Origin of the sequence: Rathayibacter festucae DSM 15932 (assembly GCF_004011135.1) — a bacterium.
Classification (GTDB): Bacteria; Actinomycetota; Actinomycetes; order Actinomycetales; family Microbacteriaceae; genus Rathayibacter; species Rathayibacter festucae.
Genome location: NZ_CP028137.1, coordinates 3,113,683 through 3,171,353, shown reverse-complemented (window position 1 = coordinate 3,171,353; position 57,671 = coordinate 3,113,683). Strand labels below are relative to the sequence as shown.

Sequence of the window (57,671 nt, the reverse complement as noted above, 5' to 3'; positions counted from 1 at the left end):
CCCTCACTCCCGGCGGCACCGGCGCGACCGGCGCCGAGACCGCCATCGCGAGCGGCTCCGCCTTCGCCGGCGTCTCCTCTCCGCTGATCACCGGCCCCGCGATCTCGGAGGGCGCCGAGATGAAGATCGTCGGCGCGACCTACCAGAAGAACCCCTTCGCGATCGTCTCGCTGACCGACGCCCCGATCGAGACCCCCGAGGACATGGTCGGCAAGACCATCGGCGTCAGCGACAGCAACGACCTCGTCTGGCGCGCCTTCCTCGCCGCGAACGAGATCGACGAGGACGACGTCACCCGCGTGCCGCTCACCGACTCCACGCTGCTCACCACCGGTCAGGTCGACGGCTACATCGGCTACGCGACCGCCGGTGCGAACACGCTCAACCAGCGCGGCTTCTCGGCGCAGCAGTTCCTGCTCGCGGACACCGGCCTGCCGATGGTCGGCGAGACCATCGTCGTGGCGCAGGAGAGCATCGACGACGACCGCGAAAAGGTCAAGGCGCTGCTCTACGCGGTCGCCCGCGGCTGGCAGGACGCCGTCGCCGACCCGGACGCGACCGCCGCGACCGTCGTCGCCGACTACGCCGCCGACCAGAACTACAAGGTCGAGGAGCAGGCGCAGGTCATGGTCACCCAGACCGAGCTGATCAGCACCCCGGACACCGACGCGAACGGCCTGCTCACCATCACGCCGCAGCTGCAGGAGGAGTCGGTCGCCTCGCTCGCCCTCACCGGCATCGAGCTCGACGCCGACGAGCTCTTCGACACCACGCTGATCGACGAGGTCTACGAGGAGCACCCGGAGCTGCTCGAGGGCTGACCCTCGACCCGGCAGGGCCCTGCGGAGGACCCGGCCACGACCACCACGGACCGCGCGGAGAGGACGAGCAGTTGACCGAGCAAGCGACGACCATCCAGGACGAGGGCATCCGCCTGTCGGGCCTGAGCAAGCGCTTCGACCTGGGCAGCCGCTCGGTGCAGGCCCTCGCCGAGGTCGACCTCGTCACTCCGCGCGGCTCCTTCCTCTCGCTGCTCGGCCCCTCCGGCTGCGGCAAGTCGACGATCCTGCGGATGCTGGCCGGGCTGGAGAAGCCGACCACCGGCTCCGTCTCGATCCACGGCACGCCCGTGCTCGGCACGAAGCGCTCGGCCGAGCTCGGCATCGCCTTCCAGGACTCGGCCCTGCTGCCCTGGCGCTCGGTGCGCTCGAACGTCCGGCTGCCGCTGGAGCTGACCCGGCAGGCGGCGAAGCGCGACAGCATCCCGGACCTGCTCGACCTCGTCGGGCTGACCGGGTTCGAGGACGCCTACCCCTCGCAGCTCTCCGGCGGCATGCGGCAGCGCGCCTCGATCGCCCGCGCGCTGGTCGTCCAGCCCGATCTGCTGCTGCTCGACGAGCCGTTCGGCGCCCTGGACGACATGACCCGGCAGCGGCTCAACCTGGAGCTGCAGCGGATCTGGACCGCGCGCCCCGCGACCACGCTGATGGTCACCCACGGCATCGCCGAGGCGATCCTGCTCTCGGACACCGTCGCGGTGATGTCGCCGCGGCCCGGCCGGATCGTCGAGGTGATCGACATCGACCTGCCGCGCCCGCGCACGGTCGAGATGCTGCGCAGCCCCGAGTTCCACGCGATCGAGGACCGCATCACCGACATCCTGTTCTCGCAGCACGGCGTCGCGATGGAGGATGAGGCGTGACGCCCTGGATCCGCACCAACTGGCGCGTGTTCGCCGGGCTCGCCGTCTTCGTGGCGGTGTGGTGGATCCTCGCCGACACCGTCTACCGCGAGAGCCGCGCCGTGCCGAGCCCCGGCGCGATCATCGCCGCGTTCGTCCGCGACGGGCCGCTCTTCTACCTCCGCAACGTCGGCGACACCGTGCTCGCCGCCGGCCAGGGCTACCTCTGGGGCAACCTCGCGGCGCTGGCCCTCGCCGCCGTCGCGCTGCTGCTGCCGTGGACCCACCGCGTGATCGAGCAGATCGGCGTGATCAGCCACTGCCTGCCGCTGACCGCGGTCGGCCCGGTCATCCTGGTGATCTTCGGCGGCCGCACCACCTCGATCTTCCTCGCGGCTCTGCTCGTCTTCTTCACCACGCTGATCGGCGCGCTGCTCGGCGTCCGCTCGGCCCCGCGCACCGCGCTCGACCTCGTCTCGGCCTACCGCGGCGGACGCTGGGCGAAGATCGTGAAGGTGCAGGCCATCGCGGCCGTGCCCGCGACGATCACCGCGCTGCAGGTCGGCGTGCCGGCGGCCATCCTCGGCGCCGTGCTCGGCGAGTACCTCGGCGGAGTGACCACCGGCCTCGGCGTCGCCCTCGCGGTCGCGCAGCGGCAGATGGACGTCGAGCGGGCCTGGGCCTTCGCCGTCACCAGCGGGCTGGTCACGATCATCGGCTACGCGCTGATCGCCGCGCTCGGCCGCTGGCTGATGCCGCTGGTCGTCGGCCGCCCGCGCGCCGCCCGCCGTCGCGCCCGCGTCGAGGTCGCCCGCAGCACGGGAGGTGTCGTATGAGCACCGCGACCCGCACCCCCTCCTCCTCGTCGCGCGCCGCCCGCCGGCCGAGCGACCTCACCGGCCGGATGGTGCTCCGCATCGTCCGCGGCGAGCTCGTGCCGCTGGCCGTCGCCGCGGTCCTCGCCCTCGCGTTCTGGTACGCCTTCCTCGCGATCACCGACATCTCGCCGCTGCTGGGCAAGACGCCGACCGACGTCGCCGAGTACCTCTTCGTCGAGGCCGACGCCGCGGAGAACCGCGCGATCGTCTTCGGCAACCTCGGCGTGACGGCCGTCGACGCGCTCGTCGGCTACGTCGCGGGCCTGCTGGTCGCCCTGGCGATCGCGGTGCTGTTCGTGCTGATCCGCTCGCTCGAGGCGACGGTGATGCCGATCGCGATGCTGCTGAAGTCGATGCCGCTGATCGTGGTGACGCCGCTGGTGACCCTGGCGATCGGCAACGGGATCGGCGCCGTCGCCACCGTCGGCGCGATCGCGGTGTTCTTCCCCGCGCTGGTCACGGTCGGCTTCGGCCTCCGCTCGCTCTCGCGCGAGTCCTTCGAGCTGGTCTCGGTCTACGGCGGCTCGCCGCTGGACGTGCTGCTCAAGGTGGCGCTGCCGACCGCGGTGCCGGCGATCTTCGCGGCCGCCAAGGTCGCGGTGCCCTCCGCGCTGAGCGGCGCGATGCTGGCCGAGTGGCTGGCGACGGGGCAGGGGCTCGGCGGTGCGGTGCAGCGCGCCTCCGCCGGGTTCCGCTACGACGAGCTGTGGGCGTCGCTCGCGGTGATCACGGCGCTGGGAGTCGTCGCCTACGCGGTCGTCGCGATCGGCGAGAGACTGGCAGCCGTCCGCTTCGGCGGACAGAACTGAGGACGGACATGAGCACCACCACGAGCATCACCGGCGCCGTCTGGGACGGCACCCGCGCCCTCGGCACGGCGACCCTGGCCTGGAGCGGCGATTCGATCGCCTCCGTCGAGACGGCCGACGGCCCGAGCGGCAGGCAGCGGTCGGGGGAGTTCTCGATCATCCCCGGCCTCGTCGACACCCACGTGCACCTCGGCGCCTACTCCGGCGCGGGCACGGCCGACTTCGCCTCCTGGCCGCTGGTCACCCCGCGCGAGGAGCGCGTCTTCCACATCGCGAACAACGCGCGGAAGGCCGCGCGGGCGGGCGTGACCACCCTGCGCGACCTCGGCGCGGACGAGCTGCAGATGACCGTGGCGCGGATGTTCGAGCAGGGCATCGCGGAGGGCCCGCGGATCGTCACGCACGGCGCGGTCGGCATGACCGCCGGCCACGGCGACCTCTTCGTGCCGCCGCACTACCCGCACCGCGACCGCGTCGCCGACAGCCCCGACGAGTGCCGCCGCCTGGTGCGCACCTGGGCGCGGGCCGGCGCGGACGGCATCAAGATCTACACCAGCGGCGGCGTGCTCTCGATGGGCGACAAGGTCGGCTGGCGGAACCAGACCGACGAGGAGATCGCCGCGACCATCGACGAGGCGCACGCGCTCGGGATGCCCGTCGCGGCGCACACCCACTCGGAGGTCGGCCTCGACCGGGCCCTCGCGCTCGGCGTCGACTCGATCGAGCACGGCACCGCGATCGGGCCGCAGCACTGGGCCACGCTCGTCGAGCGGAACCTGCCCGTCGCGCCGACCCTCTTCATCAACGACGTGATCGCGGCCGGCCGAGCGCCGTCGTCGCCGGAGGCGTCGCTCAAGGCGCAGGACGTGGTCGCCGTGCGCGACGCGGGCTTCCTCGCCGCGGGCCAGGCGGGCGTGCGCTTCGTGCTCGGCACCGACGCGAACGGCGTCTACGTGGACTGGGGTGAGCAGCTCGACGAGGTGCGGCGGATGCGCGAGTCGTTCGGCTGGAGCTCCGAGCGGGCCCTCGTCGCGGCGACCTCGGACGCCGCGGCCGTCGTCGGCCTCGGCGCGAAGGTGGGCCGCCTGGCCCCCGGCTTCGGCGCGGACTTCGTCGTGCTGCGCGGCCGCCCGTGGGAGAGCATCGACGACCTGCGCGCCGAGAGCATCGTCGCCGTCGTCTCGCGCGGCCGCGTCGTCTCGGGGGAGCTGCCGCGATGACCGCCACCGCGACCCGCCGCTTCGTGACCGCGGAGGCGCTCGGCGCTCCCCGCGGCGCGTACAGCCACGCCGTCGAGGCGCACGGCGTCGTCTACGGCTCGGCGATCGGGCCGTTCGCGCCCGGCGACGGCTCGGTGCCGGAGGGCACGGTCCCGGAGGGGATCACCGCGCAGACCGGCGCCGCGCTCGACAACATCGAGCGGCTGCTCGCCACGGAGTTCGGCCTCGGGCTCGGCGACGTGGTGCGCGTCACGATGATCCTCAGCGACTTCGAGCGCGACTTCGCGGCTGCCTCCGAGGTCTACGGGGCGCGGTTCGCCGTCGATCCGCCGGCCCGCACCGTGATCGGCGCGGTGCTGCCGGGACCGCTCGTGGCGCTGGACTTCATCGCCGCGCGTCCCTGAACCTGCTCTCCGCTCCCCACCGCACGCACCACCGCACGCACTACCGCCGGCACCGACGAAAGGCTCCCGTGACCTCCGACTCCTTCCTCCTCGGTCTGCCCAAGGTCGAGCTGCACGTGCACCTGGAGGGGACGCTCGAGCCCGAGCTGCGCGCGCAGCTGGCCGAGCGCAACGGCCTTCCCGTACCCGAGGCGCTCGCCTACGACTTCGACTCGCTCGCCTCGTTCCTCGCCGTCTACTACCCGGCGATGGACGTGCTGCGCGAGGAGCAGGACTTCTACGACCTCGCGACGGCGTACTTCCGCCGGGCCGCGGCGGACGGGGTGGTCCGGGTGGAGGCGTTCTTCGATCCGCAGGCGCACACCTCGCGCGGGGTGCCGTTCGAGGCGGTGATCGGCGGGTACCACCGCGCCGCGCAGGACGCCGCGCAGCTGGGCGTCGACGCCGCGCTGATCCTCTGCTTCCTCCGCGACCTGTCGGCCGAGAGCGCGGCGGAGACGCTCGAGCGCGCGCTGCCGTTCGCCGACCGGCTGATCGGCGTGGGCCTGGACTCGGACGAGCGCGGCAACCCGCCGGCGAAGTTCCGCGAGGTGTTCGCGCGGGCCCGCGAGGCCGGGCTGAAGCTGACGATGCACTGCGACGTCGACCAGCCCAACGGCGTCGAGCACCTGCGCCAGGTGCTCGAGGAGATCGGCGTCGACCGGATCGATCACGGCACGAACATCGTCGAGGCGCCCGAGCTGATCGACGTCCTGGTGGACCGCGGTCTCGCGCTGACCTGCTGCCCGCTCTCCAACTCCTTCGTCTCGAGCGACTCGAAGGCGCCCGAGATGCGCGCGCTGCTCGAGCGAGGCGTGCGGGTGACGGTCAACTCCGACGACCCGGCCTACTTCGGCGGCTACATCGCGGACAACTACGCGGCGCTCGCCGACGCGGGCTTCACCCGCGACGAGCTGGTGCAGCTGGCGCGCAACTCGGTGCTGGGGTCCTGGGCGTCCGAGACGTCGAAGGCGGAGCTGCTCGCGCGGATCGACGCGTACGCGGGCTGACCTCCGGGCGGAGCCGCTCGAGTGGACGCGGTCCGGAGCCTGACCCGGTCGCAGCGCCCGGTTCGGGTCCGGTCGCACGCTCGCAGCCCTTCGAGTGGACGCGGACCGGGGTCTGCTGCGGTAGCGGAGGCCGTTCCGCGTCCAGTCACGCTGGCGCGCGCCGTCCGCTCAGTGCTGGTGCTCGTCCTCCCAGCGGGGGAACGGGTCGGCGAGGGTGCGCCAGAGGTCCGGGCCGGCGAGGAGCTCGCGCGGCGTGAGCAGGCAGCCGTGGAGGACGCGGGTGAGCTCGTCGACGTCGAGGTCGCGACCGAGGAAGACGATCTCCTGGCCGACGGGCGCGTCGGTGCTCCAGCTGCGGATCGCCGTGGGGTCGAGGCTCAGGACGTCGCCCGCGATGGACCAGCTCGCGACCCGATCCGCCCGGCTGGCGAGCCGGACGAGACCGCGCGAGCGGAGGATCCGGCCGACGCGGTGCGCGACGAAGTCGTCGGCGACGGCCGTGTTCAGGCGGCCGGGGTGGAACGGCAGCGGATCGCGGAAGACGAACGTGGTCACCGATCCCGCGTCGCCCGGGACGCCGCGGAGGGCCCGCTGCCAGCCGAGGTCCGAGGCGAGGCGGTGCGCGCGCTGCGGGGCGAGGACGGCGCGACGCTGCCGGTAGCGGTCGAGGTCGCGCTCGGTGAGGATCTCCGCCCCGGGCGAGAGCGCCCGCAGCACGTCGACGGCGGGCGAGGCTCCCGCGCCGTCGCCGTCGGTCAGGACGATCAGGCCGGCGAACTCGAGGCGCGTCGCGAGCCGCTCGGCGCGGTCCCACTGCGGGGGCTCCTGCTCCGACCCCTGCTCCGCGCCCTCGCCGAGCAGCACCCGGGTCACCTCGTCGACCGAGGTGACGGCGACGACGTCGAGGACGCCGATCCGGGTGTCGCCGGGGTGCCGCCGGACGCAGAGGTGCTCGAGGACGAGGGCGACCTCCATCGGGTCGGCGACCGGGTCGAGCGAGATCACGGTGATGCCGTTCTCGCCGTCGTCCGCCTGGCGGGCCAGCTCGTCGGCCAGCTCCGCCGCGAACTCCGCGCTGTCCGAGTCCGGGAGGTCGACGGCGAAGCTCTCGACGGACGTGACCCCGCCGGACAGCTGCCGCGCGATCCGGGCGCTGTGGGCGGCGTCGGTCGCGCTCACCAGCGTGACGGCGAGGACGGGTGGTCGGGGGAGTGGGCTCGGAGTCTCCATGGCGAGCTACTCTAAACGATAATCGTTATCAACTAGAAGGAGCACTCGTGAAGGTCCGCAACTCGCTGAAGTCCATGAAGTCGATGCCGGGGTCGCAGGTGGTGCGCCGCCGAGGCCGCGTCTTCGTCATCAACAAGCTCAACCCGCGGTTCAAGGCGCGCCAGGGCTGAGGCACGGGCCGCCCTCGGGTGTGCCGACCGCGGTCAACCCTCGAGGGCGTGCCGGACCGCGTCGTCGACGATGTGGCTGACGTGGGTGTCGGCGACGGAGTAGTGCGCCTCGCGCCCGATCCGCTCGACGGCGACCAGGCCGGCCGCGCGGAGGGTGCGCAGGTGCTGCGAGACCAGGGGCTGCGAGAGCCCGGTGGTCTCGGCGAGGTGCCCGACGGTCGACCGCTCGCTCGCCAGCGCCCGCAGCAGGCGCAGCCGCGAGGAGGAGGAGAGCACCTTGAAGAGCTCGGCCGCGGGTTCGAGATCCTCGGTCATCGGCGCCTCCAGGTCATCTGCTCATCCAAGCAGACGTGCATGCATCGCGCGGCCTGCCGGTCGAGTAGCCCCTTCCTTGCTGGTCGAGCAGCCCCGCAGGGGCGTATCGATGCCCGCCGTGACCGATAGGGCGGTCTGCAGACTCGTCCTCCTGACGCTGGTGGATCTCGATACGCCCGCTGAGCGGGCTACTCGATCAGCATGAAGAGCATGCTGGTCGAGTAGCCCCGCAGGGGCGTCCTCCATGCTGGTCGAGTAGCCCCGGAGGGGCGTATCGAGACCCACCGTCCCCAAGAGGGTGGTCTGCAGGCTCGTCCTTCTGGCGCTGGTGGATCTCGATACGCCCGCTGCGCGGGCTACTCGATCAGCATGGAGAGCTTGCTGGTCGAGCAGCCCCGAAGGGGCGTCCTCCATGCTGGTCGAGTAGCCCCGCAGGGGCGTATCGAGACCCACCGTCGCCAGCAGGGTGGTCTGCAGACTCGACTTCTGATGCTGGCGTATCGAGACCCGCCGTGAGCCTCAGCGGGCGAGGGCGCCCTCGCCCCGCAGGCGGCCGTCGGCCAGCTGCACGACGCGGTCGGCGAGCGCGATCACGGCTGGGTCGTGCGAGACGCAGACGACGGCGACGCCGCGCTCCGCCTCGGCGCGCAGGATCTCCCGGATGCGCTCGGCGCTCGCCGCATCGAGTCCGGTCGTGGGTTCGTCCAGGAGGAGCAGATCGGCGCCGCGCGCCAGCCCCTGCGCGAGCAGCGTCCGCTGCCGCTGCCCGCCGGACAGCACGGCGAACGGCTCAGCAGCGAGTCCGGAGATCTCGAGCCGCTCCATCGCCGCGGCGACCACCGCGCGCAGGTCCGGGCCGACCCGGCGCCAGCGGCCGGTGCGCCCCCAGACGCCGACCGTCACGACGTCGCGGACGGTGACGGGGAGGCGGTCCGAGACGGCGGTGCGCTGCGGGACGAAGGCGATCGCGGACGAGACCGAGCGCACTCCCCGGGACGGCTGCCGGGTGCCGGCGATCACCTCGAGCAGCGTCGACTTGCCCGCGCCGTTCGGCCCCGCGACGACGGTCAGCGTGCTCGGCAGGATCTCGAGATCGACCTCGCTGAGTGCGACCCGCTCGCCGAAGTCGACGCCGACCCCGTGGAGGCCGACGCGGGCGGAGGACTGCTGACTGCTGGACACGACCCAGAGCGTACCAGTTTGATAATCGTTCTCATTATCCGTTACGGTCGGGCACCATGCCTGCCCTCCTCTCCGGGATCCTCGAGCCGTTCGCGCTCGACTTCCTCCAGCGCGCCCTCCTCGGCGGCGCCCTCGTCGCCGTCCTGTGCGGCGTCGTCGGGACCTGGGTCGTGAGCCGCGGCATGGCGTTCCTCGGCGAGGCGCTCGCCCACGGGATGCTCCCCGGCGTCGCGCTGGCGACCGTGCTCGGCGCGCCCGTGCTGGTCGGCGGGGCGGCGAGCGCCGTCGCGATGAGCCTCGGCATCGCCGCACTGCAGCGTCGGGGCCGCCTGTCCTACGACACGAGCATCGGCATGCTCTTCGTCTCGATGCTCGCGCTCGGCGTGATCATCATCAGCCACTCCGGCAGCTTCGCGACCGACGCGACCTCGATCCTGTTCGGCGACATCCTCGCCATCGCACCGGTCGATCTCGTGCTGCTGGCCGTCGCTGCCGGAGTCGGGCTCGCGGTGGCGGTGGTGTTCCACCGCTCGCTGGTGGCGCTCGCGCTCGACCACCGGATCGCTTCCGTCCTCGGGCTCGGCCCGCGCTCGGCGCAGGCCGCGCTGGTCGGGCTGGTGACCCTCGCGGTCGTCGCCTCGTACCAGGCCGTCGGCTCGCTCCTGGTCGTCGGGCTGCTCCTCGCGCCGGCCGTCGCCGCGGGCCACTGGACGACGCGGATCCCGACCCGGATGGCGCTCGCCGCCGTGCTCGGCGTGCTCTCCGTCCTCGTCGGGCTGCTCGTCTCCTGGTACGCGGCGACCGCCGCGGGTGCCTCCGTCGCCGCCACCGCCCTCGCCGTCTCGGGACTGTCCTGGGCGCTGCGGGCGGCGACCGCCTCGCGTCGTCCGCGCCGGGCCTCCGCCGCCGTCCCCGCCTGACCCTCGTCCCCCTCCGAAAGGACCCCGTGCTCTCGCGCTCCACCCGCTCCCTCCGCACCGCTCCGGCGCTCCTCCTGGGTGCCCTCGCCCTCGCGGCCTGCTCCGCCGATCCCGCCGCCCCGCCCGTGGACGTCGCGCCCGGCGAGGGCCACGGCGCGATCTCGGGAGCCGCGGAGCTCGCCGAGCCCGCCCTCGGCCTCACCTGGATCGATCCGGCCGGCGCCGTCTCGCACCTCGACCTCCTCGACGAGAGCGTCGCCGATCTCGGCACGGTCGGGGCGCCGTCCGCGCTGACGACCGACGGCCGCTACCTCTTCGCGCAGACCCCCGCCGGTGTCGAGATCGTCGACAGCGGCGTCTGGACCTGGGACCACGTCGACCACTTCCACTACTACCGTGCTGACCCGGCGCTGCTCGGCACCGTCGCGGGCGAGGGGGAGGCGGTCGTCGCCACGACGAACCTCTCCACCTCCGGCGGCACCGGGCTGTACTTCCCGGAGTCGGGCGAGGCCGTGCTCCTCGACACCGAGGCGCTGTCGAAGGGCGAGATCCGCGAGTCGTTCCGCCTCGACGGCGAGCCGGGGCCCGGGATGGTCGTCCCGGTCGGCTCGTTCGCGCTCGTCACCGAGGGCGCGGGGGAGTCGGCCTCGGTCGCCGGCTACACGGCCGACGGCGAGCGAACGGGCCTGGTCGAGGAGTGCCCGCAGCCGGCGGGGACGATCACCACCCGCGTCGGCGCGGTGATCGGCTGCGCGGACGGCGCGCTGCTCGCCACCGTCGACGGCGAGGAGCTCGTCGTCGAGCGGATCCCCTACCCCGGGGGCACGACCGCGCCCGCCGCGACCGGCTTCGCGAACCGCGAGGGCCGGCCGACCGTCGCCGGGCTCGCCGGCGACGAGGGGATCTGGCTGCTCGACACCCGCGCCCGCTCCTGGTCGCTGCTCCCCACTCCCGCGCCGCTGGCGCAGGTGACCGCCGTCGACGACGAGGACGACCACGTGCTGGCGCTGGGGCAGGACGGCCGGGTGCTCGTGCTCGACGGCGCGGACGGCGCGGTGCTCGCCCAGACGGAGTCGCTCGCGGCCGAGTCGCTCGCCGCCGGCCTCGCCCCGGCCCTCGTCGCCGACCAGCAGCGCGCCTACCTCAGCGCGCCCGCCGAGCGGCGGCTGCACGAGATCGACTACGCCGACGACGCCCGCCTCGCGCGCAGCTTCGACACGGCGACCGAGCCGGCGTTCACCGCCGAGACGGGACGCTGACCATGGGACGCACCCGACGCCGCGCACCCCTCGCCGCGGCCGTCGTCGCGCTGCTCGCCCTCACCGGCTGCTCGGCCGGCGCCGACGACCGCCCGCTGGTCATCGTCTCGACCAACATCCTCGGCGACGTCGTCGAGCGCCTCGTCGGCGAGGAGGCCGAGGTCGTGACGCTGATGAAGCCGAACGCCGATCCGCACTCCTTCGAGATCTCCGCGCAGGAGGCCGCGCGGCTGCGCTCGGCCGACCTCGTCGTCTCCAACGGCCTGGGCCTGGAGGAGGGGCTCCAGCAGCACCTCGACGCCGCGGCCGCCGAGGACGTGCCGGCCTTCGTCGCCGGCGACGCGATCGACGTGCTCGACTACTCCGACGGCGACGCCGAGGGCGGCCCCGACTCGCACTTCTGGACCGACCCGGCCCGGATGATCGCCGTCGTCGACGCCCTCGCGCCGGTGCTCGCGGAGCTCGACGGCGCGGACCCCGCGGCCCTGGAGCGGAGCGCCGCCGAGTACCGCGCCGAGCTCGAGGCGCTCGACGCCGAGATGACGGCCGCCTTCGCCGCGATCCCGGAGGAGCGCCGCGCCCTCGTCACCAACCACCACGTCTTCGGCTACCTCGCCGACCGCTTCGACTTCGCCGTCGTCGGCGCGGTGATCCCCGGCGGCACCACCCTCGCGGCGCCGTCCGCCTCCGACCTCGCCGACCTCGTCGAGGCGGTCGAGGAGACCGGTGTCCCCACGATCTTCGCGGAGTCCTCGTCTCCCGACCGCCTGGTCCAGGCGCTCGCGAGCGAGGCCGACATCCGCGTCGAGGTGGTCGAGCTGTTCACGGAGTCCCTCACGGGACCCGAGGGCGGCGCCCCCGACTACCTCAGCATGATGCGCGTGAACACGCAGCGCATCGCCACCGGGCTCTCACCGTGAGCGCCCACGACCAGCACCAGGAGAACCACATCCCCATGCGAACCAGCCCCTTCCGCCGAGCGCCGCTCCGGCGAGCACCCCTCCGCCGAGCCGGCCTCGGCCTCCTCGCCCTCGGCACGATCGCGACCCTCGCGGCCTGCTCCTCGAGCAGCGCCCCCGCGGCCGATCCGACCGCCGCCGCCAGCCCGGCCGCCGCCGGCACCCGGCTCGCCGTCGCCTACGAGGGCGGCATCCTCGTCCTCGACGGCGAGACCCTCGAGACCGTGGCCGACCTGGACTCCGAGGAGTTCACCCGCCTGAACCCGGCGGGCGACGGCCGGCACGTGATGGTCACGATGAGCGAGGGCTTCCAGCTCCTCGACACCGCCGCCGGCACGACCGGCGATCCCGAGCTCACCGACGTCGTCTTCGCCGCGGACACCCCTGGGCACGTCGTCCGCCACGGCGGGAAGACGATCCTCTACGCCGACGGCACCAGCGACACGACGGTCATCGAGACCGCGGACCTGGCCGACGCCGAGGGCGTGCCCGAGGTCCAGACCATCCCGGGCGTCCAGGCGCACCACGGGGTGTCGATCGTCCTCGAGGACGACACCTTCCTCACCACGGTCGGCACCGCCGACGGCCGCACCGGCATCGAGGTGCGCGACGCCTCCGGCGCCGTGGTCGCCACGAACGACCAGTGCCCGGGTGTGCACGGCGAGGGCACGGCCGAGAACGAGGTCGTGGTCTTCGGCTGCGAGAACGGCGCCCTCGTCTACGACGGCGGCGAGATCACCAAGCTCGAGGCGCCCGACCAGCCGTACGGCCGGATGGGCAACGCCTGGGTCAGCGAGACCAGCCCGATCGTCGTCGGCGACTACAAGGACGATCAGGATGCGGAGGGCTACCTCCTGCACCGCCTCGCGCTGATCGACACCGAGGCGAAGACCCTCGACGTCGTCGACCTGCCCGAGGGTGTCGAGTACACCTTCCGCGGCGTCGCGCGCGGCCCGGGCGACCTCGCCTACCTGATCGGCTCCGACGGAGCGGTCCACGTGATCGAGCCGGAGACCGGGGAGATCACCGACTCGTACCCCGTCGTCGACGCCTGGGAGAGCCCCGTCGAGTGGCAGGACCCGCACCCCGCCATCACGGTCGCCGGTGACATCGCCTACGTCACCGACCCGGCCGCGAAGAGCGTCCACGCGCTCGATCTGACCACCGGGAAGGTGCTGTCCAGCGCCGAGCTGGAGGTCACGCCGAACGAGATCGCGGTCGCCGCGAGCTGACGCACGGGACGACGGAAGGGCGCGGGGCTGCGGGCTCCGCGCCCTTCCTTCGTGTCCGGTGCGGCTTCCGGGGTGACCGGTGCGGTCAGCCGGCGGCGCGGTTCCCTCGGCGGCGGCGGCCGAGGAGCAGGCCGAGCGCACCGAGCAGACCGAGGACTCCGGCGGCGGGCAGCGCGGACGCCGCGTCGACGCCGGTCTCGGCGAGGCGGGCGCCGGACACGTCCTTCGTCGGCCTCGTGCCGGTGACGCCGGAGTGGGGCGAGCCGGAGCCGGTGCCGGGGCCGGACGGGGTGGTGCCGGTGATGCCGGTGCCCGACGTGGTGGTGCCAGTGCCCGACGCGGTGGCGCCGGTGCCCGACGCGGTAGTGCCAGTGCCCGACGCGGTGGCGCCGGACGCCGTGGTGCGGGCGTCCGACGTCCCGGCGCTCGCCGCAGCGGCGCCGACCGAGGAGGCGGTCCCCGAGGCGATGGTGCCGGTCGTCGTGCCGGCTCCCGGTCCGCTGGCATCCGGCGTGCCGGTGCCGGTGGTGCCGGTACCGGTCGTGCCGGTGACGGTCGGGCGAGTGCCGGTGGTGCCGGTGTCCGTGGTGCGCGGGCCGGCGGTGCTCGGGCGAGTGCCGGTGGTGCCGGCGTCGGTGGTGCGCGGGCCGGCGGTGCTCGGGCGAGTGCCGGTGGTGCCGGCGTCGGTGGTGCCCGTGCTCGGTGTGCCGGTGCCTGCAGTTCCGGGTGTTCCGGTCGCTGTGGTGCCCGTCCCTGTGGTTCCGGTGTCGGTCGTGCCCGTCCCTGTGGTCCCGGTGCCGGTGGTGCCCGTCCCGGTCGTTCCTGTGCCGGTGGTGCCCGTGTTCGGCGTGCCGGTGGGCGCGGAAGTGGACGTCGTGCCGGTGGGTGCGGGGGTGGACGGCGTGCCGGTGGGTGCGGGAGTGGCCGGGGTCCCTGTGGTCGCGGGAGTGGGCACGGTCCCGGTGGGTGCGGGAGTGACCGGGGTTCCGGTGGGTGCGGGAGCCGGCGCGGTCCCGGTGGGTGCGGGGGTCGACGGTGCTCCGGTGGGTGCGGGAGCGGGCGCGGTCCCGGTGGACGCGGGAGTGACCGGCGTTCCGGTGGGCGCGGGAGCGGGCACGGTCCCGGTGGTTGCGGGAATACCCGGTGCTCCAGTGGGTGCGGGTGCGGGCACGGTCCCGGTGGTTGCGGGAGTGGCCGGCGTGCTGGTGGGCGCGGGAGTGGCCGGTGCGCCGGTGGGTGCGGGAGTGGCCGGCGCGCCGGTGGGTGCGGGAGTGGCAGGCGTGCTGGTCGGCACCGTGCCTCCTGCGGAGCCCGGAGTCGTGCCGGTGGGGGCCGGCTTCGGGATCGCGAGAACGATGGTGGCGGGGGTGGAGCGGTGCTCGGCTCCCTGAGGTGTCCGAGCGGTGGCGTAGCCGCCCACGCGGCGGTACTCGCCCGCGTTCAGGTCCGACAGCGTGATCGTGTCCGAGAGGCGCTGGACGCTGACCTGGCCCGGCGCGAGGCTGAACGGCGGGAGTCCGGCGAGACGGATGTCGTTCAGTGCCACGTCGCCGCGGTTGGTCAGCGTGACGGTCGCGTCGACCACGGTGCCGAGGGCGACCGGTGCGCCGGGTGCGAGCCGGAACGACGGGGCGTAGGTCACCTCCAGGGCGGGGTGCTCGACGGGCGCCGACGGACCCCCGGGCAGGGCGAGCTCGCCGACCACGGGGAGCGCGACCCGGCCCTGCGTCGAGCTGAGGTCCCAGGTGAGCGCGTACGACACCTTGCCGGCTTCGAGATCGGCCTGGGTGACCGTCCGAGAGAACGTGACGTCCCGACCATCCCGGCTCTCACCCGGCGGGATGGTGAGGCCGGTTCCGGAGACCGTGACCGCGACAGGGCCGTCGTTGCGGAAGGTGACGATCCACGTCACCGTCGTGCCGACCGTCGGCTTCTCGCCCGGCTTCAGCTCGAGCGTCCCCTTCGCCGTCGCGCTCACGAGGTGGTCCCCCGTGGCGGCCGGGGACGTCGGCGGAACGGGTGCGGGGGTCGACGGTGCGCCGGTGGGAGCAGGAACGGGCACGGTGCTGGTGGGCGCGGGAGTGGCCGGTGCGCTGGTGGGCGCGGGAGTCGGCGGTGTGGTCTTGGGGATCGGCAGCACGACGACGATCTCGTCGGAGGTGTACTCGACACCGCGGGGGGTGCGCGCCGTGACGTTGCCCGTGCGACGGTATTCGCCCGCCTCCACGTCCTCGTCATTGATCGGGCCCGGGAGGACCCGCACAGCGCTCTCGCCCGGCGCGAGCGTGAACAGTGGCTGCTCGTCGATCCGGACGTCCGTGAGTGGGACGTCCCCGCGGTTGACGATCGTGATGGTCGTATCGAGGACGGTGCCGGCGACGAGGGGTGCTCCCGGCCCGAGCTTCGGCGTCGTCGTGGTGGTCACGGCGAGGAGCGGGTTCTCGGCGGGGATCGCGAGCGTCGCGCCGCTGCGGACCGTGTTCGTCTTCCCGCCGGTCACCGCGGTCGCGTCGACGACGATGTGGGTGATGCCGCTCACCAGGTCGTCCTCGGTCACGGTGGACTCGAGGTGCAGCTGCGCGGTCCGGCCCTTGGCCAGGACGGCCAGCTTCTCGCTGGTGCTGCCGGGGCTGCCGGGGGCGGCGCCCACCCGCACGGCGACGAGGTCCCGCAGGTCGTCGGGGCCGGTGTTGGTCAGCGTGGAGGTCCAGCGGACCTTGGTGCCGGCCTTCACGTGCTCGCCGGGCTTCAGCACGAACTCGCCGCGGAACCGCCAGGACTCGTCGGCCGTGCCGCTCGCCGGGGACCCTCCGGCCCCGGCACCCGGCGCGGGAGCAGGCGTGGCGGTGCTCGTCGCGCCGGGGGCGTCCGGCTTCGGGAAAGGGACCCTCACGGAGGCGGTGGTCTTGTACACGGCGCCCCTCGGAGTGCGCGCGACGACGGAGCCGCCTTCTCGGCGGTACTCGCCGGCGAGCACATCCAGCTGGTCGACCTTGTCCTTGACGCCGAGAACGGCCTGCTGACCCGGCGCGAGGCTGAACGGCGGGGTGCCGGTGAAGGTGATGTCGTGAAGGGTCACCTCCCCGCGGTTGGTCACCGTGACGGTCGAGTCCACCACGGTGCCGACGACGACCGGCTGGCCGGGTGCCGACTCGAACGTCGGCGTGTAGACGACCTCGAGGGCGGGGTTCTCCGCCGGGATGGGCAGCTCGCCTCGCACGGGGATCCAGAACACGCCCGCCGGCGTGACGATGCCCCAGGTGAACGCGTACCTCATCACCCCGGCATCGAGATCGGCCTGGGTGACCGTCTGGTCTCTCGCGTCGTCCCGCCCGTCGCGGCTCTGACCCGCGGCGATGGAGAACCCGGTTCCGTAGACATCGGCGGCGGCCGTGCCGCTGTTGCGGAAGGTGATGGTCCACTTCACCTTCGTGCCGACCGTCGGCTTCTCGCCCGGCGCCAGCTCGAACCTCCCCCGCGCCGTCGCGCTCACGAGGGAGTCCCCGGTGGTGGGCACGGAGGGCGGCGGAGCGGCCGGCTGCTGCGCGGCGGCGATCGGTGTCTCCGACGCGGCGGCAGGAGCGTCGATCGCAGGCGTCGGAGTCGGCGTCGGGCCGGGTGCCGCCGGTGCGAGAGAGGGGACCGGTGCCTCCGGCGCGGCGGCGACGCTCGGCGGCGTCGTGACGTCGACCGCGGCCGGAGCCGGGGCGGGGTCGGCCGCCGGAGCGGGATCGATTGCGGGCGGGGCGGTCTGGGGAGTCGGCCCCGGGGGAGCGGGTGAGGGAGCGGCGTCCGGCACGACGAGGGTGGCGCTCGGCGCGGCGGATGCCGCGGTCGGGGCGGCCTCCGGCGCAGCCTGTCCAGCCGACGGTGCGGCGGCGTCCGGTGCGATCGAGGGCGTGGGCGTCGGCAGCACGGGCGCCGACGCGGCGTCCTGCGCCGGTGCCGCGGTCGTGGCGTCGGCGCCTCCTTCGGCGTGGGCGGCGACGGAGGTGGTTCCGAGCAGGCAGGCGCTCAGCGCGACGGACGCGGCGATGCTGAGGGGGGTGCTGGGCGTTCGGCGCGGTCTTCGGGGGTCGGGGCGTGAGGGGGTCAAGGGCACTCCTGGGCAGGGATCGGCGAGAGGTCGAAACGATTCCGGGAAGGTTCACACAGGTGTATCCAGGGCTGCGAACTTCTGGCGCGGAAGCGAGTGCCCGGCAGTGTTCGGCAACGGTGTCGGTGCATGACGACCGAGGGCCGGTGGCGTCGATTCGAGTCGACGACACCGGCCCTCGGCCCGACAGACGGTGCGTCAGTCGGCGGTGCGGTTGCGGCGGCGGCGGGCGCCGAGCAGCATGCCGAGCGCACCGAGGAGACCGAGGACGCCGGCAGCGGGCAGCGCGGACGACGCGTCGACGCCGGTCTGGGCGAGGTGCGCGGCCGACGCGCTCCTCGTCCCGCTGCGCGTCGCGCCTGCGACCGTCGAGGCCGAAGCGGCGCCGGTCGGGGCCGAAGCGGCGACGGTCGAGGCGGATGCGGCGGCGGCGTCGGGACGCGCGGCGGCTCCGGCCCGGTGGCCGACGATCACCGGGCCGGCCGGTGCACCGTCGTCGACGGTGCTCTCGGCATCCGTCACCGACGGGGCCGTCGTGGGCACCGCGGTCGTGGCGGTGCCGGTTCCCCCGTCAGTCGTGGCGCCGCCGGTGGCCGCGGGGATCACCAGGACGCCGAGGTACGGCGCGGAGACGTAGGTGGGACGGCCCTCGCGGAAGCCCTTGGCCGTGGACACCCGACGCACGACTCCTGCGTCCAGGTCCTCCTGCGTGACCGCGTCGGCCACTCGGTAGACCTTCGTCTCACCGGCGGCGAGGCTGCCCTGACCCTTCTCATCGAGTGCGAGGAAGGAGACGTCGCCGGTGTTCTTCGCCGTGACGGTCCAGACGATCTTCGCGCCGACGGTGACGGAGTGTCCCGGCTCGAGGTCGAAGGCGCCGGTGGCGCTCACCTCGAGGCGCGGGTGCTCGGTTCCGATCGCGAGCTCGCCGGAGGCGGAGGCGGAGAAGGGGCTGTCGCCGGTCCGGCCCACGAGGTCGGCGACGAGGCGGGTGCGGTCCCCCGCGAGGTCCTGCGCCGTGACGGTGGTCTCGAGGTGCAGCTGCCGGGTCTCGCCCGGGGTGAGGACGGCGATCGTCTCGCTGCGGGCGTCACCGTCGGCGGAGAGGTCGTGCAGGTCCGTGCCGGCCGTGTTCGTGACCGTGACGGTCCAGCTCACCCGGGTGCCGGCCTTCACCTGCTCGCCCGCCGCCAGCTCGAAGGCGCCGGTGGTGATGACGGCGACGCGTCCCTCGTCGGAGTGGAGGTCGAGCGAGTCGTTCAGCTCGAGGCTCGCAGTGGAGCCGGCCGGGGTGCGGCCGCTCGCGTGGAAGGTGTCGAAGGTGAAGCCCTCGGCGACGTCCTCCCGGATGACGGTGGAGTAGAAGGTGAGGTCCTTCGTCTCGCCGACGGCGAGGGTGGTGTGCTCTCCCGCATCGGTGACGTGCACGTCGGAGAGGGCGACGTCGCCGGCGTTGGTGAGCGTGGCGGTCCACTTCACCGGCGTGCCGGCCCGCACCCGCCCATCGGCCGGGAGCACGAACTCGCCGGCGATCCTCCCGGTGAGCGAGGGGTGCTCGGCGGCGGCTGGAGCCGGGGCCGGCGTCGGGAGGGTCAGCTCGCCGCGCGCGGGGATCGTGTAGCGGCCTTCCGGCGTGTCGACGCCGAACTCGCTCTCGTAGCGCACGACGCCGGCGTCCAGATCGGCCTGGGTGATCGTGCTCGGCTTGGTGGTGTCCTCGACGTAGCCGCTGCGGCCGGGGGTGAGCTCGAGGGTGGTCCCGCCGATCTTCACGGTGTCGGGGGTGTGGTGGAGGAAGGTGACGATCCACTTCACGGTGGTGCCGACCGTCGGTTTCTCGCCGGGCTTCAGGTCGGGGACGCCCCGGACGGAGGTCGTCACCCGGTCGGACGCGGTGGTGGTCGGAGTGGGGGCGGGTGTGGTCGGGGTGGTGGTCGGCGCAGGGGTCGTGCTCGGAGTCGGCGCGGTCTTCGGCAGGTCGAGTGCGCCCTGCGCGCGGATGATCTGGCTGCCGTCGCTGGCGACGATGTCGTAGCGGCTGGCGTAGGTGACGCGGCCGGCGTCGAGGTCGGCCTGGGTGAGCGTGGTCGGCGCGAGGTTGTCCTCGACGTCGCCGCTCTCGCCGGGCTCGAGGTGCAGGAGCGCCTTGAGGACGTCGACGGGGTGGGCGGTGGGGTTGTGGAGGGTGATCGTCCACTTCACCGGGGTGCCGACGCGGGGCTTCTCGCCGGGCTCGAGATCGAGGACGCCGCGGACGGAGGCGGTCACCCGGGCGGCCGCGGTGGTGCTCGGAGTGGGGGCGGGCGCGGTCGGCGCAGGCGTCGTGGTCGGGCCCGGAGCCGGAGCCGGGGTCGTGGTAGGGGTCGGGGTCGGGGTCGGTGCGGACTTCGGCAGGTCGAGTGCGCCCTGCGCGCGGATGATCTGAATTCCGTAGCCCGAGGCGACGTCGTAGCGGCCGGCGTAGGTGACGCGGCCGGCGTCGAGGTCCGCCTGAGTGAGCGTGGTCGGCGCGAGGTTGTCCTCGACGTCGCCGCTCTCGCCGGGCTCGAGGTGGAGGAGCGCCTTGAGGACGTCGATGGGGTGGGTGGTGGTGTTGTGGAGGGTGATGGTCCACTTCACCGGGGTGCCGACGCGGGGCTTCTCGCCGGGCTCGAGGTCGAGGACGCCCTTCACCGTCGCGGTCACGCCGACCGACGTGGCTGCTGACGCGGCCGGAGTGGGCTGCTGCTGGGGCGTCGAGACCGGCGTCTCGGTCGCGGCGGCGGGCGCGTCGGCCGGCGCATCCTGGAGCGCGGGGGCCGGGACGACCGGCGCCTCGATCGCGGGCACGGCGGGCACCGGGGTGGTGGCGGCGGCGACCGGCATCGTCGCCTCGGGCGCAGTGGTTGCGGGCGCCACTGAGGCGGCGGGGGAGACGGGGTCCGGGGAGGCGGGCTCCGGAGAGGCCGTCGGGGCGGATGTCTGCGCGGCCGGAGCGGGCGCAGCCGGGGCGGGCGCGGCCTCGGGTGCGGCGGGCGCCGAGGCGACGGCCTGCGACGTGGGGTCGACGACGACGGCCTGAGCGGTGGTCTCGGAGACGACGGGCACGGCGGTCTCGTCGGCGTGGGCGACGAGGGCGGTGGAGCCGAGCAGGCAGGCGCTCAAGGTGAGCGAGGCGGCGATGCTGAGCGGTGCTCCGAGGGACCGGCGGGGTCCCTGGACGTCGGGGCGGCGGGGGGTCATGCGAACTCCTAGGCGGTGGTGGTTCTGATATCGAGTGAAGCTCGGAAACGATCGCATCGGCGATCAGGAGTCGCCACATCGGTGGCGTGAAGTGAGCAACGAGGCGCCGGATGAGAGTTATGGCACTGATGCGCAGTCGTGGGGGCTGTTGTGTCGAGGCAGGTCCGTCGGTGTCGAGGAAGGGGCCGGTCGCGCGCCCGATCGCCGAGTTCCGCTGACAGCGATGCCCCCGCGAACGCGAGAACGGCCTGAACCCGTCCGGGAGGGCGGATTCAGGCCGTCGTGGCTCGGCGGCGGTGTCGAAGGGCGTCGACTCCGCCGGCGAGCGGTCAGTGGGCGGAGCGGTTGCGCCGGCGGCGACGCCCGACGAGCACGCCGAGCGCGCCGAGGGCGGTGAGGATCCCGGCGGCGGAGAGCGCGCCTGCAGCGTCGGAGCCGGTACGGGCGAGGTGGCTCTTCGACGCCTCCGCGGCGGTCGAGCTCTTCGTGGTCGAGCCCGTCGTGCCTGTCGTGCCGGAGGCTGCGGGGAGGACGGCGGCGGGGGTGCTCGGTGCCGGCGCCGGGGTGACCGGAGCGGGAGTCGGTGTGTCCGGCGTGGGCCCCGGAGGGGTCGGAGCGGGCGTAGGCGCTGGCGGGGTGGGTGTCGGCGTCGGCGCAGGAGTGGGTGCCGGTGGCGTCGGTACTGGTGTGGTCGGGACGGGTGTGGGCGCCGGGGGAGTCGGGGTCGGGGTGGGTACCGGAGTCGGAGTCGGAGTGGGTGCCGGTGTGGTCGGCGCCGGTGCGGGTGCCGGCGTCGTCGGGGTCGGGGTCGGAGTCGGGCTCGGCAGGGCGAGCTGGCCGCGGACGCGTGCGTAGACCCAGACGCCGTCAGGTGTCCTCGCGCCGGCGAACTCGTCGAGGGTGGCGGAGCCGGCAGTGAGTTGCTTCTGGTTGAGGGTGGTCGACCTGATCGCGTCCCCGGCCTGGCCGGGTTCCAGGTGGAGGCGGGGTCCGCCGAACACCTGGGCGACGTCGTCGAGGGGGACAGTGCCGGTGTTCGTGAAGGTGACGGTCCACTTCACCGCGGTGCCGACCGTCGGCTTCTCGCCCGGCTTGAGGACGAGCTCGCCGCGCGCGGTGGCCGTGAGCACTCCCTGACCGGCCGGGACGGGTGCCGGCGTCGTCGGTGTGGGGGCCGGCGTCGTCGGCGTGGGCGTCGGCGTGGGCGGAGTCGGTGCGGGCGCCGGGCTGGGGAGGGCGAGTCGGGCGCGGACGGGTACGCCGATCGCGCCGTCAGGCGCTGTCGCGGTGTAGACCCGACCGAAGGAAGCGTACCCGTCCGCGAGTTCCTTCTGGTCGAGGGTGGCCGACGAGACGAAGTCGAGGGCCTGACCGGGTTCCAGGCGGCGGCCGGGCCCGACGACCTCCTTGGCGACGTTGTCGAGGGGGACGCCGCCGGTGTTCGTCACGGTGACAGTCCACTTCACCTCGGTGCCGACCTTCGGTGTCTCACCGGGCTCGAGGACGAGCTCGCCGACTGCGGTCGCGCTGACAGCGGCGCGCTTCGCGGGCGCGCTCGCGGTGGGGGTCGGGGTGGCCGTCGGCACGACGGCGGCGTGGGCCGCCGAGGCGGAGCCGAGCAGTCCGACGGTCAGGGCGAGGGACGCGGCGATGGTGAACGGGGTCCCGGCGCAGCGGCGCGGGCGCAGGGAGTCGGGACGACGGTGCACGGAGCTCCTCGAGAGGTGATGGAAGACGAGACGACGAATGCTCGCATCCACTCGCCTCGGCCGTCGAACATCTGGCACGGGCGAGACGGTCTGGCGCCTCCAGCGCACGCTGGCGCGGACGGTGGATCTCGAGCTGACGAGCACTGCCGTGGCGGGCGGTGCGGCCCTCCCGCCCGCGGTGGCGGTCGTGCGGGGAGCGCAGGGACGGCCCGGGTCCGCTGGAGAAGCGGGCCCGGGCCGTGATCGATCACCGGTGGCCGAAGGGCGTCGACGTTACCGGCGATCGGTCAGTGGGCCGATCGGTCGGTAGCCGGGCGGGTGCGGCGGCGGCCGATGAGCACGCCGAGCGCGCCGAGTGCGGTGAGGATCCCAGCGGCGGACAGCGCTCCCGCCGCGTCGGAACCTGTCTCGGCGAGGCGGCGCTTCGACGCCTCCGTGGCGGCTGGGCTCTTCGTCGTCGAGCCCGTGATGCCGGTCGTGCCGGAGGCGGCGGGCATGACGGTGGCAGGCGTGACCGGGGTACCCGGCGCGGGCGCCGGTGCCGGGGCGACCGGGGTCGATGTCGGAGTGGCCGGGGTGGCGGGTACGGGTGCCGGTGTGGTGGGGGCGGGTGTGGGTGCCGGTGTGGTGGGGGCGGGCGTGGGTGCCGGCGTGGTCGGCGTTGGTGTGGGTACCGGCGTGGCGAAGGTGAGTCGGGCGGAGAGGGGTGCAGTGACCCCTACGCCTTTGATGGTCGTTCCGACGAGGGGCTCGTCGAGGACGGTGTAGCCGTTGGAGAGGTCGGTCTGAGTGAGCTGGGTCGACGCGGTCAGCTCGCCGGTCTGGCCGGGCTCGAGGTCGAGGAGGTCGCCGAAGACCGTGTTCCCGATGTCCACGATGGCGGCGTCGCCGGTGTTGACGACCGTGACGGTCCACTTCACCTGGGTGCCGACCTTCGGCTTCTCGCCGGGCTTGAGGATGAGCTCGCCGTGGGCGGTGGCCGCCAAGGCGCCCTGACCGGCGGGGACGGGTGCCGGTGTGGTCGGGGTGGGCGCCGGTGTCGTCGGAGTGGGCGCCGGCGTGGTCGGGGAGGGGGTCGGCACCGGTGCGGAGAGGTCCAGCCGACCGGAGAAGGAGGCGACGACTTGGACGCCATCGGACGTCCATCCGTAGGAGGCGGAGGCGGGGGAGCGGGTGTAGCCGTTGTTCAGGTCGGCCTGGGTGAGGGTGCCGATCCGGATGAAGTCGTGCTTGTCGCCGGGCTTGAGCTCGACTTCCTCGTCACCTCCGTTAGTGACAACGTATTTAAAACCGACGGTGCCGGTGTTCGTGACCGTGATGGTCCACTTCACCTGGGTGCCGACCTGGGGCTTCTCGCCGGGCTTGAGGAGGAGCTCGCCGCGGGCGGTCGCGCTCAGGGAGGCGGAGGCGGCGGTCGCGCTCGCGGTGGGGGTCGGGGTGGCCGTCGGCACCACGGCGGCGTGGGCGGCCGTGGCGGAGCCGAGCAGTCCGACGGTCAGCGCGAGGGAGGCGGCGATGGTGAACGGGGTGCCGGCGCAGCGGCGCGGGCGGAGGGAGTCGGGACGACGATGCACGGAGGCTCCTCGGAGGTGATGGATAGGTGAGACGACGAATGCTCGCATCCCCCCTCATCGACCGTCGAACATCTGGCACGGAGGTGACGATCTGGCGCCGATAGTGCACGCTGACGCCACACGGCCGACTGGCGCAGGTCGCATCCTCCGGCGCCTCTCGGCCCGCTAGAGGAAGCGCAGCGCCAGGTGCAGGTCGACGCGGTCGGCCATCGCGGAGAGGTCGCGGCCGGTCAGCGCCTCGATCCGCTGCATCCGGTAGCGGAGGGTGCTGGCGTGCAGGTGCAGGCGGTCGGCGGCCTGGCGCCAGGAGCCGCCGCTCTCGAGGAAGACGCGCAGGGTCTCGACCATGTCGCTGCGGTGCTCGTCGTCGTAGCGGACGAGCGGCCCGAGGACGGCGAGTGCGAAGGCCGCGCGGGTGCGCGGCGCGACCAGCTCGAGCAGGGCATTGCTGGAGACGGGGATCGTGTGCTCGACGATCGAGACGGGCTCGTCCGACGAGGCGCCGTGGGCGCGCTCGCGGGCGGCTTGGAGCGAGACCCCCAGCTGCGCCACCTCACGGGAGGCGTCGCCCACGCCGATCGCGATCCGGCGCTCGTGCAGCAGCCACGGCGCCGCCTCCACGGCGGAGCGCAGCGCGGGCCCCGGCGACGACCTCTCGTCCGCTGGATCGCCGAGCAGCAACACCGCGCCCCCGTCGAGCACCGCGCCCAGCGCCCGCGCGTGTTCGTGCTCGGCGGCCGCGCGCAGCGGCTGCAGCAGTGCCTCCGGCGGCAGCGACGGATCGTCGGTGCGCGCGACGACCACCCGGAGCGGCGCGCCGAGACGGAAGCCGAGCAGCCGCAGCCGCACGGCGGTCTCGGACTCGGGCAGCTCGTCGTGCAGGAGCGCCCGGAGCAGGTCGAGCAGCGGCGCGGCCGACGCGCGCTCGCGCTGGCGAGCCAGGTCGAGTCGGCCGGCGACCGCGCCGGCGAGGAGCTCGACGCCGTCCGCGGTCTCCTCCGACCAGCCGCGCTGATCGCCGGTGACGACGAGCACCCCGAGCCGCTCGCCGGCGGCGGAGAAGAGGGCTCGGCGGGAGAGCGAGCGGCCGTGCTCGGTGACCTCCCAGCGGCTGTCGGGGGAGGAGAGCGAGGCCTCCCAGGCGGCGCCGTAGTCGGCGGCCGTGGGCAGCCCGCCGGCGGAGGCGACCAGGGTGCCGGCGCGGTCGACGGCCCAGCTGCCGTGCGCGAACTCCTCGAAGAAGGCCCGCAGTGCGACCTGCACGCCCTCGCCCGAGGCGGGGTCGGCGAGCAGGCGCCGGGCGAACCGGGCCTCGCGGCCGAGCGTCGGCAGGTCGGCCTGCGCGATCACTCCGGCGACCGTCTGCGCGATGGTCTTGAACGAGACGTCCGGCGCCACCGTCAGCAGGGCGATGCCGTGCCGGCGACAGACCTCGAGCATCCCCTCCGGCAGCGAGCCGACCGCGATCAGCCCGACGACGATCGCGACGACCCCGCGATCGGCGACGCCGCCGACGAAGCGCTCGACGCTCTCCCGGCCGGAGGTCCAGAGCGCGCTGGTCAGCACCACGTCGCCGGGGGAGAGGAAGCGGCCCGGATCCGGCAGGTCGATCGTGTAGGTGCCCGAGATCGCACGGGCCAGCTGCACGTCGTCGCCGCCGACCAGGGTGAGCTGCAGCTCCGGGTGGCCGAGCAGCTCGCGGACGTTCACCCAGGTCTCCTCGTTCGTGCGGCGGACGCTCTCAGACTAGGCGGCGGGCCGAGGGGCCGGCGACGGTCCGCCGGTGCCGGCCGGGTGGGTCTGCAGGCTCGGCTTCGGGGGGTGGGGGATCTCGATACGCCCGCTGCGCGGGCTACTCGATCAGCATGGGCCGCTCAGCGGATGCCGCTGCGGGCGAAGCCCTGGACGAAGTAGCGCTGGAACGCGAGGAACAGCAGCACCATCGGCAGCACCGAGATCAGCGCGAGCGCCATGCTCGCGGAGTAGTCCGGCGTCGACTGGCCCTTGAGGTAGAGCAGGCCGATCGGCAGCGTGAACAGCTCGTTGTCCTTCAGCGCGATCAGCGGCCAGGCGAAGTCGTTCCAGCTGCCCAGCAGCGTCAGCAGGATGAGCACCGCGATCAGCGGCTTGCTCAGCGGCAGGACGATCTGCAGGAACACGCGGAGGTGGCCGGCCCCGTCGATCCGCGCGGCCTCGATCAGCTCCTCCGGGATGGAGAGGAAGAACTGCCGGGCGAGGAAGATGCCGAACGCCGCCGCCGCTCCGGGCAGGATCACCGACCAGTAGGTGCCGTAGATCTGCAGCCCGGTGACGAGCTTGAACTGGGCGACCATGATCGCCTGCACGGGGATCATCATCGTCGCGAGCGCCAGCAGGAAGAGCAGGTTGCGGCCCGGGAAGCGCAGCCGCGCGAAGCCCCAGCCCGCCAGCAGGTTGAGCACCACGGTGAAGGCGGTGACGAACGCGCCGATGACGACGGAGTTCACGAACCACTCGCCGACCGGGAAGCGGGCGAAGACGGTGGCGAAGTTCTCCAGCGAGATCTCGCTCGGCCAGAACTGCGGCGGGCCCGGCGAGAAGACCTCGCCGCGGGGCGAGAACGCGATGACGAGCATCCAGTAGAGCGGGAAGAAGACGATCGCCGAGGCGATCACGGCGACGACGATGCGGACGACGAGTCCGGTGCGGGAGCCGTCGCGGGTGGAGCGGCGGCGCTTCGGTGCGTCGCGGACGGTCGCGGCCGCGACGGCGGCGGGCGTGGTGAGGGTGGAGGACGTCACAGGAGGCTCCTATTCGACGAGGTCGCGGGTGCGGCTCGTGCGCCACTGCAGGTAGGTGAAGGCGAGGGAGACGAGCAGGATGACGACTCCGAGCGCGGCGCCGTAGCCCTGCTCGCGCACCTGGAAGCCGTTGCGGTAGGCGTAGGTGCCGAGCACGGAGGTGGAGAAGCCGGGCCCGCCGCCGGTCATCACGAAGACGATGTCGAAGACCTGGAACGAGGCGATCACGTTCATGATCAGCAGGAAGAACGTCGACGGGCCGACCAGCGGCACCGTCAGCGAGCGGAACTGCTGCCAGCGGGTGGCACCGTCGATCCGCGCCGCCTCGTAGAGCTCGGGCGAGACGCCCTGCAGGCCGGCGATGTAGATCACCATGTTGAAGCCGATCCGCAGCCAGACCGCGGTGAGCATCACCGAGATCATCGCGGCGGTGCCGTCGGACTGCCAGGAGACCGGCGACGCCCCGAGCGAGGACAGCACCTTGTTGACGATGCCGGAGGACTCGCTGAAGATCGTGACCGCGATCATGCCGGACGCGACTCCGGAGATGACCAGCGGCAGCACGATGATCGTGCGGAAGATCCCGCGGGCCGGCAGCACCGAGTTGAGCAGCACCGCCAGCCCGAGACCGCCGAGGAGCTCCAGCGGAACCGTCACCGCGGTGAAGATCAGCGTGTTGCCCAGGCTCTGCCAGAACACCGGGTCGGCGCCCATCCGGCCGTAGTTGGCGAGGCCGACCCACTCCGGGGTGCCGAATCCGCGCGACTCCTGGAACGACAGCTGGATCGCCCAGAGGATCGGCACGAACAGGAACAGCGCCATCAGCAGCAGGTTCGGGCCGACGAAGCCGAAGCCCGCGAGCGCCTCGCGGGTGCGGGCGGTGCGGCGCCGGCGCGGCGGCGACCCGCGGAGGGGGACGGCGGTCATCAGCTGGTGGCCTGCGCGATCGCGTCGCTCAGGCCGGTCAGCGTCTCCTCGGTGCTGCGTCCGCCGACGAACGCCTCCTCGAGCTGGTCCTGCATCGCGACCGAGATCTGGGCGAGGAAGGGGGAGGTGAGCTGCTGCACGTCGCGCGGGGTGATCGTGGCGGCCTGCTCGACGAAGACGGGCATCACGTCGGCGCGGACCGCGAAGTCGATCGAGGCGGGGTCGATGTCGGTGCGGGTCGGCAGCTCGTTGGTGGCGGCGCAGAACTCGGCCATGTTCTCGGCCTCGGTCATGAAGGAGAGGAACTCGGCGGCGAGGTCGGGGTTGTCGGTCTCGGCCGTGGCGACGAGGGCGTTGCCGCCGAGGTCGGTCGCGCCGCGGGCGTCGACGGGCATCGGGGTGGCGGTCCACTCGAAGTCGGCGAGGTTGTCGACGTCCGGCACGAGGAAGGAGCCGACGAAGGACATCGCGACGCTCTGCTCGGTGAAGAAGGAGTCGGCGTAGGTGGCGGACTTGACCGAGCTGGTCGGCGGGACCCAGTCGTTCTCGAAGAAGCTCTTGGTGAAGTCGAGGGCCTTGGCGCCGGCCTCGGAGTCGATGGCGGGCGTGGTGCCGTCCTCCTCGAGCAGGGCGCCGTCGGCCTCGAAGAGCCAGCTCAGCCAGCGCGGGGTGCCGCCGAGCTGCCAGTTGGCGGCGAACGGGTACTGCTCGGCGGGGAGCGAGGCGCGCAGCTTGGTCGAGACGTCGGCGAACTCCTCCCAGGTCCAGGCGTCGGCGGCCGTGGTGGGGATGTCGGTGATGCCCGCGGCGGCGAGCAGCTCGGTGTTGACGAGCAGGGCCGAGACGTCGGTCTGGTGCGGGACGCCGTAGGGGGTGCCCTCGAACGACACGGCCTCCTGGAAGGCGGGGGTGAAGGAGTCGAACTCGTCGATGCGGTCGGTCAGGTCGAGCAGCTGGCCCTGGCTGGAGTAGACGCCGAGGTTGCCGTAGTCGACGCGGAAGACGTCGGGTGCCTCGCCCGAGCTGAGCTGCGCGTCGATGTTGCTGAACATCTGGTCGTAGGGGACGACGTTGAGCTCGACGCTCGCGCCGTCGTTCGCGGCCTCGAAATCGGTGATCAGCGACTCGAAGGCCGCCTGCTCCGACTCGCTGGCCCAGGTGGTGAAGGTGATGGAGTCGCCGTCGGCCGAGGAGCCGCCGCCGCCGCCGAAGCCGCTGCAGGCGGTGAGGGCGAGGGTGGAGACCGCGAGGGCGGCGAGGGGGAGGAGTCGTCTGCGCATGAGGGGCGGTTCCTTACTTCTGCGGGTGCTGTGCGGGTGCGGTGGGAGGTGTGCGGTGCTGCGGAGTGCGGTGCTGCGGGGTGGAGCGCTGCGGGGTGGGTCTAGGCGGCCGGCTGCCCGAGCCGGTCGAGGGCGGTCTCGACGAGCGAGACCAGGCCGTGCGGGCCGAGCTGGCCCTCGAGGAGCGCTCGCCGCTCCTCCTCCTCGGCCGTCGTCCGAGCCGGAGCGAGCGAGCGGAGGACGGTGGTCGCGACGTCCTCGACCGCGCGGACGCAGCCGAAGCGGGCGATCCGCTCGTCGTCGATCAGGGTCTCGCCGTAGCCGGCGCGGAAGGCGCGGCGCTGGGCGTCGGTGATCGGGCGGGCGAAGATCACGCCCAGCTCGACCAGGAGCAGGTCGACCTCGCGCGGGGCGACGGTGGCCTCGTCGAAATCGATCAGCCAGGGGCTGCCGTGCGCGTCGATCACGACGTTGCCGGGGTGCGGGTCGCCGTGCACGGGGACGCGGGCGGTCGGCGTGCGCGAGCGCTTGAGGCGCCGCTCGGCGAGGGCGAGGGCGTGCAGGCGGTCACGCAGCTCGGGGGTCAGATGCTCGTCGACCTCGGCGAGCAGCGCGGCGGGCGGGCGCTGAGCGCGGCGGATCCCGCGGCGCGGCGGGACGGTGCCGGCGGGCGGGGCGGAGTCGTGCACGCCGCGCAGCACCGCGCCGAACTCCTCCCAGGGCAGCGCGTCCTCGCCGGAGTCGACGGCGTCGTCGCCGACGATCCAGGGGGCGAGCGAGACGAGGAGGCCGGAGTCCTCGGTCCAGGGGCGGCCGTCGCGGGCGCGGGTGGGCGCGGCGATGCCGGGCGCCCGCGCGTCGCCGAGGGCGGAGGCGAGGGCGAGGCCGAAGCGGCCGTCGCGGCGGGAGGCCTTGACGCTCCACGGGGCGCCGGCGTCGTCGGTCGCGAACCAGACCTGAGCGCCGTGGTCGAGGCCGCCGATGATCGGCAGGAAGTCGACCAGGCGGACGCCGAAGTCGCGCTCGACGACGGTCCGCGCCCAGGCGCTGCGCTCGTCGATCGTGTCCATCCCGCCCATCGTCGCGCGGGACCGGTCCCCTGAACACGTACTTGCGCATTCGCCGGATGTGCTGTGCGAGTTCTCACGCGATGGTGCGCGAGTGGGGGAGCCGCTTCGCGTCTGGTGGTGCGGGAAGGCAGCGGCGGCGGCACTTCATGCTGGTCGAGTAGCCCCGCAGGGGCGTATCGAGACCCACCGTGACCAGCAGGGCGGATCTGCAGACTCGTGTTCTGGCGGTGGTGGATCTCGATACGCCCGCTTCGCGGGCTGCTCGATCAGCATGGGGGTCCCACGCCGCAGGGGGATCCCACGCCGCGAGGGGATCCTCCTCAGCCGGCGGGCAGGATCACGCGGAAGCGCGCTCCGGCGGCCCCGGGGAGGCAGACCAGGTCGCCGCCGAGGGCGCGCGCGAGGCCGCGGGCGATGGGCAGGCCGAGGCCCGAGCCGCCGTCCGCGCGGTTGCGGGCGTCGTCGAGGCGGACGAGCCGGTCGAAGACGCGGTCGCGGTCGGCCTCGGGGACGCCGGGGCCGTCGTCGTCGACCGTCACGGTGACCCGGCCATCGGCGTGCGCGAGCGTGACGTCGATCCGGGAGCGGGCGAAGCGGGCGGCGTTCTCGAGCAGGTTGCCGACGATCTGGCCGAGTCGGTCGGCGTCGGCGTGCACGGGCGGCGCGTCGGCGTCGCGGTGCAGGACGATCTCGGGGCCGTCGCCCCGCAGCAGCTGCCGCTCGATCGCGGCGGCCGCCACCGCGCCGGCGTCCAGCGGCCGGGCGTCGAGGGCGAGCCCCTCGTCGAGCCGCGCCATCAGCAGCATGTCCTGGATGAGTCGCCCGGCGCGCAGCGATTCGCGGACCACGTGCACCGACAGCCGCTCCCGCTCCTCCTCGGTGCCGTCGGCGCGGACCAGGGCGTCAGCCGCCGCCTGGATGCCGGCGACCGGGGTCCGCAGCTCGTGCGCCGCGTCCGAGACGAAGGCGCGCATCCGGCGCTCGGCGGCCAGGGCGGACTGCTCGGCCTGCTCGAGGTCGTCGAGCATCTCGTCGAACGCCGTGGCCGTGCGGCCGAGCTCGGTGCCCGGCCGCGAGGGGCGCAGGCGCCGGCCGCGGTCGCCGTGCGCGATCGAGCGGGCGACGGTGGTCATCCGCTCGAGCGGGCGCAGGGTCGCGCGGACCACCAGGACGAGGGCGCCGGCGGCGAGCAGGAGGAACACGGCGGAGGCGCCGAGCAGGATCCCGTTCAGTGACGCGAGGGTCGAACCCACCGAGCCCGCCTCGCTGCTGAGGGTCAGCACGGTGCCGTCGCTGAGGACGGACTGCAGGGTGATCAGGCCGTCGTCGCCGGAGACGCTGCTCGAGGCGACGGTGACGGTGGCGTCGCGGGGCGTGGGCACGGCGGCACCGGTGCTCCCGGGCGGGCTCGGCGGCTCGCCCAGCTGGTCCGCCGCTCCCGGCCCCTGGCGCAGCTGCTCGGGGCTCGGACCGGCGACGACCTCCTCGCCGTCGGGGCTCTGGATCCGCACCGCGACACCCTGCGCCGAGAGCCGCGAGGCGAGCTCGTCGTCGGCGATCGTGCCGACCAGGGCTGCGGCGGCGGAGGCGCGATCGGCCAGGCGCTCCTCGATCTGGTCGCGGAGGCGCTCGCCGAGCACGACCTGCACCGTCGCGGACAGCGCCAGCAGCAGCACCGCCAGCAGGGCGAGCACGGCGAGGACGGTGCGCAGGCGCAGGGAGCCGGTGCGCAGCGGGGCGGAGGCGGGGCGCGCGGCGGGGGTGCCTGCGGGGGCGGTGCCTCCGGCGGCGGTGCCCGCGGCGTCCGCGCCTGCCGGGACGCTCATGCCTCCACCCGGTAGCCGAGCCCGCGGACGGTGTGGATGAGGCGGTCGCCGTGCGCCTCCATCTTCTTGCGGAGCGAGCTGAGGTGCACCTCGACGAGGTTCGGGTCGACGTGGTCGTAGCCCCAGACCTGGGTGAGGATCTGCGTCTTGGTCAGCGTGCGGCCGCGGCTGCCCGCGAGGAACGCGAGCAGGCGGAACTCGGTGGCGGTGAGGTCGAGGGGCTCGCCGCCGCGGCGGGCGCGTCCGGCGTCGGGGTCGACGACCAGGTCGCCGATCTCGATGATCGAGGGGACGCGGCCGCGCCGGCGGAGCACCGCGGTGACCCGGGCGACCAGCTCGGCGAGCACGAACGGCTTCACCACGTAGTCGTCGACGCCCTCGTCGAAGCCGCGGAGCCGGTCGTCGACGGCGTCGCGCGCGGTCAGCATGATCACGGCCGCGTCGCTGGTGCGCCGGATCCGCTCGGCGAGCACGATGCCGCTCGGGCCGGGCAGCATCCAGTCGAGCACGACCAGGTCGGGCGCGAAGTCGGCGAGCTCGCGGGCGAGGTCCTCGCCGGTCGGCAGGGCGCGCACGGTGTAGCGCTCGCCGCGGAGGGCGGCCTCGACGGAGGAGCGGATGGCGTCGTCGTCCTCGACGAGGAGCACGCGGGCGGAGGGGAGCATGCTCCGACCGTAGGGGGCGCGGATCGGCGTCGACCGCCACTCGGCTGGGGAGCCTCTGTTCTTAAGGACCGCTTCAGATTCGGCTCGGAATCTGAAATGGAACCGGCCGCAACCGCTCCCGAACGGGAACGGCACCGGGCCGGACCGAGGAGACTCCCATGAGCAAGACCCCCGACAGCCGCACCCCCGGAACCCAGGGCTCGGGTTTCGGCCCGCGCCGGCCCCGGACCCGTGCGATCGCCCTCTGCATCGCGGCTGGCGCCCTCGGCTTCGCCGCGATCGGATCGACCGCCGCCTTCGCCGATTCCGCGCCCACCTCCGGCTCGACGAGCACGATCGAGACGACGCCGAGCGCGACGGCCAGTGCGACGCCGACCCCGGACTCCAGCGACGCGCCGACCCTCACCGGACCGGCCTCGACCGGCCCGGCCGCCTGCGGACCCGCGGGCGCCGGACTGCCGAAGCCTCCGGTGCCCGGGGCGGACGGCTCGATGCCGACCCCGCCGGCCGCGCCCGCTGATGGCGAGGCGCCGACCCCGCCCGCGGCTCCCGCGGACGGCTCGATGCCGACCCCGCCCGCGGCTCCCGCTGATGGCGAGGCGCCGACGCCTCCGGCTGCTCCCGCTGACGGCGAGACCCCGACGCCTCCCGCGGCCCCGGCCGACGGCGAGGCGCCCACGCCTCCGGCCGCTCCCGCCGATGGCGAGATGCCGACCCCGCCGGCGGCTCCCGCTGACGGCGAGGCGCCCACGCCTCCTGCAGCGCCCACCGACGGCGCGACGGCGACCCCGCCCGCCGACGGAGCGCTCCCGACTCCGCCCGCCGCGCCCGCGGACGGCGACGCCGTGACCCCGCCGACCCCGCCGGCCGCGCCCTCGGGCGACTGCGAGCTCCCGACGCCCCCGGCCGACGGCTCCGCGCCGACCCCGCCCGCGCCGCCGGCCGCCGGAGAGGCGCCCGCCGGTCCCGCGCGCCCCGGGACCGGCCCTGTCGCCGGTGACGCTCCGGACGCCGGCGCGACCCCCTCCGCCCCGAGCGACACCGCCACCCCCGAGGAGTCGGACGCCCCCTCCGGCAGCTGACCCCCCCCCGGCCGCACCTCCGGCACGCGGAACGACCTCCGGCTCGTCGGAATCCACGGATTCGACGAGCCGGAGCTGTTTCCGCGTGCCGGAGGTCCTCGGCGAGCGGGGCCGCGCATCCTGCTGATCGAGTAGCCCGCGCAGCGGGCGTATCGAGATCCACCGGCACCAGAAGTGGGGTCTGCAGGCCAGCCGTATCGACGACGGTGGGTCTCGATACGCCGCGTGCCGCGGCTACTCGACCAGCATGCGGGGGCCGTGTGCCGCGGCTACTCGACCAGCAGGAAAGGGGCCGGTCAGCGCGTCCAGTCGGGCTCGGGGCTCTGCTGCTGCAGCTCGGCGGCGCGGGCGCGGGTGAGGTGCACGGAGTCGCGGACGCGGGTGGGCATCGGCACGAGGTGCTCGCCGGGCTCGCGGTCGTCGTCGAGGAGGAGGCGGACGGCGAGGGCGCCCATCTCCTCGAAGGGCGCGGCGGCGGTGGTGAGCATCGGGTGCAGGTACACCGCGATGTCGTCGTCGTCGAACGAGACGACCGAGACGTCGCGCCCCACCTGCAGGCCGGCCTCTCCCAGGGCGCGGTAGGCGCCGAAGGAGAGCCGGTCGTTCAAGCAGATCAGGGCGTGCGGCGTGACGCCTGCGGCGAGGAGGTCGCGGACCGCCTCGTAGCCGGCCTTCACCGACCACGGCCGGCAGGGCAGCTGGGCGATCGGGCGGACCCCGTGTGCGCCGAGCGACTCCCAGATCCCGTCGAGCCGGCGCTGCACGGCCAGGCTGAGCCACTCGTCGTCGGGCTGGTCGACGGAGCGGCCGACGATCACGACGCCCTCGGAGTGGCCGGCGTCGAGGAGCAGATCGACGACGTCGACCGCTCCCGCGCGCTCGTCGGCCAGCACGGCATCGGGTCGCGGCCCGCCGGGGGAGCCCTCGGGGTCGTCGGCGACCGCGTTCAGCATCACCACCGGCGTGCCGCCCACGCGGGCCGGCAGGCGGAGGGCGTGCGGCCGGGTCGCGGCGTAGATGATGCCGTCGACCTGACGGTCGGTGAGGGCGTCGACGGCCTCGTCGAGGGCGTCCGCCTCGCCCTCGGTCTCGGCGATGAAGAGCACGTGGTTCTGCCGCTTCGCCTCGCGCAGCGCCCCGCGGATGAGCCCGCTCGCGAGCCGGTCGACGGTGACCTGCTCCGAGATGAAGCCGATGATCCGCGACTTCCGCGTGCTCAGCGCCCGGGCGGTGAGGTTCGGCCGGTAGCCGAGCTCGTCGGCCGCGGCCCGCACCCGCTTCGCCGCGTCCTCGGACAGGCGCGTGCCCTGCCGGTCGTTCAGCACGAGGGAGACGGCGGTCGTCGAGACGCCGGCCTTCCGCGCGACGTCGGCCATCGTCACTCGCTGCCGCACTGTCGCGCCCCCCTCCGCCGTTCCTGGTCGTCCCATCGTAGATCGATACTGCTAAAGCGATTGACTTCGCGAGCTAAACCGCATAACTTCGCCAGTCAAGCGGTTTAGCACTGCTACTCGTTCAACGGAGAGGGATGCACATGCGGTCGACCATCGCCGAGGAGGCGCTCGGATGCTGACCCTCGAGGGCTCGTGGGTCTGGGACTTCTGGCTGGCCGACGACGGCGACGAGTTCCACGCCTTCTTCCTGCACGCACCGACCTCGCTCGGCGAGGAGAGCCGCCGTCACCGGGCCGCCCGCATCGGCCACGCCGTCTCCTCGGACCTCTCGTCCTGGACCGTGCTCGAGGGCTCGCCGTTCGCGCCGGGAGACATCGGCTCGTTCGACGAGACCGCCACCTGGACCGGGAGCGTCGTCCGCGGCGACGACGGGCTGTGGCGGATGTTCTACACCGGCTCGCGCTTCCTCCACCCCGAGCCGCTCGTCGCGAACATCGAGACCATCGGCGTGGCCGTGTCCGCCGACCTGCGCAGCTGGGAGAAGCAGCCCGGCCCGGTCGTCGTCGCCGATCCGCGCTGGTACGAGACTTGGGGCACCTCCGAGTGGAAGGAGGAGGCCTGGCGCGACCCGTGGGTCTTCCGCGACCCGAGTGGCGACGGCTGGCACATGCTCGTCACGGCGCGCTCCACGGAGGGGCCGCTCGACGACCGCGGAGTGATCGGCCACGCCGTCTCGCCCGACCTCGTCAGCTGGGAGGTGCGCCCGCCGCTCTCGCGCCCGGGTGCCGGATTCGCGCACCTGGAGGTCCCGCAGGTCGAGCTCGTCGACGGCCGCTGGCTGCTGCTCTTCTCCTCGACGGAGGACTCGATGACCCCGGCGCACGCGCTCGCGCACCCGCGGGCGGGCACCTGGGCGGTCGAGGTGAACGATCCGACCCGGTGCTACGACCTCTCCGGCGCACGACCCCTGACGAAGGACTCGCTCTACTCGGGCCGCGTCATCCGCGATCGCGCGGGTCGCTGGCAGTTCCTCGCCTTCCGCACCGCCGACGAGAACGGCGTCTTCCTCGGCGGAATCGTCGACCCGATCGCCCTCGGCTCGGCCGAGCTCACCGACGCCGCTCGCTAGCGGCCCCGATCCCGCCGGGGCCCGCAGGCGCGTCCCGGCCGCTACCACTCAGCCTGCACCCCGCATCCGAGGACGGATGCGCTCGCACAGCACCAAGGAGAACCATGAGGAACACACGCACCATCCGTCGCGGCGCCCTGGTCGCCGTCGCGGTCGCCACGGCGATCGCCACGATGACCGGCTGCTCGGCCGGAGGCGATGGCGGCACGGACGCCGCCGCCGGCGACGGCACGGGAGAGATCAACGTCTGGGCGCACCAGGGTCAGGACAGCGAGAACGCGGCTCTGCAGGCCGCGGTCGACGGCTTCAACAGCTCGCAGGACGAGGTGACCGCGAAGCTGCGGATCATCTCCGGCGACACCTACACGACCACGATCACGAGCACGCCGAAGGACCAGCTCCCCGACGTGCTCGAGATCGACGGGCCGACGCTCGCGAGCTTCGTCTACAACGACAAGATCACCCCGATCAGCGACTTCGTCGGCCAGGCCACCATCGACAACGCCACCCCGGGCTCCATCGCCGAGGGCACCTCGGACGACGAGCTCTACGCGCTGGCGATGTTCGACTCCGCCATGGGTCTGTACGGCAACAAGACCCTGCTCGACGCCTCGGGGATCAGCGTGCCGACCTCGTTCGACACGGCCTGGACGGCCGACGAGTTCTCGGCCGCGCTGAAGACACTCGCCGCGGCGAACCCTTCGGGCAAGTCCATCGACCTCAACGAGGCCAGCCTGTCGGGGGAGTGGGGTACCTACGGCTTCGCGCCCCTCATCCAGTCCGCGGGCGGCAACCTGATCGAGGACGGCAAGGCCGCCGGCGCGGTGGACTCGGACGCCAGCGTGCAGGCGCTGACCGACTTCGCGTCCTGGAAGGACTACTCCGACCCCAACTCGGACGGGAACGCGTTCGTCGACGGCCGGGTCGCGGTCGCCTGGGGCGGGCACTGGAACTACCCGACCTTCTCCGAGGCGCTCGGCGAGAACCTCGTCGCCCTGCCGCTGCCGGACTTCGGCGACGGCTCCAAGGCCGGCGCCGGCTCCTGGACCTGGGGCATCGGCTCCGGCACGAAGAACGGCGACGCGGCCGGAGCGTTCCTGGACTACCTCCTGAACGACCAGAACGTCGGCGCGATGACCACCGCCAACGGCGCCCCGCCCGCGACGAAGACCGCCTTCGCCGCCGACGCCCTCTACCAGGACGGCGGCGGGCTGGCCCTCTGGGGTCAGCAGCTGGCGAACGCCTGCGCAGCGGACGCGATCACGGACGACTGCATCGCCGTCTACCGCCCCGTCACCGCCGGCTACCCGACGATCACCGCGAAGTTCTCCGGAGCCCTCGCCGCGGTCTGGGGCGGCGCGGACCCGAAGGAGTCCCTGACCGACGCGGCCACCGCGATCGATCAGAGCTTCGCGGACAACGACGACTACAAGTAGCCGATCCGGGCGGGCGCTCGCAGCCGGGCGCCCGCCCACCCCCTCCTGCCGTCCGGCACCGACGCCGACAACCGAAGGACTCCGACCGTGGCCTCACCCGTATCGACGCCGATGCGACCCGTCGCTCTCACCCGCGCCCGACCCCGCTTCCGCTGGAAGGACACCCGCGACGGCGCCCTCATGGCCGCCCCGGCGGTCCTCGGACTGATCGCCTTCGTCGCCGTCCCGTTCGTCGCGGCGATCGTGCTCTCGCTCTACAACGTCCAGGTCGACCAGTCCCGGCCCGCGAAGTTCTGGGGTCTCACCAACTACATCCGGCTCTTCACGGATCCGGTGATCTCGGGAGCGTTCCTGCGCTCGCTGATCAACAACCTCGTCTTCGCGATCGTCGTGATCCCGGTGCAGACCGGCCTCGCGCTGCTGCTCGCCGTGCTTCTTAACCGCAAGCTCGCCGGCGTGCGCTTCTTCCGCACCTTCTTCTTCATGCCGGTCGTCTTCCCGATGGCCCTCGTCGCGGTCGTCTGGCGGCTCATCCTCGATCGCAGCAGCGACGGGCTGCTGAACTCCTCCGTCACCTTCGTCACCGGCGGGCTCGTCCCGGCGCACGACTGGCTCGGCTCCTCGGCGACCGCCCTCGGCTCGGTGATCCTGCTCTCGATCTGGCAGGGCGTCGGCTTCCAGATGGTGATCCTTCTCGCCGCGCTGCAGGAGATCCCGGAGGAGCGCTACGAGGCGGCCCGGCTCGACCGCGCGAACGGCTGGCAGCAGTTCGTCCACATCACGGTCCCGGGCATCCGCAACACGCTGATCTTCGTCACGCTGCTGACGACGATCCTGGCGTTCCGCGTCTACGACCAGGTCTTCGTCCTGATCCGCACCGCCGGCGCCAACGAGGAGGGCACCCAGACCCTGCTCTACAACGCGACCCAGGCCATCTACAGCGAGAGCAACCTCGGGCGGGCGTCCGCCATCTCGGTGGTCCTCTTCCTGATCATCGTCGTCATCACCCTGATCCAGCGTCGGGTCCTCCGCCAAGGGAGCGAGAGTTGAGCACAGCATCGGGGCGCCGTACCGCCCACACCGCCCGCACGGCGCGCACCGTCCGCGACTACATCGTGATGATCGCCGCTGCGGCACTCATGTTCGCGCCGATCTACTACCTCCTGATCGGCAGCCTCAAGCCGTCGGCGGAGGTGCTCGACGGCTTCGCCGGCTTCCTGCCGACGAACCTCTCCTTCGACAACTACGCCAGCGTCTTCACGGCGCTGAGCTCGGATGCGACCGGCCACTTCTGGCAGTTCTTCGCCAACTCGTTCGTGATCTCGCTCGTGATCGTCGTGGCGGGGCTCGTCGTCAACTCTCTGGCCGGCTACGCCTTCGCCCGGCTGGAGTGGGTGGGCCGCGACAAGGTGTTCCTGCTGATCGTGCTGCTCGTCATCGTGCCGTTCGAATCGGTCGCGATCCCGCTGATGTCCCTGCTCCAGGGACAGCGCGACACGCTCCTCGTGCAGATGATCCCGTTCATCGCCAACGCGTTCTCGGTCTTCCTCTTCTACACGTTCTTCCTCAACGTGCCCAAGAGCATGGAGGAGGCGGCCCGGCTCGACGGCCTCGGCGCCTGGGGGACCTTCGTGCGCGTCGTCGTCCCGAACTCGCGCCCGGTCTTCGCGACCGTCGCGATCCTGACCTTCCTCTCCTCCTGGGGCCAGTACCTCTGGCCCTCGCTGGTCACCTCGGATCCGGCCGCCCGGCCGCTGCCCCTGGAGATGGGCGTGTTCTCGGCGCAGGTCCCGCCCGACTGGGGACAGACGTTCGCCTTCGGCACTCTGCTGGTGCTGCCGGTGCTGATCGTCTTCCTGATCTTCCAGCGCTACTTCGTGCAGTCGGTCGCGGGCTCGGCCGTGAAGGGCTGATCCGCTCGCGTTGACCTCGTCAATAGTGAGTACACTCACTAATGAGTGCGCTCGCCACATCCGGTCGGGCCGCCGATCGTCTCCAGGAGTCCCCGTGCGCGCGTTCGTGATCGACAGGTACAAGCAGCCTCTGCACGAGGCCGACGTCCCCGAGCCGGTCGTCGGTCCGCGCGACGTCCTGGTGAAGGTGGCGGCCGCGGGGCTGAATCAGCTGGACGAGAAGATCCGCCTCGGCGAGTTCACGGCGATCCTCCCGTACACGACGCCGCTCGTCCTCGGCCACGACGTCGCCGGGACCGTCCTGCGCGTCGGGTCGGCGGTCCGCGGCTTCGCCGTCGGCGACACGGTCTACGCCCGCCCCCGCGACCACCGCATCGGGACCTTCGCCGAGCGCATCGCGATCGACGAGGCCGACGTGGCCCTCGCCCCGTCCTCGATCGGCCTCACCGAGGCGGCCTCGCTCCCGCTGGTGGCGCTGACCGCGTGGCAGGCGCTCGTCGTGAAGGGGAAGGTCGGTCCCGGATCGAAGGTCCTCATCCATGCCGGCTCCGGCGGAGTCGGCACCGTCGCGATCCAGCTGGCCAAGCACCTCGGCGCCTTCGTCGCGACCACCGCGTCGGCGGCCCAGTCCGGCTTCCTCCACGACCTCGGCGCGGACCTGGTGATCGACTACCGCAGCCGGGACTTCGAGAAGGAGGTCTCCGGCTACGACGTCGTGCTCGACAGCCTCGGCGGCGAGAACCTCGCGAAGTCGCTGCGCGTGCTGGCGCCGGGAGGCCGGGCCGTGGGCATCTCCGGCCCGCCCGACCCCGCCTTCGCGAAGAAGAGAGGGCTGAACCCGGTCCTCCGCCTCGCGATCGCCGCCCTCAGCCTCGGGGTCCGTCGCCGCGCCCGCTCGCTGGGCGTCCACTACGAGTTCCTCTTCATGGAGTCGAGCGGCGAGCAGCTGACCCGCATCGCCGAGCTCGTCGACGCCGGCGCGATCCGCCCGGTCGTCGGTGCCACCTTCCCCTTCCACGAGACGCCCGCCGCACTCGCCTCCCTCGGAGCCTCCCGCGCCCGCGGCAAGACCGTCGTCCTCGGTCTCTGACACTCCTCCCGCCTACCCGCCCCTGAAGGAGCAGACACCATGAGCACCGCCGATCCCGTCATCACCTCGTACGCGCTCGCCCCCGCGAGGAGCGTCACCACGCAGGGCAAGACCTTCGCCTACCGCGAGCTGGGTCCGGAGGAGGGCGTCCCCGTCGTCTTCTTCGGGCACCTCGCCGCGAATCTCGACAACTGGGACCCGCGCATCGTCGACGCGATCGCGGCGCGGCGGCACGTGATCGCGTTCGACCAGCAGGGCGTCGGCGCCTCCGGAGGCACCGTGCCGGGCACGATCGAGGAGGCCGCCGACGACGCGTACCTCTTCGTCCGGGGCCTCGGTCTCGAGAAGGTCGACGTCTTCTCGTTCTCGATGGGCGGGATGATCGCGCAGGACCTCGTCGTGAAGCACCCCGAGCTCGTCCGCAGGCTGGTGCTCACGGGCACCGGTCCCCGCGGCGGGAAGGACATGGACAAGGTGGTGGGCGTCACGTACTTCGACCTCGTCCGCTCCGTCCTCACCCGCTCGGACATCAAGGAGTTCCTCTTCTTCCCGCGCGACGCCGCCGGCAGGAAGGCCGCCAAGCAGTTCGTGGGACGCCTGAAGGAGCGCACCGCCGACCGCGACGAGAAGGTCAGCACCAAGGCCTTCACGACCCAGCTGAAGGCGATCCAGCGCTTCGGTCGCTCGGCGCCGTCGGACCTGTCCGTCATCACCCAGCCCACGCTGATCGCCAACGGCGACCACGACCGCATGGTGCCCTCGGTGCTGTCCCATGATCTGCACCGGCGCATCGCGGGGTCCGAGCTGATCCTCTACCCGGACTCGGGGCACGGCGGGATCTTCCAGTACTGGGAGGAGTTCGCTCCCGTCGCGGCGGAGTTCCTGCGGCCCTGATCAGCGGCCGAGGTGGCGGTCGGGCCGGGCTGCCGGTCGGGTCGGGCTGTCGGTCAGGTCGGGCTGTCGGTCAGGTCGGGCTGCGGTCAGGTCGGCAGGATCGCTGCGAGCTGAGCGCGGATCGCGGGGAGGATCGCCGCGACGTCGGGCTCGTCGCCGGCCGCGAGGGTGACGAAGACGACCGCGGAGACGACGCCGGCCACGGTGCTCGCGCTCGGCACGCCGCCGCGCTCGAGGATCTCGGCGATCGCCTCCTCGCTCCGGCCGACGATCGAGCGAGCTTCGGCGTGGTGCGGCTCCGCGGGGTCGCCGAAGACCATCTCGCGGAGGTAGACGCGGCCGTTGCCGACGTGGGCGCGGTTGCAGGCGACGATCGGCGCGACCAGCGCGAGCACGGCGTCGAGCACCGTCCCGGCGTCCGCGGCGGCGGCCCGGCCGCGCTCGAGGGCCTCGGCGTAGTGAGCGTTCTGCACGAGCAGCAGCAGCTCGCTCTTCGTCCTCGCGTAGAGGAAGAGAGTGCCGGTGCCGATGTCGGCGCGCTCGGCGATCTGCTGCGTGGTCACGTCGTCGACGCCGTGCTCGGCGAACAGCTCGCTCGCTGCTGCGGTGATCCGCTCGAGCTTGGCGAGCTTGTTCCGCTCGCGGCGCCCGGGCGCCGCCGAGGGCAGTGCAGTCGACATCGGACCTCCCGGGCTGAGGAACCGAGTGTACTCAGTTCTGCGGAGAGGGCCTGGGGCTCGGTCCGCCCTCTGCGGTAGCTGCTCGACCGGAGGGGAATCATGCTGATCGAGTAGGCCGCGCAGCGGGCGTATCGAGATCCACCGGCGTCGAAAGCGGAGTCTGCAGATCGGCCTGCTGGTGACGGTGGGTCTCGATACGCCGCGTGCCGCGGCTGCTCGACCAGCATGTGGCGCAGCGGGCGTGTCGAGAATCCGCCGCGTCAGCGTGCCGTGCGGCGCCTCCGGGCGAGGCCGAGCACGAGGGCTCCGCCGGCGAGGAGGGACAGCGCGGCGGCGGAGAGCCAGCCGGACTCGACGCCGGTGGAGGCGAGCGAGCCGGAGCCGGAGCCCGTCCGCGGCGGCACGGAACCGGCGGGGTGCGTCGGCGCGACCGTGGGCTGCGCGGTCGGCTCGGTGGTGGGCTCCGCGGTGGGCGCAACGGTCGGCTCAGCCGTCGGCACGGCAGTGGGCACGGCGGTGGGCACTGCGGTCGGCTCGGTCGTCGGCACCGGGGTCGGCGTCACCGCCGCTCCGAACACGTCGGCCGCGGAGCCGAGCGACGCGAGCACCGTCTCGCCGTTGGCGTCGTCGACGCCGTCGTTGTCGGTGACCGCGAAGACCTCGCCGGCGCCGGTGATGCCCAGGCCCTCGAGCTTCTCCTGCGTCCAGCCGTTGCCGGCCTCGAGCGCGGGCAGGACGTCGACGGCGAGCGTCTTCGCCAGCACGGGGAGCTCCTCGCCGATCGCGGCGCCCGGCCCCGTCGGCAGCGGCACGGTGTACACGGCCTTGAGCGCCGCGTCCGGTCCGTTGCGCTTGTCGCGCTCGATGACCGCGAGGGTCCCGGCGGGCGTCAGCGTGATCTCGGACAGGCCGTTCCAGTCGCCCTCGGCGCCGGACGCGGTCTCCAGCGGGTAGCCGAAGAAGCTCCAGCTGCCGGCCGCGACGTCGTAGCGGCCGAGCCGGACGATCCCGTCGGCGTCGGTCGACGCCTCGCGCTGCAGCGCGGTCCAGACGATCTCGCCGCCCTCGCCCGCCTCGATCGTGACGCCCTCGAAGCCCTGCGAGCCGAGCGCGTCGCCCAGCTCGGCGGGGAGCGCGATGCGCTCGAGCACGGCGGCGGAGGCGTCCAGGCGCAGCAGCGCGTTCTCGGGACCGGTCGCACCCTCGGTGACGGCCCAGAAGCCGCCGTCCTCGCGCGCGGCGATGCCCTCGAGGTCGAGCGCGGCCGGCTCGCCCGCCTCCGTCACGGTGAGCGTGGAGTCGATCAGCGCCGGGACGACCGAGGTGTCGACGGAGTAGACCGTGCTCGGCGCGTACGCGCTGTCGCTCACGGCGTAGAGACGATCCGCGGCGGCCGGGTCGCCGGAGAGGCCGGAGAGCGCGCCCCACGGCAGCGGCGAGCCGTCGACGTCGGCCGACGCGATGGTCGGGAAGGCGGGGGCGGAGGCGCCGAGCGCGTAGAGCTGCACGCTCGCGCGCACCGCCGCCTCGGCGTCGTCGGTCTCGCTCGAGACGACCAGCAGGTCGCGCTCGGGCAGGGCGAGCAGCCCCTCCGGACCGGGCGTGGAGGGCAGCGCCTGCACGAGGCGGGGCGCGGTGGGGTCGGAGACGTCGTAGACGGCGACGAAGTTGGCGCGCTCGGCGCCGACGAAGACGTACGGCACGCCGTCGAAGGTCGCCGAGAGCAGGCCCTCCGGCTCGGAGCCCTTCGCGTCGGAGCGCTTGTCGGGGTAGAGGCCGAGGCTGACGGCGAGGTGGTCGAAGGTGTTGCCGGCGTCCCAGACCACGGCGCCGGAGGCCGCGTCGAGGATCGACCAGCCGCGGGTGCCGCCCTTCCAGTCGCCCTCGTTCGCGATCGCGACGTGGTCGTCGCCGACCCAGCCGATCGCGTCGGGCTCGCGCGGGACGTCGGTGATCGAGTCGGTCAGCGCGATGCGGTCGTCGTCGAGGGTGTCGATCCCGGAGACGGAGGCGGTGCCGGCCGAGTAGGACGCGGTGACGGTGCGGGTGGCCAGGTCGAGGACCGCGACGGCGTTGTTCTCCTGCAGGGTCACCGCGACGGCGGTGTCGGCGGGGTTGATCGAGACGTACTCGGGCTCCGGGTCGCTCGGGGTGTCGAGGCCCGCGAGGCCGGCGAGCGCGATGTGCTCGGCGACCCAGGCGGACGGGTCGGCGGTGAGGTCCATCACGACGAGCTCGCCGGCGGGGGCCTGCGGGAGGTCGCCCTCCTCGGCGCCCTCGGGCGTGAAGTCCTCGTCGCGCTGGTTCTCGATCGCGATGACGGCGAGGTCGCCGGCGGTGGTGACGTCGATGGAGTCGGGCTGGCCGCCGAGCTCGATCGTCGCGACCGGGGCGAGGTCGCTCGCGTGCAGCACGCTGACGTGGCCGGAGGGGTTCGCGAAGTCGCCGTCGGAGGTGTCGACGACCGCGAGCACGTACTCGCCGGTCGCGTAGACCGAGGTGGGCTCGCCGCCGACGCCGACGCCGCCGAGGGGCTTCGGCGCGTCCGGGTCGCTGATGTCGAGGACGTTGATCCGCTGGCCGGCGGAGTCGGTGGAGTAGACCAGGCGGCCGTCGGGGGAGGCGCTGGAGATCTCGGCGACGGCGGAGTCGACCGCCGGGTCGGCGGCGTTGAGGTATGCGGGCACCGTGGCGACCCGCGTGAAGAAGGAGTCGCCGGCGGCGGTGGCGGGCAGCGCGGCGCCGACGGTGCAGCTCGCGAGGACGAGGGTGAGCGCGGCGCCGGCGGTGCGGCGGGGGGCGAAGTGACGGGGCACGGGTCTCCTGAGCGGTTTCGAAGGAACCCGCCCACGCTGGCCGCCCCGGGTGAACGCGACGGCGCGCGCAGGTGTCCGGCGGGCGAACGCCCGGGGGGCGGCGGGGTCGGAGGACTGGAGTCGGTGGACCGGCCTGCTGAGGACGGTGGGTCTCGATACGCCGCGTGCCGCGGCTACTCGACCAGCATGAAAGGGGGCGTGCCGATCTCCGCGCGGGGGAATGCATGCTGATCGAGTAGGCCGCGCAGCGGCCGTATCGAGAACCACCATCGTCCGAAGGGGAGCCTGCAGACCCGCCCTGCTGAGCACGGCGGGTCTACTTGGAAGGGACGCCCGCAGACATGCTGGTCGAGTAGCCCCGCAGGGGCGTATCGAGACCCACCCACCCCAAGGACGTCGGTCTCTTCCCCGTCCTGCGCTGGCGCCGGAGGCGCCCCCTCCGCTCGATACGCCGCGCGCCGCGGCTGCTCGACCAGCATGGGCGAGTGGACCCGGAACGGGGTCCGGCCGAAGCGCAGCGCCCGATGTGCGTCCACTCGCGGGAGGCGGCGCTCGCGACTGGACGCGTGCGGGGGTCTGCTCGGAGCTCGAGCCCCGTCGCGGGTCCCTTCGCGGATGCATGCTGATCGAGGAGGCCGCGGAGCGGGCGTATCGAGATCCACCGGCGTCAGGAGAGGGGTCTGCAGACCCGCCCTGCTGGTGACGGTGGGTCTCGATACGCCCCTGCGGGGCTACTCGACCAGCATGTTCGCAAGCGTCTCTTCCAAGTAGATCCGCCTGGCAGAGGTCAGCGGGCCGCGAGTCCCGCCGCCGCCGAGCCCCAGCCGGCCAGGGCCGCGCGCACGCGCTCGTCGCGCGCGAGGCCGAGGGCCTCGGCGTAGCCCTCCTCGAGGACGTCGTCGATGCGGACGCGGGCGCCCGTCTCGGAGGAGCGGACCGCCGCCTCGACCATCGCGAGGCTCCGCACGTTCGCGTGCACCTCGCCCGAGGGCACGGCGCCGGTCCCCAGCACGCGCACGAACTCGGCCAGCGAGCCGGCGATCTCCTGCGGGCCGGGCTCGAGCGTCGCGGTCTGCACCGCCTCCGACTCGCGCGCCTGCCAGGAGGGGGCGCCGTCGCCGTCCCAGTGCGCGGTGCCGCCCGCGCCGGTCACGCGCCAGTCGCCGTTCCAGGACGTCTCGAGCCCGTCGGCGCACCAGCTGCCGGTGTAGCTGAAGCGGACGCCGCCGGCGAACTCGAAGACGGCGCTCGCCGCGGCGCCGTCGGCGTACCAGCTCCAGGCCGGGTTGTACTCCTCGCAGTAGACGGCGACCGGGTCGCGGTCCAGGACGTAGCGCGCCGCGTCGAAGGCGTGGATCGCCATGTCGACGAGCAGCACGTGCGGCATCTCCTCGCGGAAGCCGCCGAAGTGCGGCGCCTTCGCGAAGAGGACCGACGCCGTGCCGAGCTCCCCGAGCCCGGCGACCTGCTCGCGGAACGCGGCGATCGCAGGATAGTAGCGCCGCGACTGGCTGGTCATCAGCAGCCGTCCGGCGACCTCGCTCGTCGCGGCGAGGATCAGCGACTCGGCGATCGTCGGCGCGATCGGCTTCTCCGACAGCACCGGCAGCCCGGCGAAGAGCGCCTCGCTGCTGACCGGGAGGTGCGCGCGCGGCACGGTGACGTTGACGACCGCGTCGGCGCCGGAGCGCGCGGCCACCTCGGCGACGGAGCTGCCGACCGCGATCGGCCCGACCTCCTCCTCCTCGGCGGCCCGCTCGGCGAGCGCGACGTCGAGGTCGACGAGGCCGACCAGCTCGGCGTCGGGGTGGTCGCGGATGGTGCGGATCCACGCGCGCCCCATGGCGCCCGCTCCGACCTGGACGAGACGGACGGTCATCGGACGAGCGCCCCCTGGTAGTCCTCGCCGGCGAAGAACTCGCCGGACTCGTAGCGCTGCAGCACGGGCAGGCGGCGCTCGGGGCGGTCGGAGCGCGCCCACTCGACGCCGTTCGCGATCACGCGGCGGACGTCGGCGTGGTGGTAGACGGGGAAGTCCTGGTCGCCGGGGGAGAAGAAGAAGATCCGGCCGTGGCCGCGCTTCCAGGTCATCCCGGAGCGGAACACCTCGCCGCCGGAGAAGGTGGAGAGGAAGACCAGCTCGTCGGGCGCGGGGACGTCGAAGAACTCGCCGTACATCTCCTGCTGCGGGATCGTGAAGGGGTGCGGCACGCCCTGCGCGATGGGGTGGGTCGGGTCGACGGTCCAGACGATCTCGCGGTCCTCGGCCGAGCGCCAGCGGAGCGTGCAGGTGGTGCCCATCAGCTTCCCGAAGATCTTCGACCAGTGGCCGGAGTGCAGGACGACGAGCCCCATGCCGGAGAGCACGTGGCGGTGCACGCGCTCGACGATCTCGTCGGCGACGGCGTCGTGCGCCATGTGGCCCCACCAGACCAGCACGTCTGTGCCGGCGAGGACCTCCTCGGTGAGGCCGTGCTCGGGCTCGTCGAGTGTGGTGGTCGAGACGGTCGCGCGCTCGCCGAGGTTCTCGGTGATGCCGGCGGCGATCGTCGTGTGCATGCCGTCGGGATAGATCGCGCGGACCTTCTCCTCGATCTGCTCGTGGCGGTTCTCGCCCCAGACGAGGACGCGGAGGGGAGCGGCGGGTGTGGTCACGGAGGGTCCTTCTTCGTCGGAGGTGTCGAGTGCGCCGGTGCAGCGGTTAAGCGCTTTACCGGCGAGTGCTCCTAGACTGCGGGACACCGCGCCCCCGCGTCAACCGCGACGGGGCGCGTCGAGCGGAGGGAGGCGCGATGGCGACCATGCAGGACGTCGCGCGCCGCGCGGGCGTGTCGATCGCGACCGTCTCCTTCGTCGTCAACGCGAGCAAGCCGGTCTCGCCCGAGACCGCCGCCCGGGTCCGCGAGGCGATGCGCGAGCTCGGCTACCGCCCGCACGCCCTCGCCCGCGCTCTGGCCCGACGGCGCTCGATGATGATCGCGATCGTCTACCCGCTGGTCCCCTCGCGTCCGCTGAACACCGCGACGACGTTCCTCGCCGGCGCCGCCGAGGCGGCCGCCGAGAGCGGCTACTCGATCGTGCTCTGGCCCACGGTCGGCGGCGCGGAGAAGCTCGCCGATCTGCGCGCCGACGGCCTGCTCGACGGCGTCGTGCTGATGCAGGTGACCTCGGACGACGAGCGGGTGGCGGTCCTGCGCGACTCCGGCACCCCGTTCGCCCTGCTGGGCCGCATCCGCGACCCCTCGGCGCTGGACTGGGTGGACATCGACTTCGAGGGCATGGTCGAGGAGGCGCTCGAGCGCCTGACCGCGCTCGGTCACCGCCGGGTCGCGCTGGTGCTCGGGCCGGAGCGCGGCGCCGACTTCGGCCCCTACGCGCGGACCCGGGAGGCGTTCGAGCGGGCGGCCGCGGCCCGCGGTCTGACCGCCGCGCTCCTGCACTGCGAGGAGACGCCGGCCGGCGGCCGCGCGCTGGCCCGCTCGCTCGACCCGGAGGCGGCCACGGCGGTCCTGGTGATCAACGGCGGCGCGGCGGTCGGCTTCGCGCACGAGCTGCGCCACCGCGGCGTGCGGGTGCCCGAGGACCTCTCGATCGTCCTGCTCGCCTCCGACCCCGACGTCGCGGACCTCGCCGACCCCGCGCTCGATCTGCTCGTCGCGCCGGGCCACGCGCTCGGCCGCCGCGGGGTGGAGGCGCTGCTCGCCCGCCTCGCCGACCCGGCCGCGCCGCTGCTGCAGGAGCGCATCGGCGGGCCGTGGCGCTCGGGCGGGTCCGTCGCGGCACCGCGCGGCTGAGCATCGGAGAATTCGCACCGCACCGGTCTGCCGACCGTCCCATCGTCCAGGTGGCGCAGACAGTGCACCTCTGGCAGTTCCTGGCTGATCAGCGAATCCTCCAGTCTTCTCCGGAGGATCGCCCGTGCGGATCGGGCGGCACGAGGCCTAGCGTGAGAGCACCGTTCCGGCCCGAAGGAGCACCCGGCATGACCCGCGCGACCCGCTCACCCCATCCGCCCGCCCACCTGCCGCCGCGGCTGACCCTCTCGCTCTGGGACTTCTCCTGGTACACGCGGACGATGCCGGGCGAGCCCTTCCACGACCTCGGGCGCGCGTTCGACGAGGCGGTGGAGCGCGGCTGCAACACGGTCCGGATCTGTGCGGCTCCGCTCCTGCTGTTCGGCGACCACTCGATCGACACCTCGCAGCTGCGCTTCTCGAACATGGGCGGCGACGTCGGCCGGGGCACGCGCTGGTACGACGCCGTCGGCGGCGCCGTGCTCGACCTGCGGGCGCGCCTGGTCGAGCTGTTCCGCCAGGCGGCCGCGCACGACGTCGTCGTCATCGTCTCGTCCTGGGAGTACCAGCAGAGCCCCGCGTTCCTCAGCGACTCGTCCTGGCACGACATGCTGACGGCGATCCCGCCGACCGAGCGCCACGAGGCTCTCGCCCGCGCCGAATCGCGGCTGATCGCCTTCCTCGAGGCCGAGGGGCTGGCCGACCGCATCGCCTACGTCGAGGTGCACAACGAGGTCGACCTGTCCCGGCTCGACGAGGTGCCGGCGGAGGGGCTCGACACCTTCTGGGCGCAGAAGCCGTACCTGACCGCCGCGCTGGAGATCCTGCAGGCGGAGCATCCGGACGTCCTGTCGACCGTCTGCTACGGGATCCCGCCGTACCTCGACCTCGACTCCGTGCCGGAGAACGCGCAGGTCGCGCACGTGCACTTCTACGTCTACGGGGTCCTCGCGGCGCTGGAGGAGTGGGCGGGGGTGCGGGCCGAGCCGCCGGTGTTCCCGAGCGCCGAGCTGAAGTCGCTGCTGCGCGAGGGGGCGCCCGAGTTCGACGCCGTGGCGCACGCCGTCGAACCGTGGCGGCTCGCGGCGACCGGCATCAGCCCGAGCATGTTCTACGCCTACGACCGGGTCGATCCGGTCGCCTGGGACGCCTGGCTCTACTCGCACTACGGCCGCTACGAGGTCGCGATGCGGGAGGCGATCGACGTCCGGCTGCGCGCGGTGGCGACCTGGGCCCGCCGCCGCGGAGTGCCCGCCGTCGTCGGCGAGGGCTGGATCGGCTACACGCCGCTGGAGGCGGAGTTCGAGGACGGGCCGGCCGGCCAGGTCCTCGCCGGCTACGCCGTCCAGCGCTGCATCGACCTCGGCTACTGGGGCACGCTCGTGGGCTCCAACTCCGCGCCGCAGCACCCGGGCTGGTCGAACGTCGAGTTGCAGCGGCGGCTGAACGGCCTCGTCCTGGCGTCCGGGGAGACCGGGGAGACCGGGGAGACCGGGCCCGCGACGCTGTCCTCCGCTCCGCTCGGTTCCGCGCCGCTCGGGTCCGCTCCGCTCGGTTCCGCTCCGCTCAGTTCCGCGTCCGGTACGCGTGCGGAGTCAGGCCGTGGATCCGCTTGAACTGCCGGGCGAAGTAGAAGGAGTCCTCGTAGCCGGCGGCGGCGGCCACCTCGGCGATCGGCCGCTCCGTCATGTCGAGCAGCTCCCGGGCCCGCGCCATCCGCAGCTCGGTCCGGTACTGCAGCACCGGCATCCCGAAGCGGCGCCGGAAGAGGGCCGCGAAGTGCGACGGGCTCAGGCACGCCATCGAGGCGAGCTCCGCCACCTCGATCCGCTCGGCGGGGTGGTCGTGGAGGAACTGCGCGGCGCGGTCGAGGGCGGTGCTGCGCGCGTCGCCGGGCGGGCGGTCCGAGGCGAGGATCGCCAGTAGGTGCCAGGCGGCGCCCGATGCGGCGAGCAGGCTGTTCGTCGTCGAGTCGCAGCCCAGGTGCGTGATCGCCGCCGAGATCAGCGCGACCGCGGCGTAGACGTCGGACAGGGTGCGCACCGGCGCGTCGACCGTCGCGCGCGCGGCCAGCAGGAACTCGGGCAGATCGCTGCCGGAGAGGTGCAGCCACCACAGTGTCCACGGGTCTGCGGCGTCGGCCCCGTAGCCGTGCGGCTCCCCGGGCGGCAGCAGGAGGATCTGACCCGCGGTCACGGCGAAGGTGCCCGCCGCCGTCGTGCACCAGCCGGAGCCCCGGGTGCAGACCAGGACGACGGCGTCCGCGATCGGGCTGGTGCGCACCCGTCCGTGTCCGCGCGCCTCGGGGAAGTGGCCGCAGTCGGTGACCAGGAGGTGCGACGTCCCCGGCTGCGTCAGCGCCTCCCGCACGCGCGGACGCGGCAGGACGTGCATCGTCTCGCCCGGGAAGCCCGCTCCGACGATCGTCGGCGTCCGTGCGCACCGCATCAGCGTTCCGTCCAGAAGTTCCACGGTTTCCGTCCTCCGTCTCGGCACCGGATCTGATCTTGACTGGGCCGCGTGCTCGATGACAACGCTGCCATTCCCGCCGACAGTACCAGTGGAACGTCCGGGGGAAGCGCTGCAGCGCCGCCCCCTCCGCCCGCCCCGGAGGACGTCGCGTCCACCGACGAGCTGTTCCTCCTCGGTCTGCACCTCGAGGAGCTCCCGCGCTCCGGCTGCGCGCCCGAGCACTACTGGGAGGAGGCGGTCTGGCGGGACCCCGGCGACGCCCGCTGCCGTGTCGCGCTCGCGAGGTCGCTCGCCGTCGCGGCCCGCTTCGACGAGGCGGAGGGCCACCTCCGCTCCGCGATCGAGCGGCTGACGTCCTGGGGTGTGGTGCCGGCGGACGGCGAGGCGCACCACCGGCTGGGCGAGCTCCTCGCCCGGCAGGGGCGGCCGGCGGAGGCGCTCGAGGCTCTGAGCACGGCGCGGACGACATCGGCCTGGCGCGTCCCGTCCGGTGTCGCGCTCGGGCGGCTCCTCCTGGCGGCGGGCCGTCTCGAGGAGGCCGAGGCGGTGCTGCGCGAGGTGCGCGCGATCGACGGGCAGCACGCGCGGGCGACGCTCCTGCTCGCCGTCGTGCTCCGGCGCGGCCGGCGGGCGCAGCAGTCGAGGGCGCTGCTCGAGAGCGTGCTCGCGCACGATCCGCTCGACCACTGGGCGCGCGACCTCGCCGGGCGCCCGCTCGACGCCGACGCCGACGCGCTGCTCGACGTCGCGCTGGAGTACCGCGACGCAGGACTGCCGGACGACGCACTGCGGCTGCTCGCCCTCGCGCTCGCAGCCGATGCCGCGCGGCGCACCCCCTCCGAGCGGACCGGGGTGGTGCCGCTGGTGCATTACCACGCCGCGCTGCTGCACGAGCGGCAGGATCGCCCCGACCAGGCGCGGGCCGCCCGGCGGACCGCGCAGCAGGCGCCGCTCGAAGGCTGCCGCCCGGTCCGCCTCGAGGACGTCGAGGCGCTGGAGGCGGCCGACGCCGAGGACACCACCGCCCGCTTCCTCCTCGGCGGCTGGTACGCCGCGGTGGGTCGCGTCGAGGACGCCTTCGCGGCCTCGTGGTCCGCCGCCGCTCACGACCCGAGGGCGTGGGTGCGGGTGGCCGCGCTGCGCGCACTGGGGGCGGCCTCCTGCACCGCGTACGGCGACGCCGAGGCGGGGCTCGCCTATCTCGAGCGCGCGCGGCACCTCGCCCCCGGCGACGCGGAGCTCCTCGTCGAGTACGACCGGCTCCGGGTGCTCCTCGGGCACGAGGGGCGGCTCGCCCTCCTCGAGGAGAACGAGGCCCTCGTCCTCGAGCGCGACGATCTGACCCTCGAGTACGCGGCGCTGCTGGTCGCCGACGGCCGCGCGGGTCGCGCTCAGGGCCTGCTGCTGGGCCGAGTGCTCGGGCAGGGGGAGGGCGCGGGGAGCTTGGTCCCCGAGGGGCGCGTGCTCGAGGTCTGGGATGCGACGATGATCGCGCTCGCCGACGGGTCGTCGCCCGCCGACGCGCTCACCTTCCTCTGCGCCGCCCTCGCGCCGCCCGCCTGCCTCGGCGAGGAGCGCCCGCCGTCGGCCGTCCCCGCCGGACTCCTGCTCCGCCGCGGCGCCGCGCGGGCGCGCCTCGGCGACGACGCGGGCGCCACCGACGACTGGGAGGCGGCGGCCGGGCTGACCGGCGACGCCGTGACGGCGCCGCGCTGCGACGAGCAGACGGTCTCCGCGATCCGCGCGCTCCTGGCGCTCGGGCGCCGCGCCGAGGCCGACCGCCTGACGACGGCCTTCTCCGAGTGGATCGACGAGGAGGCCGCGATCCCGGCCACGGCCGACTGGACTCGCCCCGGCGAGCTGTTCCCGCCGGAGCCGCAGCAGCAGAAGGACGCGCTGCTGGCGCGCTGCCGCGAGCAGCTCGCCGCGCTGGCACAGGAGCGGAGGAGCGAGTGAGCGGGCGATCACAACGGCGATAACATTATCGCCGATGGTCGAGTTGATAACATTATCAACATGCGCAGCTCCCTCGACAACCCGTTCAGTCCCGGCTCCGACGCGGTGCCCGAGATCTGGGCGGGGCGGACGACGCAGCTGAGCGATTGGCGTGACGTGCTCCGTCCCCGCCTCGCGCGAGGCCTCCCCGAGCGCGGCCGCACGATCCTCGGCGAGCCCGGACTCGGCAAGTCCGCCCTGGTGCGGCGGATCGCCCGCGACGCCGCAGCGGACGGCGACTGGGTGACTCCGCAGCTGCGCATCCCGTCGGGTGCCGATCCGCTGAAGCTCGTGGCCGCCGCCCTGCTCGCTCTCGCCGAGGCCGCCGGTCTGCCGACGGCCCGGGAGAAGCGGATCGCGGCCCTCCTCGAGCGCGTGCAGGCGGTCGCTGCATCCGGGCTGTCGCTCACCCTCCGCGGACAGGACGGCCCGGAGGCGCACACCGCGCTGACCGAGCTGCTCGTCGAGGTGGGCCGGGCCGCGATCGCGCAGGACGTCGTCGTGCTCGTGCACCTCGACGAGGTGCAGAACATCGCCGACGAGAGCGGCCTCTCGCAGCTGCTGATCGCGCTCGGCGATGCCATCACCCACGAGGAGACGGTCACGCTGCCGGGCGGCGTACAGGTGACCCGCTTCCTGCCCATCGCGGTCTACCTCACCGGCTTGCCTGACTTCGAGGACCGCGCCGGCGGCCAGAAGGGCGCCACCTTCGCTCGCCGCTTCAAGACGACCGTGCTGACCGCCATCGACGACGACGACATCGTCGCGGCGCTGCAGGACTTCGTGCTGCCCGGCTGGGAGGTCGCGGACGGCGCGGGTGGGACGGGCCGCATCCGGATGGAGGCCGACGCCGTCGCGGCGATCGTCGACCTCTGCCGCGGTGAGCCGTTCCTGTTCCAGCTGGCCGGGGAGAGCGCTTGGTACGCGGGGACCGACGCCACGATCACGCGCCGGCAGGTGCTTGCGGGCTGGCGAGGCGTGCAGCGGGAGGCGGCCGCGCATGTCGAGCGGATCCTCGGCCGGTTGCCCGCGCGAGAGCGCGCCTTCCTCGAGGCGATGGCGGCACTGCCCGCTCGCGACCGCTCGCTCACCCGGATCGCCCGCGCTCTCGGTCTGTCGAAGCCGTCGGAGGTGGGGACGACGGCGCAGCGGCTCGATACCGTCCGCGGGATCATCGACCGCGGAAAGCTCTACGGGTTCCGCCATCGGGCGATCGAGGCGTCGCTGACGAGCGAGTGGCCGCGGATGGACTGAGGCGCGCGGCGGTCCCGCGTCAGCCCGCGTGCGGCAGCAGCACCTCCACCAGGCCGTCGGTGACGCGCGTCTCGAAGCGCGGCTGCGGCGAGGTGGCGGGGCCGCGGACGACCTCGCCGGTCTCGAGCGAGAAGGCGCTCGCGTGCCAGGGGCAGGTGATGCAGGCGTCGGCGCCGGTGCCGCGGAGCTCGCCCTCGTGGAGGGGGCCGGAGAGGTGGCTGCAGACGTTCGAGAGCACGTCGACGCGGTCGCCGCGGCGGACGGCGAGCAGCGGGGTCTCGGCGACGGTCTTCTTCACGGGTGTGCTCTCGGGCAGCTCGGCCAGCGGTCCGAGGGTCTGCCAGCCGGTGGGGAAGCGGTGCGGCACGTCCTCCGTGTGATTCGCTCCCGCCGCCTGCCGGTAGCTGAGGTGGCCGCCGAGGTAGCCGCCGCCGGAGACGACGGCGAGGCCGAGCATTCCGAGCGCCTTCCCGCTCGCCTGCCGACCGCGCACGCGCTGGACGAAGGACGCTGTGTAGAGGATGGTCCCGGCGACGTTGGCCGCCGCGTGCACGAGCCCGACGCGCTTCTGCTGCTCGTGCAACTCGGACCAGTCCGTGTAGCCGGCGGCGGCGGTGGGCAGCACGCTGACGACGCCCAGGGCGACCAGGGTGCGAGCGGCGCGCTCGTTGCCGGGCAGCAGATCCAGGACTGCCGCCGACACCCACGCGCCGGTGGGCACGAGCACGAGCAGCGGATGCACCGGGTGCCCGATCGGCACGCCGTGCAGCACGTCGCGCACGGGCTGCGGGCGGATGACCGCGTCGACCACCTTCTTGACCCGGTCGACGAGCGGATCGAGGGCGGCCACGTTCTCGAGACGGCTGACGAGACGGACGAGCTTCACTTCGCGCATGCCCCAGGGCACCCCGTGCTCGGGTGGCGCGACAAGGGGGTTGCGATCCGGGAGGGGCCGTCCCGCCCACGTCGGAGGACCGCGTCTCCGGACCGGCACTGCCGAGGAGGGTGGGTCTCGATACGCCCCTTCGGGGCTACTCGACCAGCATGGTGCTGCAGAGGCCGCCTTCGGATCGGGCAGCGAGCGCAGCACCCCGCCATGCTGATCGGGCAGCGCGAGCAACGCGCCCTTCGTGCCGATCGCGCAGCGCGCCCCGTCCCTGCTGATCGAGTAGCGCGCGCAGCGCGCCCCCTTTCATGCTGATCGAGTAGCGCGCGGAGCGCGCGTATCGAGATCCGCCCCCCTTGAGACGCCGGGCTGCAGGCCCGCCGGCGTCAGTCGGCCGACGTGAAGAACGCCTCGATCGCGCGGGTCAGGGCGACGAGGTCGTCGACGTGCGCGAGCTCCCGCGCGGAGTGCATCGACAGCAGCGGCACGCCGACGTCGACCGTCGAGATGCCGAGGCGGGTCGCGGTGAGCGGCCCGATCGTGGAGCCGCAGGGGACCGTGTTGTTCGAGACGAACTCCTGGAACTCCACTCCGGCCCGCGCGCACACTCCGGCCCAGAGCGCCGCACCGCGGGCGTCGGTCGCATAGCGCTGCGAGGCGTTGATCTTGAGCAGCGGCCCCTTGCCGGCGACCGGCTGGTTCACCGGGTCGTGCTTCTCCGGGTAGTTCGGGTGCACGGAGTGGCCGGCGTCGGCGGAGAGGCACCAGGACCGCGCCATCGCCCGGGCGCGCTCGTCGACGCCCGCGCCGAGGGCGGCGCCGATGCGGGTGAGCACGTCCTCGAGGAAGGGACCGCTCGCTCCGGAGCGGCTGGCGGAGCCGAGCTCCTCGTGGTCGAAGGCGGCGAGCATGCTGATATGCCCCGGCTCCGCGTTCGAGTCCGAGTCCGCATCCGTGCCGCTCACCGCGAGCAGCGCCACGAGTCCCGCGTGCACCGAGCTGAGGTCGTCCATCCGCCCGGCCGCGAAGAGCGCGTCGTCGAGGCCGAAGCGCGCGGGCGGCTGGGTGTCCGCGGTGATGAGGTCGTAGCCGGCGATGTCGGCGGCGCCGTCGAGCCCGGCCTTCGCGGCGAGAATCTCGAGCAGGTCGTTCCCGTCCGCGTCGCCCAAGCCGTAGACGGGGACGGTGTGCTTCTGCCGGTCGAGCTTCAGGCCGTCGTTCGCCTCGCGGTCGAGGTGGATCGCGAGCTGCGGGATCCGCAGGAACGGGCCGGTGCGCACCAGCACCTCGGCGCCGTCGCGGGTGACGATCCGCCCGGCCAGCTCGAGCTCGCGGTCGAGCCAGGAGTTGAGCAGCGGCCCGCCGTAGACCTCGACGCCGGCCTGCAGCCAGCCCTTCGACTCGACCGTCGGCCGGGGCTTCAGCTTGAAGCCGGGGGAGTCGGTGTGTGCGCCGAGGATGTGGAACGGCGTCACCGCGGTGGCCCCGGCCGGGACGTGCCAGGCGATGACCGCCCCGTCGCGGAGGACGAAGTAGCGCCCGGGCTCGGTGGGCCACGCGGCGGTCTCGTCGACGGACTCGAACCCCGCCGCCGCCAGCCGCCGCGCGGTCTCCGCCGCGGCGTGGAAGGAGGACGGCGAGGCGGTGAGGAACTCGGCGAAGTCGGCGAGGTGGTCGGCGCGGGAGGTCATCGACTCATTCAAGCACCGTGGTGAGGGCAGAGCACCGCCCGCGTCGACGGCCCCGCCCCGCCGTCGCGTACCGGCAGGACCCTTGGACTGCCCCGGCCCACGCCTCCTGCACCGCGACCGCTCACGGCACGATCGCGTCGATGTACCCGCCGTCCACCCGCACCGCGGCGCCCGTGGTCGCCGAGGCGAGCGGCGACGCCAGGTAGACGACCATGTTCGCGATCTCCTCCGGCTCGATCAGGCGCTGGAGCAGCGACTGCGGGCGGTGCAGCCGCATGAACTCGCGCTGCGCCTCCTCCCAGGGGAGGGAGTGGTCGACGAGCTCGTAGACGAAGTCCTCGACGCCGCCGGTGTGGGTCGGCCCGGCGAGCACGCTGTTGACCGTGACGCCGGTGCCGGCGGCGGCCTTCGCGAAGCCGCGGGAGACGCCGAGCAGCGCGGTCTTCGAGACGCCGTAGTGGATCATCTCGGCCGGCGTGACGACGGCGGAGTCGCTGCCGATGTAGAGGACGCGGCCCCAGCCCGCCTCCGTCATCGCGGGCAGGTAGGCGCGGGTGAGGCGGACGCCGGTGAGCACGTTGACCTCGAAGTAGCGGCGCCACTCGTCGTCGGTGATGTCGAGCGGCTCGGTGCTGCCGAAGATGCCGAGGTTGTTGACCAGCACGTCCACGCGCGGCACGGACTCGAG

The 57,671-nt window shown here is 73.4% G+C and carries 46 protein-coding genes (2 of these 46 only partly in view); 23 read left to right on the top strand and 23 right to left on the bottom strand.

The features are described from left to right. The 7 genes from C1I64_RS14525 to add form a co-directional block, all read left to right on the top strand. On the top strand, window positions 1-821 hold the 3' portion of the coding sequence (locus C1I64_RS14525) for an ABC transporter substrate-binding protein (RefSeq protein WP_127887689.1). It extends 244 nt beyond the left edge of the window; only the last 821 of its 1,065 coding nucleotides appear in the window; its start codon lies beyond the left edge, outside the window; its stop codon occupies window positions 819-821. A 71-nt stretch (window positions 822-892) separates the two neighbouring features. After that, window positions 893-1,702 carry an ABC transporter ATP-binding protein gene (locus C1I64_RS14520; RefSeq protein ID WP_123446992.1) on the top strand — a complete coding sequence of 270 codons (810 nt, stop codon included), beginning with the start codon at window positions 893-895 and terminating at the stop codon, window positions 1,700-1,702. After that, window positions 1,699-2,517, top strand: a complete 819-nt coding sequence (locus tag C1I64_RS14515) for an ABC transporter permease (RefSeq protein WP_123446991.1) — start codon at window positions 1,699-1,701, stop codon at window positions 2,515-2,517. Before C1I64_RS14520 ends, C1I64_RS14515 begins: the two co-directional genes overlap by 4 nt. Beyond that, entirely contained in the window at window positions 2,514-3,368 is an 855-nt protein-coding gene (locus C1I64_RS14510) for an ABC transporter permease (protein WP_127887688.1), read from the top strand. The genes C1I64_RS14515 and C1I64_RS14510 overlap by 4 nt, the downstream gene beginning before the upstream one ends. 8 nt (window positions 3,369-3,376) lie before the next feature. Continuing rightward, window positions 3,377-4,588, top strand: coding sequence for an amidohydrolase family protein (locus C1I64_RS14505; protein WP_127887687.1), 1,212 nt, complete (start codon window positions 3,377-3,379; stop codon window positions 4,586-4,588). After that, window positions 4,585-4,992: a RidA family protein gene (locus tag C1I64_RS14500; RefSeq protein WP_127887686.1), complete on the top strand. Its 408-nt coding sequence runs from the start codon at window positions 4,585-4,587 to the stop codon at window positions 4,990-4,992. The genes C1I64_RS14505 and C1I64_RS14500 overlap by 4 nt, the downstream gene beginning before the upstream one ends. Before the next feature lie 68 nt (window positions 4,993-5,060). Continuing rightward, window positions 5,061-6,041 (top strand): adenosine deaminase, encoded by a 981-nt coding sequence (gene add / locus C1I64_RS14495; RefSeq protein ID WP_127887685.1) that lies wholly within the window; start codon window positions 5,061-5,063, stop codon window positions 6,039-6,041. Between the two features lie 168 nt (window positions 6,042-6,209). On the opposite strand, the gene C1I64_RS14490 is transcribed toward add, so the two are convergent. After that, window positions 6,210-7,271, bottom strand: a complete 1,062-nt coding sequence (locus C1I64_RS14490) for a GTP-binding protein (RefSeq protein WP_127887684.1) — start codon at window positions 7,269-7,271, stop codon at window positions 6,210-6,212. 47 nt (window positions 7,272-7,318) lie between these two features. Between C1I64_RS14490 and ykgO the strand changes: the two genes are divergently transcribed. Next, entirely contained in the window at window positions 7,319-7,441 is a 123-nt protein-coding gene (gene ykgO / locus C1I64_RS14485) for a type B 50S ribosomal protein L36 (protein ID WP_123446985.1), read from the top strand. Window positions 7,442-7,474: 33 nt separating this feature from the next. Here ykgO and C1I64_RS14480 read toward each other — a convergent pair whose 3' ends face one another. Beyond that, entirely contained in the window at window positions 7,475-7,756 is a 282-nt protein-coding gene (locus tag C1I64_RS14480; protein ID WP_123446984.1) for an ArsR/SmtB family transcription factor, read from the bottom strand. A 519-nt stretch (window positions 7,757-8,275) separates the two neighbouring features. After that, complete coding sequence (aztA, locus tag C1I64_RS14475; RefSeq protein WP_127887683.1) at window positions 8,276-8,938, bottom strand: zinc ABC transporter ATP-binding protein AztA; 663 nt, start codon at window positions 8,936-8,938, stop codon at window positions 8,276-8,278. 56 nt (window positions 8,939-8,994) lie between these two features. Between aztA and aztB the strand changes: the two genes are divergently transcribed. The 4 genes from aztB to aztD are packed head-to-tail and all read left to right on the top strand — an operon-like array spanning window position 8,995 to window position 13,308. Next, window positions 8,995-9,858, top strand: coding sequence for a zinc ABC transporter permease AztB (gene aztB, locus C1I64_RS14470; RefSeq protein WP_127887682.1), 864 nt, complete (start codon window positions 8,995-8,997; stop codon window positions 9,856-9,858). Window positions 9,859-9,884: 26 nt separating this feature from the next. Beyond that, entirely contained in the window at window positions 9,885-11,117 is a 1,233-nt protein-coding gene (locus C1I64_RS14465) for an ABC transporter (protein WP_127887681.1), read from the top strand. A gap of 2 nt (window positions 11,118-11,119) precedes the next feature. After that, complete coding sequence (gene aztC, locus C1I64_RS14460; RefSeq protein WP_127887680.1) at window positions 11,120-12,037, top strand: zinc ABC transporter substrate-binding protein AztC; 918 nt, start codon at window positions 11,120-11,122, stop codon at window positions 12,035-12,037. 35 nt (window positions 12,038-12,072) lie between these two features. After that, a complete protein-coding gene (gene aztD / locus C1I64_RS14455) occupies window positions 12,073-13,308 on the top strand; it encodes a zinc metallochaperone AztD (protein ID WP_208645136.1) in 1,236 nt (411 codons plus the stop codon). Between the two features lie 85 nt (window positions 13,309-13,393). Here aztD and C1I64_RS14450 read toward each other — a convergent pair whose 3' ends face one another. The 11 genes from C1I64_RS14450 to C1I64_RS14400 all read right to left on the bottom strand — a co-directional run bounded on the left by C1I64_RS14450 (window position 13,394) and on the right by C1I64_RS14400 (window position 32,457). Then, window positions 13,394-17,404, bottom strand: coding sequence for an LPXTG cell wall anchor domain-containing protein (locus C1I64_RS14450; protein ID WP_127887679.1), 4,011 nt, complete (start codon window positions 17,402-17,404; stop codon window positions 13,394-13,396). Window positions 17,405-17,602: 198 nt separating this feature from the next. Continuing rightward, a complete protein-coding gene (locus C1I64_RS14445) occupies window positions 17,603-20,626 on the bottom strand; it encodes a DUF7507 domain-containing protein (protein ID WP_127887678.1) in 3,024 nt (1,007 codons plus the stop codon). Between the two features lie 329 nt (window positions 20,627-20,955). Continuing rightward, the gene (locus tag C1I64_RS20775; RefSeq protein ID WP_127887677.1) at window positions 20,956-22,335 is read right to left on the bottom strand and encodes an LPXTG cell wall anchor domain-containing protein; all 1,380 of its coding nucleotides are present in this window, start codon (window positions 22,333-22,335) and stop codon (window positions 20,956-20,958) included. Window positions 22,336-22,622: 287 nt separating this feature from the next. Beyond that, window positions 22,623-23,909, bottom strand: a complete 1,287-nt coding sequence (locus C1I64_RS14435) for an LPXTG cell wall anchor domain-containing protein (protein WP_127887676.1) — start codon at window positions 23,907-23,909, stop codon at window positions 22,623-22,625. A 165-nt stretch (window positions 23,910-24,074) separates the two neighbouring features. Further along, entirely contained in the window at window positions 24,075-25,619 is a 1,545-nt protein-coding gene (locus C1I64_RS14430) for a PucR family transcriptional regulator (protein ID WP_127887675.1), read from the bottom strand. A gap of 164 nt (window positions 25,620-25,783) precedes the next feature. Next, on the bottom strand, window positions 25,784-26,689 hold the full coding sequence (locus C1I64_RS14425; RefSeq protein WP_243839985.1) for a carbohydrate ABC transporter permease: 906 nt from the start codon (window positions 26,687-26,689) through the stop codon (window positions 25,784-25,786). A gap of 9 nt (window positions 26,690-26,698) precedes the next feature. Further along, on the bottom strand, window positions 26,699-27,616 hold the full coding sequence (locus C1I64_RS14420; protein ID WP_127887674.1) for a carbohydrate ABC transporter permease: 918 nt from the start codon (window positions 27,614-27,616) through the stop codon (window positions 26,699-26,701). Beyond that, on the bottom strand, window positions 27,616-28,896 hold the full coding sequence (locus C1I64_RS14415) for an ABC transporter substrate-binding protein (protein WP_127887673.1): 1,281 nt from the start codon (window positions 28,894-28,896) through the stop codon (window positions 27,616-27,618). The genes C1I64_RS14420 and C1I64_RS14415 overlap by 1 nt, the downstream gene beginning before the upstream one ends. A gap of 101 nt (window positions 28,897-28,997) precedes the next feature. After that, window positions 28,998-29,966 carry a phosphotransferase enzyme family protein gene (locus C1I64_RS14410; protein WP_164874555.1) on the bottom strand — a complete coding sequence of 323 codons (969 nt, stop codon included), beginning with the start codon at window positions 29,964-29,966 and terminating at the stop codon, window positions 28,998-29,000. 320 nt (window positions 29,967-30,286) lie between these two features. Next, window positions 30,287-31,792, bottom strand: coding sequence for a HAMP domain-containing sensor histidine kinase (locus tag C1I64_RS14405; protein ID WP_127887671.1), 1,506 nt, complete (start codon window positions 31,790-31,792; stop codon window positions 30,287-30,289). After that, window positions 31,789-32,457 (bottom strand): response regulator transcription factor, encoded by a 669-nt coding sequence (locus C1I64_RS14400; RefSeq protein ID WP_123446969.1) that lies wholly within the window; start codon window positions 32,455-32,457, stop codon window positions 31,789-31,791. Before C1I64_RS14400 ends, C1I64_RS14405 begins: the two co-directional genes overlap by 4 nt. 158 nt (window positions 32,458-32,615) lie before the next feature. On the opposite strand from C1I64_RS14400, the gene C1I64_RS14395 reads away from it, so the two are divergent. After that, window positions 32,616-33,539, top strand: coding sequence for a hypothetical protein (locus tag C1I64_RS14395; protein ID WP_127887670.1), 924 nt, complete (start codon window positions 32,616-32,618; stop codon window positions 33,537-33,539). 296 nt (window positions 33,540-33,835) lie between these two features. Here the strand turns inward: C1I64_RS14395 and C1I64_RS14390 are convergent, their stop codons facing one another. Next, the gene (locus C1I64_RS14390) at window positions 33,836-34,915 is read right to left on the bottom strand and encodes a LacI family DNA-binding transcriptional regulator (RefSeq protein WP_127887669.1); all 1,080 of its coding nucleotides are present in this window, start codon (window positions 34,913-34,915) and stop codon (window positions 33,836-33,838) included. A gap of 190 nt (window positions 34,916-35,105) precedes the next feature. Between C1I64_RS14390 and C1I64_RS14385 the strand changes: the two genes are divergently transcribed. From C1I64_RS14385 to C1I64_RS14360, 6 genes are all read left to right on the top strand, one after another. After that, on the top strand, window positions 35,106-36,062 hold the full coding sequence (locus C1I64_RS14385) for a glycoside hydrolase family protein (RefSeq protein ID WP_127887668.1): 957 nt from the start codon (window positions 35,106-35,108) through the stop codon (window positions 36,060-36,062). 104 nt (window positions 36,063-36,166) lie between these two features. Then, on the top strand, window positions 36,167-37,498 hold the full coding sequence (locus tag C1I64_RS14380) for a sugar ABC transporter substrate-binding protein (RefSeq protein WP_127887667.1): 1,332 nt from the start codon (window positions 36,167-36,169) through the stop codon (window positions 37,496-37,498). Window positions 37,499-37,585: 87 nt separating this feature from the next. Continuing rightward, the gene (locus C1I64_RS14375) at window positions 37,586-38,548 is read left to right on the top strand and encodes a carbohydrate ABC transporter permease (protein ID WP_244209490.1); all 963 of its coding nucleotides are present in this window, start codon (window positions 37,586-37,588) and stop codon (window positions 38,546-38,548) included. Continuing rightward, a complete protein-coding gene (locus C1I64_RS14370) occupies window positions 38,545-39,411 on the top strand; it encodes a carbohydrate ABC transporter permease (RefSeq protein WP_244209489.1) in 867 nt (288 codons plus the stop codon). The genes C1I64_RS14375 and C1I64_RS14370 overlap by 4 nt, the downstream gene beginning before the upstream one ends. 94 nt (window positions 39,412-39,505) lie before the next feature. Continuing rightward, on the top strand, window positions 39,506-40,501 hold the full coding sequence (locus tag C1I64_RS14365; RefSeq protein ID WP_127887666.1) for an NADP-dependent oxidoreductase: 996 nt from the start codon (window positions 39,506-39,508) through the stop codon (window positions 40,499-40,501). 39 nt (window positions 40,502-40,540) lie between these two features. Next, window positions 40,541-41,395 (top strand): alpha/beta fold hydrolase, encoded by an 855-nt coding sequence (locus C1I64_RS14360; protein ID WP_127887665.1) that lies wholly within the window; start codon window positions 40,541-40,543, stop codon window positions 41,393-41,395. Window positions 41,396-41,481: 86 nt separating this feature from the next. On the opposite strand, the gene C1I64_RS14355 is transcribed toward C1I64_RS14360, so the two are convergent. From C1I64_RS14355 to C1I64_RS14340, 4 genes are all read right to left on the bottom strand, one after another. Continuing rightward, window positions 41,482-42,075, bottom strand: a complete 594-nt coding sequence (locus C1I64_RS14355) for a TetR/AcrR family transcriptional regulator (RefSeq protein ID WP_127887664.1) — start codon at window positions 42,073-42,075, stop codon at window positions 41,482-41,484. Between the two features lie 260 nt (window positions 42,076-42,335). Continuing rightward, on the bottom strand, window positions 42,336-44,891 hold the full coding sequence (locus C1I64_RS14350) for an esterase-like activity of phytase family protein (RefSeq protein WP_244209488.1): 2,556 nt from the start codon (window positions 44,889-44,891) through the stop codon (window positions 42,336-42,338). Between the two features lie 787 nt (window positions 44,892-45,678). Next, a complete protein-coding gene (locus C1I64_RS14345; RefSeq protein WP_127887662.1) occupies window positions 45,679-46,770 on the bottom strand; it encodes a Gfo/Idh/MocA family protein in 1,092 nt (363 codons plus the stop codon). Beyond that, window positions 46,767-47,546 (bottom strand): ThuA domain-containing protein, encoded by a 780-nt coding sequence (locus C1I64_RS14340; protein WP_127887661.1) that lies wholly within the window; start codon window positions 47,544-47,546, stop codon window positions 46,767-46,769. The genes C1I64_RS14345 and C1I64_RS14340 overlap by 4 nt, the downstream gene beginning before the upstream one ends. 137 nt (window positions 47,547-47,683) lie before the next feature. Here C1I64_RS14340 and C1I64_RS14335 point away from each other — a divergent pair, with 137 nt between their 5' ends. Further along, entirely contained in the window at window positions 47,684-48,685 is a 1,002-nt protein-coding gene (locus tag C1I64_RS14335; RefSeq protein WP_127887660.1) for a LacI family DNA-binding transcriptional regulator, read from the top strand. Window positions 48,686-48,873: 188 nt separating this feature from the next. Next, window positions 48,874-50,301, top strand: a complete 1,428-nt coding sequence (locus C1I64_RS14330; RefSeq protein WP_127887659.1) for a cellulase-like family protein — start codon at window positions 48,874-48,876, stop codon at window positions 50,299-50,301. Here the strand turns inward: C1I64_RS14330 and C1I64_RS14325 are convergent. Next, window positions 50,252-51,157 (bottom strand): AraC family transcriptional regulator, encoded by a 906-nt coding sequence (locus tag C1I64_RS14325; RefSeq protein ID WP_127887658.1) that lies wholly within the window; start codon window positions 51,155-51,157, stop codon window positions 50,252-50,254. The genes C1I64_RS14330 and C1I64_RS14325 overlap by 50 nt on opposite strands. Before the next feature lie 48 nt (window positions 51,158-51,205). Here C1I64_RS14325 and C1I64_RS14320 point away from each other — a divergent pair, with 48 nt between their 5' ends. Together C1I64_RS14320 and C1I64_RS14315 are read left to right on the top strand one after the other, a co-directional pair. Beyond that, window positions 51,206-53,113, top strand: coding sequence for a tetratricopeptide repeat protein (locus C1I64_RS14320; RefSeq protein ID WP_127887657.1), 1,908 nt, complete (start codon window positions 51,206-51,208; stop codon window positions 53,111-53,113). A gap of 60 nt (window positions 53,114-53,173) precedes the next feature. Then, a complete protein-coding gene (locus tag C1I64_RS14315; protein WP_127887656.1) occupies window positions 53,174-54,406 on the top strand; it encodes an ATP-binding protein in 1,233 nt (410 codons plus the stop codon). Between the two features lie 19 nt (window positions 54,407-54,425). On the opposite strand, the gene C1I64_RS14310 is transcribed toward C1I64_RS14315, so the two are convergent. The 3 genes from C1I64_RS14310 to C1I64_RS14300 all read right to left on the bottom strand — a co-directional run. After that, a complete protein-coding gene (locus C1I64_RS14310; protein WP_127887655.1) occupies window positions 54,426-55,301 on the bottom strand; it encodes a Rieske (2Fe-2S) protein in 876 nt (291 codons plus the stop codon). 377 nt (window positions 55,302-55,678) lie between these two features. After that, a complete protein-coding gene (locus tag C1I64_RS14305; protein WP_127887654.1) occupies window positions 55,679-56,983 on the bottom strand; it encodes a M18 family aminopeptidase in 1,305 nt (434 codons plus the stop codon). A 121-nt stretch (window positions 56,984-57,104) separates the two neighbouring features. Continuing rightward, on the bottom strand, window positions 57,105-57,671 hold the 3' portion of the coding sequence (locus C1I64_RS14300) for an SDR family NAD(P)-dependent oxidoreductase (protein WP_127888588.1). Its footprint extends 228 nt past the window's final position; only the last 567 of its 795 coding nucleotides appear in the window; the start codon falls outside the window, past its right edge; its stop codon occupies window positions 57,105-57,107.

Bases quoted from the DNA above. Each gene is read 5' to 3' on its own strand.
- C1I64_RS14395 (WP_127887670.1), top strand. From the start codon at position 32,616: ATGAGCAAGACCCCCGACAGCCGCACCCCCGGAACCCAGGGCTCGGGT.
- C1I64_RS14415 (WP_127887673.1), bottom strand. From the start codon at position 28,896: ATGCGCAGACGACTCCTCCCCCTCGCCGCCCTCGCGGTCTCCACCCTC.
- C1I64_RS14315 (WP_127887656.1), top strand. From the start codon at position 53,174: ATGCGCAGCTCCCTCGACAACCCGTTCAGTCCCGGCTCCGACGCGGTG.
- C1I64_RS14500 (WP_127887686.1), top strand. From the start codon at position 4,585: ATGACCGCCACCGCGACCCGCCGCTTCGTGACCGCGGAGGCGCTCGGC.
- C1I64_RS14510 (WP_127887688.1), top strand. From the start codon at position 2,514: ATGAGCACCGCGACCCGCACCCCCTCCTCCTCGTCGCGCGCCGCCCGC.
- C1I64_RS14445 (WP_127887678.1), bottom strand. From the start codon at position 20,626: ATGACCCCCCGCCGCCCCGACGTCCAGGGACCCCGCCGGTCCCTCGGA.
- C1I64_RS14410 (WP_164874555.1), bottom strand. From the start codon at position 29,966: ATGGACACGATCGACGAGCGCAGCGCCTGGGCGCGGACCGTCGTCGAG.
- C1I64_RS14310 (WP_127887655.1), bottom strand. From the start codon at position 55,301: ATGCGCGAAGTGAAGCTCGTCCGTCTCGTCAGCCGTCTCGAGAACGTG.
- C1I64_RS14385 (WP_127887668.1), top strand. From the start codon at position 35,106: ATGCTGACCCTCGAGGGCTCGTGGGTCTGGGACTTCTGGCTGGCCGAC.
- C1I64_RS14505 (WP_127887687.1), top strand. From the start codon at position 3,377: ATGAGCACCACCACGAGCATCACCGGCGCCGTCTGGGACGGCACCCGC.
- C1I64_RS14330 (WP_127887659.1), top strand. From the start codon at position 48,874: ATGACCCGCGCGACCCGCTCACCCCATCCGCCCGCCCACCTGCCGCCG.
- C1I64_RS14305 (WP_127887654.1), bottom strand. From the start codon at position 56,983: ATGACCTCCCGCGCCGACCACCTCGCCGACTTCGCCGAGTTCCTCACC.
- C1I64_RS14420 (WP_127887674.1), bottom strand. From the start codon at position 27,616: ATGACCGCCGTCCCCCTCCGCGGGTCGCCGCCGCGCCGGCGCCGCACC.
- C1I64_RS14400 (WP_123446969.1), bottom strand. From the start codon at position 32,457: ATGCTCCCCTCCGCCCGCGTGCTCCTCGTCGAGGACGACGACGCCATC.
- C1I64_RS14480 (WP_123446984.1), bottom strand. From the start codon at position 7,756: ATGACCGAGGATCTCGAACCCGCGGCCGAGCTCTTCAAGGTGCTCTCC.
- C1I64_RS14490 (WP_127887684.1), bottom strand. From the start codon at position 7,271: ATGGAGACTCCGAGCCCACTCCCCCGACCACCCGTCCTCGCCGTCACG.
- C1I64_RS14335 (WP_127887660.1), top strand. From the start codon at position 47,684: ATGGCGACCATGCAGGACGTCGCGCGCCGCGCGGGCGTGTCGATCGCG.
- C1I64_RS14360 (WP_127887665.1), top strand. From the start codon at position 40,541: ATGAGCACCGCCGATCCCGTCATCACCTCGTACGCGCTCGCCCCCGCG.
- aztB (WP_127887682.1), top strand. From the start codon at position 8,995: ATGCCTGCCCTCCTCTCCGGGATCCTCGAGCCGTTCGCGCTCGACTTC.
- C1I64_RS14345 (WP_127887662.1), bottom strand. From the start codon at position 46,770: ATGACCGTCCGTCTCGTCCAGGTCGGAGCGGGCGCCATGGGGCGCGCG.
- C1I64_RS14355 (WP_127887664.1), bottom strand. From the start codon at position 42,075: ATGTCGACTGCACTGCCCTCGGCGGCGCCCGGGCGCCGCGAGCGGAAC.
- aztD (WP_208645136.1), top strand. From the start codon at position 12,073: ATGCGAACCAGCCCCTTCCGCCGAGCGCCGCTCCGGCGAGCACCCCTC.
- C1I64_RS14380 (WP_127887667.1), top strand. From the start codon at position 36,167: ATGAGGAACACACGCACCATCCGTCGCGGCGCCCTGGTCGCCGTCGCG.
- C1I64_RS14405 (WP_127887671.1), bottom strand. From the start codon at position 31,792: ATGAGCGTCCCGGCAGGCGCGGACGCCGCGGGCACCGCCGCCGGAGGC.
- C1I64_RS14390 (WP_127887669.1), bottom strand. From the start codon at position 34,915: ATGGCCGACGTCGCGCGGAAGGCCGGCGTCTCGACGACCGCCGTCTCC.
- aztC (WP_127887680.1), top strand. From the start codon at position 11,120: ATGGGACGCACCCGACGCCGCGCACCCCTCGCCGCGGCCGTCGTCGCG.